Raw genomic sequence first — 54,350 nt, forward strand, 5'->3', positions numbered from 1 at the left:
GCTGGGCGATGGCTGACCACATGAAGGCGTCGCTCATATCGGACGCACTCGACATGACGGCACGGAACATCGGCCTCGTCGACGGCTGCATATTTCATTCGGACCGCGGCAGTCAATACACTTCCCGAGAACTCCGGGCGAAACTCGGTTCGTTGGGGCTCAGGGCATCAGTCGGCCGCACCGGAGTCTGCTGGGACAATGCCATGGCCGAATCATTTTTCGGGGCCCTGAAGAATGAGCTTGTACATCGAACGTCGTTCCCGACGCGCGCGCACGCTCACCGGGCAATCGTCCGATACATCGAGATGTTCTACAATCACAGACGCCTCCACTCCGGACTCGGCTACCGAACCCCCGCAGAAGTGCACGCCGAGTACGAAGAGTTGCAGGCCGCGGCATAGAAACCCCTCAACGCCACTGTCCGAGGAACGCAGGGCGGCTCAATCTGCTACCGCAGACTTACCAAATGAGATGACGTCTAATACTGCAACGGTGCTTGTGGTGACGGGTGGGCAGTTTCTGGTGGTGTGTGGCCGCGTCGTTTGTAGTGGCTGAGGCGGGCCTGGTACTGCCTTTTCCGGCGCCAGTGGGACCAGTGCAGGACGTACTCGACGGTGGCGGGCCGGCGGTGGGTGAGGCGGTTGGTCAGGCGTCTGATCTCGGCGAGGCTGAGGTGGATGAGCGGGGAGGATCCGTTTCTGCTTTGTCCGTGTCGAGTTCACGGGCCCGCAGGACGGCGTGGGCGGCCATCGCCAGGGTCATGTGGCGGTGCCAGCCGGGATAGCGGCGGACCTGGTAGTCGTCCAGGCCGCACTCCTGCTTCGCGCTCTGGAAGCACTCCCCAACGGCCCACCGGCTGCCCGCGACATGGATCAGTTCGTCCAGGGTGGTGTCGGCGGGGCAGTAGACGATGTAGTAGGAGATCTCCTCGGGCCGGCGGACGCTGCGGCGGGCGATGACCCAGTGCCGGCGGTCTTCGCGGTGCCAGGGCCGGACTTCGACGCGGGCCCAGTCGTAGATCCTCTGTCCGTGGGCCCCCTGGCCGCACGAGCGGCGTTTCCACTTCTGCCGCGGCAGGCCCGGGAACAGGTCGTGGACGGGGTGGTCGATGGACCAGAGGGTGACGACGGTGTCGTGCCGGGTGGTGGCCATGACGTGGAAGACATCGGCCTGTTCCAGCTCGAAGCGCCAGCCCTTGCTGTAGCCGTAGGCGGCATCGGCCGTCACCCACCCGAACGGGACCTTGTCCGCGATCGCCCGGCGGACCATCGCCCGGGCCATGGCCACCTTCGTGGCGAAGGCGACGCTGTCGTCGATGCCGGCTGGCCGGCACCTTTCCCGGTCGTCGGTCCATGACGTGGGCAGATACAAACGGCGGTCGATCAGCGTGCGTCCGCGGGCGGTGGCGTAGGCGAGGAACACACCGATCTGGCTGTTCTCGGTGCGTCCGGCGGTGCCGGAGTACTGCCGTTGCACGCCGGCCGACCGGATGCCCTTCCTGAGGAAACCGGTGTCATCGATGATCAGGACGGCATCCCGGTCTCCGAGGTGTTCCACGACGTAGTCGCGCACGTCGTCCAGACTTCGTCGGCATCCCACTCGATCCGGTTCAGCAGCCGGTGGATGCGGTCAGGCCCCGCGTGCCCGGCTTCTTCCGAGAGCGTCCAGCCGTTCTTCCGCTCCAGCAGAGCAATCAGCCCCCGCATATAAGCGAGCGCCGAATCCCGCGGCTCCTGCCGGTTGAACCGGTGCACGAACCGCCCGTGCACCGCACTCAGTTCCCCGGCTCACAACCCGACACCAGCGAGACCCCCACCCATAACCACACCAACGACAAAGCTGCCCACCAGTCACCACAAACACCGTTGCAGTACTAAGAACTCCTAACGAAATGATCTTCGAGGGGGTTGGATCACTCCGGGACTGATGATCCGGGGGTGCGGGGTGGTGCGGCCGAAGCCGTGGGAAGTCGACGACGAGCTGTGGGCGGTGATCGAGCCGCTGCTGCCCAAGGTCGAGCGTCGGACCCGGCACCCGGGACGCAAGCGGCATCCGGACCGGCTGGTCTTCCAGGGCATTCTGTTTATCCTGCACACCGGGATCTCGTGGGAGTATCTGCCGCAGGAACTCGGCTTCGGCTCGGGCATGACCTGCTGGCGCCGCCTGGCCGAGTGGACCGAGGCCGGGGTGTGGCCCCGGTTGCACGAGGTCCTCCTTGCCAAGCTCCGCAGCGCGAACGTTCTGGACTTCTCCCGGGCAGCCGTCGACGGCTCCCACATCCGGGCGTTGAAGGGGGGTTCGAAGACGGGACGAAGTCCTGTTGAGCGGGGCAGAACCGGTAGCAAACACCGTCTGATCACCGATGCCACTGGCATCCCGCTTGCGGCCACGCTGACTGGCGGCAACCGCAACGACGTCACCCAGCTCATCCCGCTGCTCGAAGCGGTGCCGCCGGTGCGGGGCAAGCGCGGCCGGCCCCGGCGCCGCCCGGACATGGTGCTGGGCGACCGCGGCTACGACCATGACAAGTACCGCCGCATGGTCTGGGATCTCGGTGTGAAGCCGCTGATCGCCCGCCGGGGCACCGAGCACGGCTCCGGCCTGGGCACCCAACGCTGGGTCGTGGAGCGCGCATTCGCCCACCTGCACTGGTTCCGCCGCCTGCGGATCCGCTGGGAGATCCGCGACGACATTCACGAAGCCTTCCTCATCCTGGGATGTGCCCTCATCTGCTGGCGTCGTCTGCGCTCACGCTGTTAACCCGTCTAGCAAGCTGGACGAGGCAACTGCGGGTCGGGAGTACATGCTGCTTCCTGGGCTGCCATAACCTCATCGCCGTACTCGAAGGCCCATGCACCGACGGCGTCGATGGGCGCCAGCAAGGTCCGGCCCAGAGCGGTGAGTTGGTACTCGACCCGCGATGGCGCGTCGGGGTATTCCTGCCGGTCGACCAGTCCGTTGAACTGCAGCCGCCGCAAAGTCTCGGTGAGGACCTTGGAGCTGATGCCCCCGATCCGCTCCCGTAGTTCGACCGGGCGCCTGGGACCGTCGCGCAGCGCCCAGAGCACCACGGCGTTCCAGGTGTTGGAGAGCAGGTCGAAGGCGAGGCGGGCGCGGCAGTCGGCGAGGAAGGCGTCGGTCGTCACGTACCAAATGGTGCCCGAACCGCCTTCTAGCGTCGGTGTGAACGGTCGAAGCAGGCACGGAGAGGGACCGCGTGATGAGAATCGGTGTACTGGGCACGGGCAACATGGCCGACGCGCTCGCCACCCACTGGGTGCGGGCCGGGCACGAGGTGATTATCGGGGGGCGGGACGCACACAAGGCGGAGCGGCTCGCGACGCGTATCGGAGGCAGCGCGAAGCCTGCCAGTCTGCGCGCGGCGGCCGAGTCCGGGCAGGTGGTGTTGGCCGCGCTGCCCTTCGGGGCGGGAGTAGACGTGGCACGGGACCTTGACGCGGCCGTGGAGGGCAAGGTGCTGCTCGACTGCTCCAACCCGGTCGGGCCGGGCTTCCGGCTGCTGACAGAAGGAGGCCCCTCAGCCGCGCAGCAACTGGCTGCGGCAGCACCGGGAGCCCACGTGGTCAAGGCTTTCAACCTCTGCCACGAGGACGTGTGGCGCATGCGGCCGCCCGTCTTCGATGGGCGACCACTGGCCGTTCCGGTCTGCGGAGACGACGAGACTGCCCTCGAGCGTGTGCGTGAGTTGGTACGGGACATGGGCTGTGAACCCGTGGCTGGCGGCGGCCTCGAACGTGCCGGACTCCTGGAAGCGACCGCCGCGCTCTTCATCGCGCTATGGGTCGGCGAGGGAGCGGACGCCCAGGCAATCGCCCCTCCGCTGGCATACGCGGCCGGACCGAGCCACCAGGAAGCGGAGGGCGGCACGGCGGCTTTCCGTTAGGGGTTCTTACAGCGAGTTCATGGCATCGCTCTTTGGCGCCCTAACACGGGGCGGGTGCACACAGGCGCATTTCCACCGTACGACGTGCGTGCCGTGCCGTCATCTCGGCCTTTCCGAGATGCTCGTGCTGGTCGTGGGCGGACGACTTCGGTGAAGATCGTCGGTCAGCGCGAGACGACTCCGAGCCCTCCGCCGCGCGGAGGTCGGGATAGCTGACGGTCGTCCCCCCGCCGCCCAGGGGAAAGCCACCACGCGCACCGGCGCGGCCATCGGAGGCCGCGTTGGCGCGGCTTCGCGCTCCCCGGCCGGGGTCGTGGCGAGCGGCTCACGCACAGGCAGCGGTTCTTGAGTCACGGTCGTCTCCAAACTCCGGTGATCTGGATTTCGTAGGCCCTGGCCATCGTCTGGACCTTCCGGTCCAGGGCGCGGGCGTGGAAGTGGAGCCCGATCCGTGAGAGCGGACAGCGCAAGATCCTTGTAGGCGGACGCCTCCGAAATGACCGCTCACCCGGACGGCCCGATGTCCGTGGACAATCGACCTTCCGAGCGCCGGACAGAGGGTCTCAGAGGCAGTTCCGGTACGGCCGTCATCCGACATCACCCTTTCAAGATCAGTAGCGCTGACCGGTGTGGGGATCAGGTCTTATCGGAGCCGATTTCCGCGTTCAGTCCGCGCGGGGCGGCATCGTATTGGTGACGGTCGAACTGGAAATGCAGCGATCTACGTCACTGGCATGGCGGTTGGTAGGGGCGGTCCGGCAGGTACTTCTTCCAGTCCTGCTCGGAGATGGGGTCACCGACCGCGTTGCAGAGGTCCGCGATGACGTGCTGCGGGTCGGTATCCCACAGGTCGATGCCCGCGTAGGCGCGGACGACGGCGAGGGTCTTGCCGTCGGGGGTGAATGCTAGGGAGTAGAAGGCCGATGCGGTCGGCATGTAGAACTGCCGGGTGGGCGAGGCCCAGTCACTCACGTCCCAGACTTCGGGGCGGGCCTCGAAGTCCTTGTTGTACGCGATCAGGGCGATGCGGGTCCCGTCGGGGCTGAACGCCAGTGCGCCGCCGAGGCTGCCGATGGACACCTTGGCGGGGGAACCGACGAGGCGGTCACCTCGGACGTCCCACAGCCGGAGCGTTCCGGTGCCGTCGTAGAGCGCGAAGAGCTTCCCGTCCGGCCGGAAGGCGAAACGAGCTAAGTTGGTGCCGGTGGGCAGGCGCATCGACCACGACGCGGACGGGTGCGCGGGATCGGCGACATTCCAACTGCGCACCAGCGTCCCCGCGGTCGGGCGGGCCGCCTTCGTGTCGCCCTGGACGGACTCGTTCATGACCAGCGATCTGCCGTCCGGCGAAAAGCCGAGTCCGTACCCGGTCGTCTCGATCGTGGAGAGGTGCCGCGGATGCCGGGGGTCGGCGATGTCGTAGAGCTGGACGACCTGGGGCTTGGGGTTACTGGCCACGACGCCGTTGCAGTCGGAGACGGCCAGGAGGGGCTTGGTCGGGCTGAAGGCCAGAGCCCCCACACCGTTGTTCACCTCGATCATGCCCAGCTTCTCTTTCGGACTGGCGGTGCTGCGCAGGAACAGATTGGCGTATGTGTCCTTGCCCTGCTTGTAGACCTCGGTGTCGGCGAGGAGCTTGCCGTCCGGGCTGAGGGCGATGTCCTGTCCCGTGAACATGTCGGGAGCGTCCGTCGTGGCCAACAAGTTGGACTGCAGGTGCTGGAGATTGAGATCCCGCAGCCAGTTCGCGCCCACACCCTGGTAGGCGAGAAGCAGCTTCTGCCCGGACGTCGCGAGGGAGAGCCCACTCCCGGTGCCGGGCGCCGGCGGTATGAACCCCACCGCCCCCGGCTGGGCCCCGTTGGAGAGGTCCCAGACCTGGACGCCGCGTTCGGTGGCCTTGAGCAGCTGTTCGTCGTTGCCGGGGGCGAACAGGGCCACACCGCCGTTCGAGCCGTTGACGGTGTTCGACGCGCCCGGCAGGACCGCGTCGGTTCCGTAGGTGTAGACCCAGACCTTCCAGCTGCCGACGCAGCTCGCGACGATCCGTTTGCTGTTCGAGGCGAACGCCATTGAGGTCACAGTCTCGGGGCATCTGCTAGAGCCGGACGGCACGCCTTTGTCCGCCGCCACGACCTGCCGGGGAGCCCGGGGGTCGTCGAGTGTCCACAGCGCCAGGTCGTCACTGGGCGCGAGGTCGTCCTTCTTCTTCGGTTCCTCGGCAGGTGCCGCCAGCAGCCCGCCCGAACTGTCGAAGGCGATCCGGTGCAGTGGCCGCTTGTGCCCGTCGGAGTAGGGCGTGTACGGCGCCGCGCGCAGCGTGGCAACGGGGGTGGTGCCGGCTTCCTTCCACAGCTGTACCTGCCCGTCGGTGCTCGCGCTCGCGAGTAGACCGCGCTTGGGGGAGACGGCCAGGGAGTCGACCTGCTTGCCGTTGCCCCGGAGCGGGGACAGGGCGTGCGGTGCCGCCGGATCGCCGGTGTCCCAGCGGCGGATCTCGCCCGCCGAGGTACCGGCGAAGAGGGTGTGCCCGTCCGTGCCGAAGGCCAACGCGGTGACGGCGTCCGGCGTCGTGGGGGCGGCCAGCTTCCGCGGTCGGCCGGGGTCGGAGATGTCCCACAGCCGTACAGTCGCGGAGGTGGAGCCGTCGCTGTCGTAGGTGGCTGCGGCGAGCACGGTGCCGTCGGCGGCCACCGCGATCGGGCCAGACAGAATCCCGTCGATCCGCCCGTCGCCGTTCCGGGTGCGCAGCACGATCGAGTCGCCGGTGGAGATGGCGAGCACCCGACCGTTCGCGCTGTAGGAGAGGTCGTAGGCCGGTTCGTCGCCGTTGATCACGCCGGGGGTGCGCTGGCTGTTGAGGAGGGCGCTGCGGCCGGCTTTGTGGTCGATCCGGTACGAGAGCAGGCTGAGCTGCTTGGCCAGCCCGGGGTGGAGCTCGCGCTGGCCTTCGGCTTCGGCGGCCAGATAGCGGGCGAGGTCGCGCTGTTGTGCCTGGTCGGCCCGCCGCCAGTAGATCCCCGCGCCGACCAGACCGGTCGTCGCCAGCAGGGCCAGGACGACGAAGAAGGTGAACGCGGCACGGCGTCGGCGGCCTTCGCGCGTGTGCTGACGCCAGGAGCTCTCCATGAACTCGGCGGACACCGATCCCAGTGGTGGGGCGCCCGGGGCAGCCGTGCGCTCCCGCATCGCGACGAGCCGGTTCCCTCGGTACAACAGGGAGGGGTCCTTTTCGGACTGCTTCCAGCCCGCCGCGTCGGAGGCGAGCTGCTGGCGGGCGCGCAGCAGGTCGCGATCCTCGTCGACCCACTGCTCCAGCTGGGGCCAGGCGCGCAGCAGCGCCTCATGGCTGATCCGGACCGTGTCTCGGTCGAGGGTGAGCAGGCGAGCGTCGGCGAACCGTTTGATCGCGTCCCGTGCGACCGCGTCGTCGGACACTCCGTGCAGGAGTACGGGCCATTCGACGGGCTGCGCGGTGTCGGCGGCGTCCTCGCTCACCCGGACCAGCCGGGGCAGCATGAGACGCACGGCCTCCTGGCCGGCCGCGCTAAGCCGGCCGTAGACGTTCTCCGCGGTGGTCGCGACGGCCTTCGTGATGCCGCCGGTGGCGAGGTAACCGGAGACGGTGAGCCGTAGCCCCTCGCGCTCCTTCCACGTCTCCTGCAGCACGTGGGACAGGAGGGGCAGCGCCTCTGCAGGGGGCCGTCCGCCGGTCGCCCTGCCCAGCTCCTTCAGGATGAGGGGGGCGAGCTCGTCCTCGAGTTCCAACTGCGCGGTGGCTGCCGGTTCCTCGATCGAGGCGCGGAGTTCGCCGACGTCCATCGGATCGACCAGCAACTGACTCTCGCTCAGGACGGTGCGCAGTTCGGGGTGTTCGGCTGCCTGGGCGTAGAAGTCCGCCCGCAACGCGAACACCACCAGGGCCTGTGGCTCGTGGCCTTCTCCAGGCCGGGCCAGTGCGGTCACCGCCCTCAGGAACGCCGTCTGTTCCTCCGGGTCCGTACAGAGGGTGAACAGCTCCTCCAGCTGATCGACGACCATGACCAGCCGTTGCCCCGGGTGGTCCAGCAGCGGGTCCACAAGTGCGGCCGCGTGGCCGTTCGCCAGCAGCAATTCGGCGGCGTCGGACGACTCGGGCGCAAGGGCGTCGGCCAGATTCCGCAGCGGGTTCTTGCCGGGGGTCAGACGCCGGCTGGGCCAGCCGGTCGACCCCGGCAGGCCGGGTAGTCCATGGGTGCGCAGTCCGGCCAGCAGACCGGCATTGAGCAGGGAGGTCTTTCCGGAACCGGACGCCCCGACGAGAATCAGTGGGCCGGGTCCGCCTAAGGCCGCCGCCGTCGCCTTCACAAGGCGCTCGGTCATCGCTGTCCGCCCGGCGAAGACATCGGCCCGGTCCACCGTGAAGGGGCCGAGCCCTGGGTAGGGGCAGACGCTGTCAGCGGGCGGCTGCCGTTCCGGTGTCGAGGCGCGGGTCCGAAAAGCCTGGTTCGGCGCGATGACGAGGTTGCCGGAGAGATCTCCGTTCACCCGCCGGGGTACGGGTTGCTGTCTGTCCCGCAGCTTCCGATCCAAGGCGTAGTAGGCAGCGTCCAGGGTCAGCGACTGCTGCCCCTCGGCGTCGCCGTGCTCCAACAGCTCCAGGAACGCTCCGGTGAACGTGGTGTGTTCGGCGTCCTCCGGAGCGCGGGCGAGTAGCTCCGCCGACCCGAGGACATACATCCCGTTCCCGGGTGCCGCGTTGAAAGCAGTGACCAATGAGGTGCCGCCGAGCGACGCGCGCCCGGAGAAACAGCAGTCCAGTATGACAACTTTGGACGCCGCCCGGCTCGCCAGCACCGCCTCCCGCAAGGCGGCGAAGGAGTACGCCTGATGCTCGGCCATGCCGGGACTGAGCTCCGCGGTGTTGCCGGCGGCCAGGTATAAATCCCCGCCCGGGGTGAGCAGACCGTGCCCGATGAAGTAGACCAGCAGAACGGTGTCGGCCCGCTTCGTCGCCCTGGCCACGGCGAGGGCCATGCTCTGGGCGTCAGCTGGGTCGAGCACCGCCGTCACATGCTCCGGGCGTACCCCGCAACGCTCGATCAGAGCCGTCCGCATATCCCTGAAGCTGTCGGCGACCGAGGGCACCGAGGGCAGTCCGCCGTCCTGGTGCGTCGCGGTGGCGATCAGCAGAACCTGTACGCCCGCGCCGTCCAGATCGGTCATCGGTCCTCTTGGCGCTCGGGCGGGGCGATCTCCAAGGTCGCGTCGCCTTGCTGGTCCTGCGCGCCGAGCAGGGCCGCGACGTCGGCCACTTGCTGCCGTAGGGCGGCCGCGTCGAGATCGGCCACGTTCCTGGCGGAGAGTTCCAGCGAACGGCGGTCCGGGAGCGTCACCTTGATGCGTATCTCACTGCGCCGGGTACGCAGCCAGGCGATGACGGTCGTGGCCAGCGCGGTCGCCGCGGCGCCGGGACCGAGGGCCACCGTCAGCGCCTCGAGCAAAGGTCCGAGCGTGCCCTTCTCGGGTGGGCTCTCCTTGCAGCCGACTCGGCCTCTCAACTCGTCGACATCTGTCAACCAGGCGTGCAGTGAACGAAGTTGGTCAGCCCCGTCCGGGCCGTCGGTGTTCAGCGTCACTTCTCACAAGCCCCCGTCGCCGCCGCGTCTAACCCGCTGCCCTTTACGGCGGCAATGAGATTAGCGGCTGCTGCTGGGCCTGACTAGGGCCCTTGTTCTCCACGGGACAAACGTGACTCCACCCCTGCGGTGGTGCGGCCGTTCGAGGATCCGGTGAGGCAGAGCCAGAACAGGGGAGCCGCGTCCGGCGGCCTCGTCGGTGTCCGCAGCCGACCGAAGCGTCACCGAGGTCGCCCGCAAGCGCGGCTTCACCACCGTGCCCCCTTGCAACCGCACCCCGTGCGAGGTGCGTAGCGTGGTCGGCCGCTCCGGTGAACGGGGCGGCTGCACTTGGAGGGAGCGAGGAGCCGTCGGTGGCGTCGCCGTAGCCACCCGAACAGCGTCAGCACGACCAGACTCGTCGACATCCAACCCAGTCAGCCCAGGTTCAGCGGGCTGCACACGACTAACGAGAGCGGGGAAAATACTGGGCAGCAGCCCTCGGAGCCGGTTGGAGGTGCGGTCGCAGACCAGGTCGTTTGCGACGGGCTGTAAGGAGCTTGAGCTCGGCTATGGACTCGCTGTCGGCCTTGACAGCGTGTTGGATACGCCGACCCTCGCGCGGGACCCGTTCAGCCTGGACGGGGTCCGCGGTGTGTCTGCCGTCCATGCGATGTGATTTCTCGTCCCCCGGCTGGCCCTACTCGTGCTCGTGTCGAACTGGCGTTTGAGGTTCATGTGACGGTGTGATGTGAGATGGCTGTCCGTTGGGAAGGTTCTGCCTGCTCCATGACGCGTATGCCGCCGTGCTCTCAAGGGGGATCTCGTGATTCGTGTCCGACGTACAGCCAGCCTGACTGGCGCTGCCGTGGCTGGACTGACCCTCGGGCTGGCCAGCCCCGCCGCAGCCATCGAACCTCCCCGCAGCGCCACCCTGCTGTTCTGCAGTATTAGGGCCCTCGATTGGGACTGCCAGGCATCACCCAAGTCGCCCTCGGAATACCCCACGGCACAGGCAGCACGCGATGACGCAGCCCAGAGAGAGGAAGGAGATGTGGTGCTCAATTCCCGTTCCTCAGCAGGGACTCCTCTGCCGGCCCGTCTGACGACCTTGGGGGAAGTGCGAGCGGGCCTGGTCGGGCCGTGACATGAGAAGGGCCGCACGGGTTGGGTGAGTTATGAAGCTGACCTGGGCCCGTGCAGCCTGCTCCCATCCTGCCCTGACCGGTGTCTCCCGGACACATTTCGGTGAGTTGCTCGAAGAGCTCGCTCACCCGTGGGAGGCCCCGGGAGTCCGTGCTGCACGCCGGGCGCGGCGGACCTCGGCAGCGGGCGGTCGGGGCCGGGCGCAAGCCCAGGCTGGTCTTCGCCGACCGGCTGCTGGTCACCCTGGTACATCTGCGGCACGACCTGCCGCACGCGGCCCTGGCCGAGCTCTTCGACGTGGACCGCTCCACCGTCTCCGCTGCGATCCGCCAGGTCCGTCCGCTGCTCGCCGCCCGGGGCTTCGCCGTTCCCGACCGTCCCGGCCTGCGACTGAAGACGCTGGAGGATGTCTTCGCCTACGCCGACGCCGAGAGGGTCGAACTGCGGTTGGACGGGGCAGAGACCCAGGTCCGCCGCCCGCAGGCGGACCGGCCCGGCCGCCGGGCATTCGTCTCGGGCAAGCGCAGGCAGAACACCATCAAGACCACGACGTTCAGCGACAGCCAGGGCCGCATGCTGCTGTCCGGGGTCGTACGGCCAGGCCGAATGCACGATCAAACCGCCGTCCGCAGCGAGGGCATCGCCGAGCAGTTCCGCCATCGCCCTCGTGTGACGGCCAGGGCCGACTCCGGGTATCAAGGGCTGGCCAAGGAGTTCCCCGACCAGGTGACCACCCCGCCGAAGAAGCCCACGGACGACGCCTGCGACGGCGACAAGTACGCCTGGCGCGAGGCACGGCGCCGCCAGTCCTCGGCCCGGATCTGCGTCGAGCACACCAATGCCGAACTCCGGCAGTGGGCACCACTCCGGCGCTTCACCGGCCGCCGTGAAACATATGCCGAGACCCACATCGCAATCGCCTGCCTGATCTCCGACCGAGCCGCCAAGCGCCCCAGCCGTTACCGGACAAGCACCGAACTCGTCCTAGCCCGAGACACCACCACCTGCTGAACAACCACTAGCCGAATCATCCGGCCGCTGATGCCCCGAACTCAATAATGCGTTCAATGCAGCCATCCGATCAGGGGGTTTAGCCGCGATCCGGTCTGAGTCCGCGGTGTAGGCACGGCACGATATCCCTTGGCACACGGGGGGGGTTGTGCATGTTTGTGGGGCGTGAGTGAGGCCGGATGCAGAACGGTGATGTGGGTGTGGCACGGCAACTGCTTGAAGGAGTGCGTTCTTTCACGGAGCGGGAGGTCCCACAGTATTTGGCCGACCATCGTGAGGAGGAATACCCGGAACCGCTGGTGAAGCGGCTGCGGGAACTGGGCGTGTTCGGGGCCAACGTGCCCGCCCGGTACGACGGGCTCGGCTGTGGTGAGGACACAACGGCGCAGCTGCTCTACCTGCTGGCGCGCGGATGGCAGTCCCTTGCTTCGTTGGCGGGGACGCACCTCAAATTGTGCAGTCAGATGCTGCGTCACGGTACGTGTGAACAGCGATCCACCTGGCTGCCAGCCATGGCCTCCGGTGCGGCTATCTTTGCCCGGGCCTACCACGAGCAAGGCCGCTGCGATCCCGAACTGCTGGAGACCCATGTACGGGATTCGGCGGGCCACCGTACCCTGCACGGCCGTAAGGACTGGGTGACCAACGCCCGGCACGCCGATCGCATTCTGGCGCTCGTCCGTGACGGGCAGGTGACGCTCGGCGTCCTCGTCGACCCCTCCGCCGACGGAGTGGAGATCGGCCCGGAGTTGTCCCGTCCTGGGGTGCTCGGTGTCTCTCTCTGCGCGGTCACCTTCGACGGCTACGTCTTCGACCCGGAGCGGGAGGTGCTAGGCGGCTCGGGGCACGACCTCACCGACAGCTTGCGCGCAGGTGACCTCCGGGGCTACACGGCTCGCGCCGTTGCCTGTGCAGACGCCGTCTGCGACTGCGCCGTACGGTTCGCCGCCCGTACGATCGGGCATCGGCCTCCGGACGCACAGGGCGCAATCCGGTTACGGGTCGGTGAAGTACGTGCGCGTACTGCTGCGATACGTGCGATCTGGAGCGACCTCAGTGGTCCTTCGCCCGCCGTCGGCCCGGATGAGGCGAAAGTCATCTGCACGGCTCTCCTCCAGGAGATCGTCCAGGCATGCGTGCTGCTGTGCGGGGGCGCCGGCTATGCCGACCCGCACGACTCTCTGGGCCGCCACTATCGCGATGCACTGGCCCTGCCGATCGTCGGCGCCTCCAACGACGTCCTGCTGTCCCGTATCGGCTCCGTTGCCCTGACATCCGAGGAGGGACGCCGAATGGAGATCTTCCGGGAAGACGCGAGCGTCGTGCTGCGCTACGCCGAGCACGTCAACGGAGTCGAGGAGACTGTGCTGCGGCGGGTCTCACAACGCGAAGGCGCCCGCGTGGTGCGCCTTCCGCCCTTTCAGGGCGTGGATCTGGATGTGCTGGATCTCTCCACCCTCTCCCACACTGGCACGTTCAAGGACTGGGTCGCCTGTGTGGCCACTGCCCGCGCCCTGCAAGCGGGCACTCCCACCGTGGCTGCGCAGAGTTCGGGGAACACCGCGAACGCGCTGGCCTCCTACGCCTCCCACGTCGGCATCCGCAGCGTCGTCCTTTACCCGCCGGACTCCCGCCGCCGCCTCCTCCCGAGCCTCGCCGCGCACCCGCTGGTCGACTTCATCGAAGTGGATGCGAGCGAGCAGCGCATCAAGCAGATTCTGCGCGAGGCGGCGCAGGCTGCGAACGTCCCTGTCCTGCCTTCGCTGAGCGACCAGTACGAAGGCAACAAGCTGCGCGCCCACCTCTTGCGTGACGCGGCAGGGGAACTCGGACACGGCTGGGACTGGCATGTGCAGGCACTGTCGAGCGCCTATGGACCGTTGGGCTTCTACCGCGGGGTCGACGAGCTGGGGTGCGCTCCCGGCCCCCGTCTGCTGGGCGTGCAGCAGGAAGCGGTCGCCCCGTACGCCGAGGCACTGGAGGGCGTCGACTCGAACCCGAGCGCACTGATGCTCGAACCCACCCTCTTCCGCCGTGTGCTCACGCCCGACCTCTTACGGGAGGTGCGCAAGTTGTGCGCCGACACCGCGGGCACGGTGCGCGTGCTGTCCAACCGCCGCTACCTCAGTGGTCAGCAGCGCGCGGTCCGGCTGCTGGAGGACGCCGGAATTCGCGTCACGCTCTCGCCCAGCGGTGAGCCCAGAGAGCGGGCTGGGCTCTACGCGCTGTGCGGGGCACTCGCGGCCGTCGAGGACGGCCTGGTGCCAGAGGGCCAGCGGGTCCTGGTCGTCTACACCGGTGGCTCCGGCCCCGAAACGGATCTATTCACTCCCAAACACACTGCGGCGGAGAAGGACGCGGTCTCCCTGATGACCACGCTGCTGACGCAGGCCGAGGAAGTCTGTGCCCTCCCCACGCCACAGCGCGGCAGCACAGAACTGACTCAGTAGAAGTCCTTGTACGACACGCATCCCTACAGACGGAGAAACCGATGGCGCCCCACGGCGTGCGACCGGCCGGAGTCCGGTCGGGTGGGCAGGTCTGCTCTCATCCCTCGGCACTCCTGAACGCATTCGACCGATACCGGGACCGGGTGATGTTCCTTCGCGACGGCCAGCCCGTCCTGAGGTACGGCGAAGCGCACGAGGAAGTGTTCCGGCTGGCCCGGGCCATGGCTGACCGGGGTCTCCGGCGGGGTGAGGGAGTCGTGGTGCTGGCTACGGACACGCCCCGGACCATCCTGGCCCAGCTGGCCGCCCAACTGATCGGCTGCTACTACGTCAGGCTCAGCGCGCTGGCGGCACCCACGGGACAAGCGGCCAGTTTCGTGGAAGCCGAGGCGCAGGCCCTCGTGTTCGATCCGCTTGGTGGCGTGACTCCCTCTGCCGCACTGGTGGAAAGGGCCCCTGTGACCCTGTCCCTGGGCCCGAGCCCCATCGGGGAGGATCTGCTGGAGCTGGCCGCACACCAGTCTGCCCAGCCGATGCCCGCGCGGGGAAGGGACGACGACATCGGCGAACTAGTCTTCACCTCGGGAAGCACCACCGGCCGGCCCAAGCTCGCCTGTTACACCTTCGAACGGCTCACGGCGCTCACCCGCCACTGGGAGGCGGCGGGTGATCGCGCCGACCCGGAGTTCGACGTTTTCCATGACTCCCAGCCCTGCCGGCTGCTGGCATTCCCATCCTTGAGTTCCGTCCCCGGCACCGGCCTGGTGCCAACGCTGCTGCACGGCGGAACGATCGTCCTGGCCTACGACTTCGAGACGGGCGATGTGCTCAAAGCGATCGAGCGGGACAGGGTCACCGTGGCCACGATGGTGCCCACCCGCCTCTACCGCCTGTTGGACCACCCCGACCTGGCGACGACGGATCTCTCAAGCCTTCGACTGCTCATCTACATGGGCGCGCCCATCGCCCAGCCCCGGCTGCGGGAGGCGCTCTCCCGCCTCGGACCGATCCTCGCGCAGAGCTACGGCCAGAACGAGGCCCGGATGATCTCCGTGCTCCACCCTGCCGACCATGTCGGCGGCCAGCCGGGGTTGTTGCGGTCGGCGGGCAAGCCACGACACGGTGTCGAGGTGAGTGTCCGGGACGGCGAAGGGGACCCGGTAGCGGCCGACACGGTCGGTGAGGTGTGGGTGCGCTCGCCGTATGCCATGAACGGCTACTGGCGACAGCCCGAACTCACCGCCCGGACGATGACGGACGGCTGGATCCGTACCGGCGACCTGGGCCATGCGGACGCGGAAGGCTACCTGTACCTCGTGGACCGGCTGCGGGACATGGCCATCGTCGGGGTCGCGGTGGTCGGACTGCCTGACGACGAGACCGGCGAAGCACTCCACGCAGCCGTGGTGACGCAACCCGGTGCCGCTGTGTCCGAGGAAGACCTCCGCGCCGTAGTACGCGCGGAAAAGACGCGCTGGCACGCTCCACGGACCGTGGCCTTCCTCGACGAGATTCCGCTCACTCCGCTCGGCAAGCCCGACAAGAACGCGGTGCGGGAGTATCTGGCCCGACGTCTCAGCAGCGGGCCGTGTGCGAGCTGACAGCGCACACACGCGTGACGGTGTCTGCCTGGGAGTGCACCTTGGTGTGGTTGCGGGACTCCGCGAGCACCGCCAGCAGTCCTCGTGGACCGTAGAAGGTGGAGAGCTTGGCGTGGAAGACCCCGTGCCGCTCCTGACCAGTGGATGGGTCCGTCCAGCTGACCGGCTCACGCTGGGTCTGTTCGGGCTGAACGAGCCACGGGCTGCCGGCAGCTGTCTGCTCCGCCGCCCGTTCCAGGGCCGCCAGCACGGACCGACTGCTGCCATGGAGCCGGGTGACCGACTGGCTGCCCCAGTTCCAGGCCGGGTCGCAGCCGGCGTACTTCAGGTAGTAGTAGCGGCGGCTTTTGGGAAGCGCCGCGAACTGGACGAGTGTGATGTGCTCGCCGTCCGGCATTTCGAACCCGTCCGGTGTCACCAGCTGCGTAGGCGGGAACAGGGCACGGACGCTGTCGGGAAAGCTGCTCCGTGTCACGGACCAGAACGGCAGCACGACCGGTGCCTTCTGGTCGAAGGTGACATGCGGTGGCAGGTCGAACAAGGGTCGGCCTGTCTCCTTGGCGGCCTGGAGCCGTCGGCTCGCGAAGTCCTCGGCCATGGCACCGCGGAAGGAGTGGGTCCTGATCAAGCCGCAGTCGATGGACTTGATGCCCGGGTCCCAGCCGAAGTAGCGCAGGTGCGGCCGGGTCCGGTTGATGAAATAGCGGACGCCCGCGGGCGCGGACGCATTGTCGGTGAGGTGGAGGATCGGCTCGTCCGCCACCCCCAGCGCGGATACCTCTTCCACGAAACCGCGGGCGAGGCTCGGCACGGACGTCTCACTGCCCAGCAGCTCGTACTGTGCGTACAGATCCCGCACGAGCTCGTAATCGCCCCAGCCCGAGCCCGGACACTGGATTTCGTACAGGGTCCCGTCCGGTGCCTCGTCGGTCCGGAAGAACAACGGTGTCGTCAACAGCGATGCGGCCAGTCTTCGATGATGGTCGAAGCCGAAGGTCACAGGACAGTCGTTGATCAGCAACTCGGCGATGCGGGGATCCGCCTCACGCCGTAGCGAGGCGGCAAACAGGTCTCGCGTCACGCGGAAGAACGTCTCGATCGCTGAGAACCGGTGCCGGCGCATCTCCCAGGCTGCCGGGGACAGGACAAGCGGCCCCGGAGCCAGCAACTGCCCCAGGGCGGGCGCACCGCCGGCGCCCGCTCGGAACAGTCGGTCCGCATCGCGGTAGAAAGGCACGGGATGCGGGGTCCGGGCCTCATCTCCGTCGATGTCATTGACGGTCAGCGGATGCACGGTCGACTCGTGCATGGGGCCTCCCAAATTGTGTCCGAACAAGGATCGCTTACTGACCTCGGTGACGGATCGTCGCTGGTAACGGCTGGCTACGGGCAGGACAGTTACAGCCCGGCGGCTGCTCGGAGAGGTCACTGGAGGCCGGGCCTAGGTACCGGCTCCGGCAGGCGGTATAGGGGACAGGGCCGGACCGGTGAGACCGTCAGTTCATCCACGAAGTCCTCCCTCGGCCAAAGCTCCCCGGGGGCGCAAGCGGCTAATCGCCATAGCCCGGGAAACGCCTCGCAGGCGTGCACCCGAGGCATCTGCACCGGCTACTCGCACGCTGGGGGCGAGCCCGCGTGCCCCGGCGCAGGCTCCCGTTGTAGGCACGCCGACCTGCCCCCGAAAGTCGGTGGTGCGCCTTCGCAGCATCGGCTTCACCAACCTCCACGAAGCCCTCGACGCTGCCCGCGCCCGCCCGTCAGCCATGACCGAGGAACAAGTCCGCCACGCCCACCGCCTGAACGTCCTGCTCGATTTCGTGCACGTCGCCGAGTACTGCTGGACCATCGGCGCCATCGAAGGCACCTGCCGACATCTGATCGCCGACCGCCTCAACATCACCAGCGCCCGCTGGGGACTGTCCGGCGCCGAAGCCGTCCTCCAACTCCGCGCGCTGATCACGAACAGCGACTTCGAGGACTACTGGCGTTTCCACGCGGCCCGCGAACACCAACGCGTATACGCCAGCCCTGACCAGCAGAACTACAGCCTCACTGCCTGACCCCGACCGTCACTTCAAAGGATCCGCACCGAACTCAATTCCTCCCCACCCCGTAAGTCGCCACGTATCCGGTGGCGGCCACGAACACGGTGACCACCAAAGGGACTACGACACTCAGCTCCATGGAGCGCAACGCTACCCACGGCTGAACAACTGTGTCGTAGAACCTTCCCGCCCCAGGAGTCGCTCTGTGCCTTGAGCACACCAGCTACGCCGCAGACCAGAGGAGTTCGATGAGACGAATGCAATCCATCGAGCTCCGGATGCAGCCCCGGGCAACGTCCCTGTTCGACGTTTCATCTGGCCAGATACTCCACGAACGGGGCCGGACCCCCTGGTGTCAGCGCCCTTTGACAACATGATCGCCATGAGCAAGGTAGTGAACTTCAGCATGGCGAACCCCGGCAGGATCGTACGTTTCCTGCCCGCACAGGACTTGAGCGCAGAGGAAACGCGGCTCCTGGGCCTCATGAGAGAAGCGGCGCGGTCGCACCAGGAGGATCTCGACTACCAGGACGTCGACTGGGGGCTGTCGATCCAGGACGCGCTTGAGCACCTGATCACCGGTCAGGCCGATTCAACCGCCGACTACGCGGGCAGCGCGTACTACACGGCGCTCCAGATCATCATCGACCACAATTCCAGCGACTCGGAGACCCTGGGCAGCTACCGAAGCCCTGCCACGTTCTTCTCGGCTCTGGACGATGCGCTGAGCACCGCGGGGGTGCCGAAGGACCTGCTGCCCGCCCAGTACCTCTACAGCGGACCGTCCCTGCACATCGATTTCTACATCCCCCGCCCTCTGGAGGGGTCGCCGGAGATCGGCTGCTGGCCCCTGTCGAACGCAGCACAGGCGGTGGACGCGTACCGAGCAGCGGTGGACCGGATCGACGCCGACCTGCGGTACGACCTGGAGGAGCTGATCACAGCCCTTGACGGCTGGGCTTCGGAGTGGGTCGAGGGACGGGGCGCGTGGTGGTGGGCCGAAGACAGCTCGATCTTCTTTTCCATCACCGGCTGAGCCGCCCCCGGTACCGACCGAAATGCTCGGTCACCGGAGGCCAGTTCACGAACAATGAACACATCAACACCGGAGGGATCGCGATGTCCGGGCGGCCCCCGCCGAGTCGTTCAACGGCCTGACGGACGCCTGGAACCGCGAGGAGGACCTGACCGCGAAGCCGTTTGAGTTCACCGCCCCGGAGATCGTCGCCGAGACGCGGGCCTGGGTTGCCGACGTCCAGCGGGACAGCGACCGCCCCTCGACCGTGATGGTCTGCTCGGTCGAGAACGGCCGGTGGGTCGACTGGACCTTCCCCGCGGTCCCCCGCCCGCCCCTTCCGGCAAGCCGGAGCTCGCAGGCCAGCATCAGACTGACCGGGCCGCCTCCGGCCACCACTACGTCATAGTCCATGGCGCCCACCCACTATGACCGAGGGCCAAAAAGGCTCTTTCGTCGCCCTGACCAGCCACAACAGGACCCGCGATGCCAAGGGACCGGCCCCGTAGGAAGGACGGGAAGCGGGCCGTCAGCGGGACTGGGCGTGGTGATCGCCCCGCCCTTGATCGTCGGGTCCACTTCGGTGAGGCGGGGCCGCGGGCCAAGGGCTCGGGTTCGTCGGGTACTTCGCCGGGATCATGCTGCGCGCCGACCTGGCGCCCTACCGAAATGGCTTCGGCCGGAGGGGGCCCTATGCGGAGCGCGGCTTGCGGCCGCTCGTCTTCTTTGCCGCAGCCTTCCTGTTCTTTGCCGAAGCCTTCCTGGCGGTCGCCTTCTTTGCCGGAGTTTTATTGGACGCGGTCTTCGCCGCCCGCTTCCTCGGCAGGTCGTGGACGACGGCGTTCTCGGTGTTCTCGCCGCGCCCGGCCTTAGTACTCCAGTGGTACTTCACCATTCCTGCTGGTCAGAGGCGTTCTTTCGAGCCTAGCGGGGTGACGGTGCCTCACGGGCCGGTTCCGGGAAGCCGGTTCAGGCGCGGGTGCGTCTGCGGTAGTGGCAGGCGCGGGCGATGGCCTGGTGGCGTCTGCGCCAGTGTGACCAGGTCAATGCGCCGACACTGCGGTGCGCCGGCCGGGGGCCGACAGCTGCCAGCAGGCGCCGGACCTCAGCCACGGTGAGCGGGGCCAGGTCGGCTGTGTCGTTTCTGCCGCCCCCCTTTCGATCGCCGCGGTGGCCATGGCGGCGAGGAAGGCGTGCGCGAGCATGGCCAGGGTGATGTGTCGGTACCAGCCCGGATAGCGGCGCACTTCGTACTCGTCGAGGCCGCACTGGCCCTTGGCGGCCTGGAAGCATTCCTCGATCGCCCAGCGGGAGCCGGCGACGCCGACCAGGTTCTCGACGGTGGTGCCGACGGGCGCGTAGGCCAGGTAGTAGGCGATCTCGTCGGGGCGCTTGAGGCTGCGGCGGGCCAGCACCCACCGCTCGTGCGTGGGCGGATCGGGGTCGAAGACGATATTGACGGGCAGCTTCGCCGCGGCCCAGTTGTAAACGCGCGGGCCCTTGGCACCGTTGCCGCAGGACAGCTGCTGCCAGGCATCGGTGGAGGCGTCGTCGATGAGCTGGTCGATGCGCCAGCTGGCAGTTCTCGGTCCGCCCGGCGGTGCCGGAGTACTGCCGCTGCACCCCGGCGGAGACGACGCCCTTCTTGAGGAATCCGGTGTCGTCCACGATCAGGACACCGTCCGGGGCGCCGAGCCGCTGGGCCACGTACTCCTGCAGGTCGTCCCGGAGTTCGTCGGGGTCCCATCTGCTCCGCGAGAGCAGGTGCTGCAGCCCGTACGGGCCGTCGGCGTCCCGGTCCTGGCGGATTTGGGCTACCTCGGCGCCGGCGGAACCTTCGCCGCTCCGCACCGTCGATGTCCCCGCCAAGAACTCACCGTCCGGCAGAGGTCGTTGAACAAGGCCCATGCCCGGCTGCGTTATCCCGTCGAACGCGGCATGGCCCGACTGAAGACCTGGCGGATCTTCCGCAAGGCACGGTGCAGTCCCACCTGGCTCACCACAGCAGCACGAGCTGTCCTCACCCTGGAGAGCTACCGCTGAAAATGCTCACCGACCCCAACCAGATCGCCCACCTCGACATACGCCGGCACGACCGACTCGGCGGCGTCATCCACGAGTACCGACATGTCGCTTGAGCTGCCCAGATGAGGATTTCGGCAGGCGCAGTGTCGCGCTCGTCCGCATCGGCGCCGATCCGCTCGAAGGTGACAGGTAGGCCGTGCAGGGTGCCGAGCAGGTGTAATCGCAGGCCCCCGAAGTAGCAGCCGCGGCTGGAGCAGTAGCCGTATTCAGCCCATCCGGCCAGGGGAGGGACAGCGGAGCTGGGCCTGCATGGGCAGTGGGTGACCCGGCATCGCTGAGCCGTGGCCGGTGCCGACCTTGGGGCGGTACGGGGCCGTGCGCCTTCAGTAGGGCGCCGCTCTCACGTCTTGTGTGGCGGCGAGGGAGTGAAGATCTGGCGCCATAACCCGTCTCGAGGCTCCCTCGCCCACGTTGTGCGCCCCGACTACCCAAAGGCTTGCGACAGCCTGTCGGAGCAGTGTGCCTCCTCCAGGACGAGCGCCCCTCCGATGAAGGTGTCGGGGCTCGCCATGGCGTTGTCCGCCATCTCGCAGGTTGTCCGAGGCTTCGGGTTGCAGCCCTCGAAAAAGCCGCAGTCGTCGGCGGGCGCGGTGGTGGCAGTCTGGGACGGTGGCGGCGTCGTGGTGGGAGCCTGGGACGGTGCTGGCGCCGTGCACCTCCCCAGGTAACCCCCGAATCCCGGATGGCACGTCGCGGCAGACGCGGCTGGCGCGGCGGTGAGGGCGTAGCTGGCCAGGCCGACGACGAGAGCTGCGACGGTGGTGCCCCGGGCGGCCACCCGCCTGCTGTGACCAGGGGCTCGATGCTTGCTTTGTCCGTGGAGGCGCATTGCGAATTCCTGCCTCTCATGCAGGGGGACCGGTCGCCAGAAGGCGCTCAGCCGTGGGATGAGAGAAGTAAAGGGATTACCCGGCACGTCCGGAAGGGGTTCACAGATTTACTGCGGTGATAGTTACGGCTAGTCCCCGGAAGGCCCTGTGGAGTCGGTCGCGAGAACCTACGGAACGGGCGCCCAGGCGCGCTGACGTCCCCACATGTGTCGGGGCCGGTCCCTGCGAACCCCGCGGACTACTGCGCCCGCTCGCCCTTCCAGTGCGCCTGCGTCGGGTGTAGTTGCACGGCCGGGGACTTCCGCCCGGTCCTGTTGGCCCTCGGCTTCGGCGGCCGCCCCACCGCCGCCATGGCCGATCCCGGAGGGCCAGCGCTCGCGGGGCGTATTGGTGCACAGTCTCGGGCAGCGGCGGCATGGCGACAGCGCGGATCCTCGGCATCCCCATCCCGGTCACTCAGCGACAGCGTCGCGCTCGGCAAGCCGCGGTGTCCCCGACCTGGGCGGCGAATCACCCGATGGCCCTCCGCCACGCGTCTACGGCGCACCCCAAGGAATAGTGCTCGTATGAGCCCTATTCGCTCCTATTTGAGAATATCCACGCCATCCCATTGACGTCGGCCTGACGCGGCCTTTAATGGAAGTACCTAAACGCATGAGGTCTATGTGCTCAGTTGAGCAGAAACCTGAGGCGACCTGTCCAGGGTCAATGGCTCTCGGTCTCCGCGCTGCAGCACCAACCAGACCCGCGGTGAAGTCAGGGCAGCCCCCAAGGGGCTATCCAGACTCTTCTGAAAGATCGGAAGACGCCATGAATGCTGTCGTCGAGCGCGATGTTTCGCGCGCTGATGCCGAAGTCGCCTCCGCCTCCATCGAATTGCAGGCCGTCCTGACGGCGCCCCGGCAGGCGCGAGCCTTCGCCAGGAAGTCTCTGCACCGCTGGGGGGCGGCAGAGGAACTCATCGAAGCGGCCGTCCTGGTCGTGTGTGAACTGGTCACGAATGCTGTCTGCCACGGCGCTCAACCGGCACGAGCCAGACGACGAGACGTCGCACATCCAGATGGGCGCGGACCGGAATCGTCGATCACACTCACATTGGGACTGAGATCCGACGCACTCCACGCCGAAGTGTATGACCCGTCGCCGGACTTGCCAGTCCCACGCTCGGCAGGGCACGACGACGACTGCGGGCGCGGGCTTGCGATCGTCGCTGCGCTCGCCGAGTCCTGGACGACCGGATGGGCGCCCGGAGGCGGCAAGTGGGTCCGGGCATGTCTGCCGCGGGCGGCCGCCCTCGCCCCCGGCTGACATGTCCAAGAACGGTCTTGGTGAACAGATGGTGGGTGCCATGAGTACGCAGCGCAGACCACGAGTCGGCAGGCCCCCGCACCACACGGGCCCGGAGGAGTTGGTCCAAACCGCTGCCATGGCTCGCCGGTTCTACCTTGAGGGCAGGTCGAAGACCGAGATTGCGGAGGAGTTCGGCATCAGCCGCTTCAAGGTCGCCCGTATGCTGGAGACCGCTCTGAACAACGGCCTGATCCGACTCGAAGTGCGGTTGCCCGCCGAACTGGACGCCGAACGCTCCGACGCCCTGCGTACTCGGTACAACCTCCGCCACTGCGTCGTTTTCACCTCGGCAGAGCAGGATCCGGGCGGCGCGGTGCTGGCCACCCAGCGCCTCGGCGCGGTCGCCGCAGGGCTGCTCACCGAGATCGTCACGGAAACCGATGTCCTCGGACTCGTCTGGGGCCCCGAGATCGAGGCGCTCGGTCGCGAACTGACCGTGCTGGCCCGGTGCAGGGTGGTGCAACTGTGCGGGGTGACCCCACTGCGGCCCGTGGACAACAACGCCGTGGAAGCCGTGCGTCGAGCCGCCTCCGTCGCGCGAGGCCCCGTGTATCCGATCCACGCGCCACTGCTCCTTCCCGACGGAGCGACAGCCCAGTTGCTGCGCCAACAGCCAGGCATCGCCGAAGCGGTCAGCCAGTTCCACCATGTCACCAAAGCCATCGTCTCCGTCGGAGCATGGGGGCCGGGGCTGTCCACCATCTACGACGCACTGAGCGATACCGAACGCGAGCAGTACCGGCGCCAAGGAACATGCGCCGAAGTCGTGGGTCAACTGCTGGACACGGACGGGCATCCCGTCGCCCCGGAGCTCACCGCGCGGATCATCGCCATCAGCTTCGACGAACTGCGCCGCCTGCCCGACGTGATACTCCTCGCCGACGGTGCCGAGCGGGCTGCCGCCACCTCGGCAGCGCTGAAGACCGGCTTGTTCAATGGCATTGTCACCAACACGGCCGTGGCCGAGCATCTGCTTCGATGACGCGCGAGCCGACGCAGCTGATCACAACCCGTGGCGCCGCCGTCGCATGCCTTCGGGGAAGCCAAAGCCATGTCTCACGATGGCGGTCAAGATCGCGGGCTCGTCATTCACGGTGTGATCGACAAACCAGGCCCGTAACCAGCGCTTCAGCAACAGAACACGTAGCTGCGAACCGTCTCATTTGAGTGGACCGTTCCGGCTCGACAACGCACGGAGAGACCACGACGCCTCTCGTTGAGCGCACCACTGAGCTGCAGATACTGGATGCCCTCCTCAGCCGCGTCCTTGAGGGAAACGGCACGGCAGTGTTGGTCGACGCACCGGCGGGAGCTGGAAAGAGTGCTCTTCTGGCGGAAGTCGCGACGCGTGCCCGTCAGCAGAAGACCTTGCCGACGAAGAGCTTGTACGGGCGCGCTGCTGGGGTGCCCCCACACGATTGCCACCAGTCTGCGCATCCTCGGCCGCCTGCAAAGCGGCCCCGAGGCTGTCACCACCCTCTCCGAGGCCGTCTCCCTCCTCCAAGGCACACCCGCACGGCGCGCTCTCGCCCACACCCTCACTGACCTCGGCGAAGCGCTCCACCAAAACGGCCGTCCCGCAGAGGCACGGACAGCCCTGCGCTGGGCACTCGACCTCGCCGACGCTTCAAGGTGCCGCCCCCTTGTCCGAACGGGCCTACCGCGCCCTGCTGGCCACCGGTGCACGCCCCCGCCGCAAGCGCCAGTCAGGAGTGAGGGCGCTCACCGAACGCGAACAGCGCATCGCCACCCTCGCCACCACCGGCAGGGACAACCAGGCCATCGCCACCGCCTTGTTCGTGAGCCGCCGGACCGTGGAGTTCCACCTCACGCACGTCTACCGCAAGCTCGCCATCGACGGCAGAGCAGAACTGAGCGCGGCACTGACCTCCGACCGCCGCACGCAACCCGCCCTCCCCGCACCGACATACGTGGCCCGCTCACAGGCAGTTCCCCCGGCGCCGCAGCAGACCCAGGCCGGACCCGGACAGCCTTCACATCACCGTCGGCCGTCCTTGCCTGGCAACTAAACACACCGAACAGACAACCGGTTGGAATTCCATGACGGGCTGCTGCCCCGGACGCGGGGTGAACGCCTCGGTGTGGGCGGCGGCAGGGGCACGGGGTGACGCGGCTCGAGGTCTCGGAAGGTGGACGAAGGCCGCATCCTCATACAGTGCATGTTCCAGGTAGACCCGGCCGGGGAGACGAGCAACTCCTTGCACGTGAAGCGCTTCGCGGCGGGACTGGAGGCGTTCGGCGCACTGGTGGACGACCCGGCCGTGGTGCAGGACGCGGTGCGCGGGCAGGACCTGTCACGGCGGATCTGACCGCCTCACACCGCTACCCGACGATGGCTGGGGGGGCTGCACCACGTCTGAAGGCAGCGTTCGGTGGTCGGACCGCCTGTTCACTCCAGCCGGTCACCCGTCCCGGGGTGGAAGAGGTGGATCTCGCGTGCGTCGCGGAGTCCGGCGTTGACGATCTGGCCGATCGCCGGTGGGGTGCGGCCGTCGACGCGGACGACGAAGCTCTGGTCCGTGTCGCCGAGGTGCGCCCTGGCGTGCAGGTAGGCGTCGGCGCCGAGTTCTTCGACGAGTTCGACGGCGAGCTTGAAACCGTCCTCCTGTGGCCCGACCAGTCTCAGGGCCTCCGGGCGTACCCCCAGTGTGACCTCGGTGAGGCGTTCGGCAGCGCTGCGCGGCAGCGGGATGGTCAGTCCGCCGAGGTGTGCTCCCTTGCCGTCCACGGGCACCGTGTGCAGATTCATGGCGGGCGAGCCGATGAAGCCGGCGACGAATGCGGTCGCGGGGCGTTCGTACAGGGTTCGCGGGGTGTCGCACTGCTGCAGGAGACCGTCCTTGAGCACGGCGACGCGGTGGCCCATGGTCATCGCCTCGACCTGGTCGTGGGTGACGTAGACGGTTGTGGTGCCCAGCCTTGCCTGCAGGGCGGCGATGTTGGCGCGGGTCTCCACGCGCAGCTTCGCGTCCAGGTTGGACAGCGGCTCGTCCATGAGGAACACCGAGGGTTCGCGTACGATTGCCCGCCCCATGGCAACCCGCTGGCGCTGCCCGCCGGAGAGCGCCTTGGGTTTGCGGTCGAGATACTTCTCCAAGTCCAGCAACCGCGCGGCCTCGGCGACCTTCTCGGCGATGGTGTCCTTGGGCAGGCCGCGAAGTTTCAGCGCGAATCCCATGTTCTGCGCCACCGTCATGTGCGGGTACAGCGCGTACGACTGGAAGACCATCGCGATGTCCCGTTCCTTCGGCGGCGCGTGGGTCACGTCGCGGTCGCCGATCGAGATGCGGCCGGAATCGACTTCTTCCAGACCGGCGAGCATGCGCAGCGCGGTGGTCTTGCCCGACCCCGACGGGCCGACGAGGACCAGGAACTCGCCGTCGGCGATTGCCAGATCCAGCCGGTCCACCGCTACCACGGGTGGTGTCCCCGGGTAGATGCGGGATGTCTGCTCGTACCGAACCTCAGCCATGTTTCCTCACTTTTCCTCACTCCTTGCTTTCCAACGGGTCCGCCGGGGCACGAGAGAGCGGGGCGTTACTTCACCGCGCCCATCGACAAGCCGCGGACGAGTTGCTTCTGGGCGATCCAGCCGGCCAGGAGTACGGGCAGGCAGGCCAGGGTGGCGGCAGCGGCGAGCTTCGCCCAGTACAGGCCCTCGCTGGTCATGAAGCCGACCAGGAAGACCGGCATGGTCGCTGCCCGGACCGTCGTCAGGTTGAGGGCGAAGAAGAACTCGTTCCAGGAGAAGATCACGCAGATCAGTGCGGTGGCCGCGATGCCCGGCGCGACGATGGGCAGCATGATCCGGGTGATCTCCTGCCGCAGCGTGACGCCGTCCACCCGGGCGGCCTCCAGTACTTCGCGGGGGACTTCCATGAAGAAGGACCGCAGCATCCAGACCGCGATCGGCAGGTTCATCGCGGTGTAGAGCACGATCAGGGTGCCGATGTTGTCCAGTGCGCCCAGATCGCGCACGGCGAGGTAGATCGGGATGATCGCCGCGACGACCGGCAGCATCTTGGTGGAGATGAAGAAGAACAGGGCGTCGCGCCACTTGCGGACGGATCTGATCGACAAGGCATAGGCAGCCGGGATGCCCAGCACCAGCACCAGGATGGTGGAAAGCACGGTCGCCAGGGCCGAGTTGGCGAGATACGGGCCGATCCCGCTGTGGAACACCGCCCGGAACTGGGACAGCGTCGGGGAGAACACGACATGCGGGGTGGTCGTGTAGGCGTCGGACTCCTGCTTGAACGCGGTGAGCGCCATCCACAGCACCGGGAAGAAGAACACCAGCGCGGCCAGCCAGGCGACGGCGGTCCAGGATGCCTGGCCGAGCAGGCGGCGTACCGGGCGGCGGGTCGCAGTAACGGGCGCAGCGGTGGTCATCACGCCCTCCCTTCGGTCGTGGAGAACACCGTGAACAGCATGCGCAGGGCGACCGAGGCGACCAGGATGGTGCCGGCGACCGTGACCACGCCGAGTGCGGAGGCCTGCCCGACGTCGAAGCCGAGGAAGGCCCGTTGGTAGAGGTAGTAGGGCAGGTTGGTGGTGGCTGTGCCGGGGCCGCCCTGCGTCGTCATGAAGATGACGTCGAAGGTGTTGACCAGGTAGATCGCGCCGAGGAGCACACCGAGTTCGATGTAGGCGCGCAGGTGGGGGAGGGTGATCGCGCGGAACGTGGTCCAGGGGCCTGCTCCGTCGACGCGTGCGGCCTCCAGTACCTCGCCGGACTGGCTCTGCAGGCCCGCCAGTACGAGCAGCATCATGAACGGCGTCCACTGCCACACCAGCACGGTGACGACCGACGTCATCGGGAACCGGCTGACGAAGTCGACGGGCGCCATGCCGGCCAGTCGCAGGAGGTAGTTGACGATGCCGTAGACCGGGTCGAGCATCGTGGTCTTCCACAGCAGGCCGGCGACGGTGGGCATGATCAGGAACGGGGCGATCAGCAGGGTGCGCACGATGCCGCGGCCGGGGAACTTGCGGTCCAGCAGCACCGCTAGGCCGATGCCGAGCACCACCGAGATCGCGACGGCGAGTACGGTCATCTCGATCTCGGTGAACAGCGCGTCGCGGAACGCGCTGTCGGTGAAGACGCTCGCGTAGTTCGCCAGGCCCACCCAGTGCTGGGAGCCGGGGCGGACCAGGTTCCAGGACTGGAACGAGAAGATCACCGTGAAGACGAACGGGATCTGCGTGACGATGATCATGAAGAGCAGTGCCGGTGCCAGCGGCAGGCGTCGCTGCCATGCCTGGCGGCGTGCCGATGCGGGGGGTCGTGCTGCGGGCATCATCGGCCCGGGACGGGGTGGAGCGAGGGTCGCCATGACGCCTCCCATCTGGTGGTGGTCCGGTGGGCCGGTCAGGGGTGCTGGTAGGTATTGCCGACGGTCTGGGCGTACTGCTGGGATTGCGCCAGGGCGTCGTGCACCGACTGCTGTCCGGCGATGGCGGCGGTGATCTGCTGGCTGACGCGGGTGCCGAGGTCCTCGAACTCGGGGATGTCCAGGAACTGCACCCCGGTGTAGGGCACGGGGTCCACCGTGGAATGCGCCGGGTCGGTGCCGCTGATGGCCGCCAGGGTCGGTCCGGCGAAGGCGGCGGCTGCCTTCTGGTACTGCGGGATGCGGTACGTGGAGTTGCGGCTGCCCGGCGGCACCCGCGACCAGCCGAGTTTTTCGCCGACCAGCTTGATGTAGTCCTTGGATGTCGCCCAGGACATGAACTGCCAGGCTGCCTGCTGGTGTGCGCTGGTCTTCGGGACGGCCAGCGACCAGGAGTACAGCCAGCCCGAGGACGTCGTCTTCTCGACGGGTGCCGCGACGTATCCGATCTTGCCGACGACTTTGCTGCTGGTGGGATCCTCCAGCGATCCGGCCGCCGAGGTGGCGTCGTACCACATGGCCGCGGTGCCCTGGGCCATGTCCGTGCCGCACTCGGTGAATCCGGCGGTGGGTGCGCCCGGTTCGCCGTCGCGGCGCAGCAGGTCGGTGTAGAAGCCGACGGCCTTCTCGACTGCGGGTGAGGTGAGCTGGGCGTTCCAGTGCGGGTCGTACCAGCGGCCACCGAAGGTGTTGATCACGGTGTTGAGCGGGGCCAGGTTCTCGCCCCAGCCGGGGACGCCGCGCAGGCAGATGCCGGCCATGTGGTGGGACGGGTCGTTCAACTTGTCCGCCAGGGCGGCCACTTGGTGCCAGGTCGGACGGTCAGGCATGGTCAGGTGATGGGCCGCGAAGAGGTCCTTGCGGTACATCAGGAACGACGACTCGCCGTAGAAGGGGACCGAGTACAGGTCGCCGTGGAAGGAGAGGGATGCGCGGACGGGGCCGATGAGGTCGTTCGCGTCGTAGCCGGGGGTGCGGTCGGCGTACGGCTGGAGGTCGACCAGCCAGCCGTTGCGGGCCCACATCGGCGTCTCGTAGTTGCTGATCATCACGATGTCGAACTCGTGGCTTCCGGTGGCCACCGACTCGGTGATCTTCTGCCGTGCCTCGTTCTCCGGCAGGGTGACGTAGCGGACGTGGACGCCCGGGTGGGAGTGCTCGAAGGACGAGGTCAGCGTCTGGACGTCCTGCATCTGCGGGTTGGCGACGATCGCCACGGTGATCGTGGTGCCGGAGGAGCCGCCGCTCATCGCGCCGGCCCCCGCACACGCCGTGGCCGACAGCAGCATTGCGGCGATCGACGCGACCGCGGCCACACCGCGTCGCCGGGAGCCTCTCCCAGTGCGTCGCCTGATACGTCGCCCAGCTTGCCGGATTCGCATCCTTGGCTCCTTGCTGCTGCCCCTGCGGAGACCGCACGGGGATCTGGAGTTCGTGCGCACGACCGGTCGCACGCCAGAGGAGGGACCCTCCTGACAGGCGCGGCGCCGAGGGGCGTCCCGCCCTCGGACAGCCGGCGGCCGGATAGTCAGCATCTTGAAGTGCATCTCAGATAATTGCAATAACTTCTCATAGAGTGTGTGATGATTGTTGTGTGGCGCGCAGGCCGCACAGCTGAAAGCGAGGGGGTACGGACATGCGACCCAGCCGGGGATCCGAAGCCGAGGTCGAAGAGCGCCGTCAGCTGGTGCTGCGCCAGGTGACGGCCGAGGGCGAGATACGCATCAGCGATCTCGCCGAACGCCTCGGGGTGAGCCTGATGACCATGCACCGCGACCTGGACAACCTCCAGGAACGACAGCTGCTGCGCAAACGACGCGGAGTGGCTTCGGCTTTCCCCACCGTCACCGTGGAAAGCGCACTGCGCTTCCGCGAGCACGCCAACATGGAGCTCAAGGAGGCCATGGCCGACGAACTCGCCGACCAGGTCACCCCCGGCAGTACCGTCCTGGTCGACTGCGGTTCCACCCTCTTCCCGCTCGTCCGCCGCCTCGTCGACGTCGAGGGGCTGCGGCTGATCACCAACTCCCTCCGTGTGGCATACCTGTTGAACGGGTCCGATGTGCAGGTGACGCTGCTGGGCGACCGCTACTACCCGGATTTCGAGTCCTGCGCGGGACCGGAGACACTGCGGCAGCTGGAACGCGTACGCGCAGACATCGCCTTCATCACCGCCACCTCGATCAGCGAGGGCCACCTTTTCCACCCCATCCGCGAGTACGCCGACAACAAGGCGGCGTACGTGCGGGCGGCCGAGCGCGCCGTCCTCGCCGTCGACCACAACAAGTTCGGCCGTACCGCCACTTATGCGTACGGCGATGTGAGCGGCTACGACCTGCTGGTCACCGACTCCGCCGCCCCCGCCGACGAGGTACGGACCATCGCGGACCTCGGCGTCGAGATACGTACGGTCAGCCCCCGCCCATGAGCCACGCCCCGCCCACAGCCGTAGCCCACCACTGAGAAGGGAACCTGTCCCATGCGCGCTCTGGTCATCGAAACCCCTGGACACTTCGGCGTCACCACGGTCGCCGACCCCGCACCGGGCCCCGGCCAAGTCGTCGTCGCCCCGGCCGCCGTGGGCATCTGCGGCACCGATGTGCACATCGTCCAAGGCGAGTTCGCCCCCACGCCCTACCCGATCATCCCCGGCCATGAGTTCACCGGAGAGGTGGTCTCGCTCGGCGCGGGGGTGTCGGGCCTGCGCACCGGGGACCAGGTCGCCGTCGACCCGTCATTGTTCTGTGGAGCCTGCCACTACTGCGCCATCGGGCACGGCAACCTGTGCGAGCACTGGGGTGCCATCGGCGACACCGTGGACGGTGCCATGGCCGAGTACGTCGCCGTCCCGGCCGCGAACTGCTACCAGCTCCCAGATGGCCTGGACGTCGCCCAGGGGGCCCTGATCGAGCCACTGTCCTGCGCGGTGCGCGGCTTCGACATCCTGCCGCGCCGCCTCGGAGACCACTACCTCATCTACGGCGCGGGCACGATGGGCCTGATGATGCTCCAACTCGCCAAGGCCGCGGGCGCCGCCTCACTGTCCGTCGTCGACCTCAACGAGGACAGGCTCAAGATTGCCGCACAACTCGGCGCCGACGCCACCGCCACCGGCGCCGACGCGTTCAGCCATACGCAAGGCTGGGAGACCGTCATCGACTGCACCGGGGTGATCCCCGCCATCGAGGACGCGCTCACCCGCGTCCGGCGCGGCGGCACCTTCCAGCAGTTCGGCGTCGCACCCAGCGCCGCCAAGGCGAGCTTCTCCCCCTTCAAGGTGTACAACGACGAGATCACCATCGTGGGATCCATGGCCGTACTGCACAGCTTCGGCCGGGCCGTAGACCTGATGGCCAAGGGGGTCATCGACGCCGACACCATGATCACCCACAGCTTCGGCCTCGACGAATTCGCCCAGGCACTCCAGACGTTCCGCGAGGGCACCGGACGGAAGATCCAGATCCGGCCGACCGCCTGACCCCGCCCCCTCAGGAAGCTCCTCCGTAGGAAGCGAATACCTGCCATGCCCACAGTCGCCGGAGTCGACTCCTCCACCCAGTCCTGCAAGGTCGTCGTCTGCGACGCCGACACCGGAGAGGTCCTGCACCGCGCCAGGGCCGCCCACCCCGAGGGCACCGAGGTGGACCCCGAGGCCTGGTGGCAGGCGCTGTGCGAAGCCGCGAACGGCGTGCTCGAACACGTCGACGCGGTCTCCGTCGCCGGGCAGCAGCACGGCCTGGTCGCCGTCGACGACACCGGGCAGCCGGTCCGCGACGCCCTGCTGTGGAACGACACCCGCTCCGCGCGCGCCGCCGCCGAGCTGATCACCGAACTCGGCGGACCACATAGGTGGGCCGAGGCGGTCGGCACCGTGCCCGTCGCGGCCATCACCGTCACCAAGCTCCGGTGGATGGCCGAGCACGAGCCCCGACTCGCCGACCGCACCGCACAGGTGATGCTCCCTCACGACTGGCTCACCTGGCGGCTGCGCGGCGGCCCCGGCTCCGGCGCCGAGCCGGTGACCGACCGCGGCGACGCCTCCGGCACCGGCTACTGGTCACCGGCGGCCGGTGCCTACCGCCCCGATCTGCTGGCCCTGGGATTCGGGGGCCGTACACCCGGGGTGCCGCGGGTCCTGGGCCCCGCCGAGCCCGCCGGACACACCGCCGGCGGCGCACTGATCGCGGCCGGAACCGGTGACAACATGGGCGCGGCCCTGGGCCTGGGCATCGCGCCGGGCGATGCGGTGATCTCCCTCGGCACCAGCGGAACCGCCTTCGCACTCTCTGAACGCCCCACCGCCGACCCGACCGGCGCCGTCGCCGGATTCGCCGACGCCACCGGACGCTTCCTGCCCCTGGTGTGCACCCTCAACGCCGCACGTGTCCTCAGCTCCACCGCCCGCATGCTCGGCACCGACCTCGCCGAGATCGACCGGCTGGCCCGGCACGCCGGGCATGGCGCCGACGGGCTGGTCTTCCTCCCCTATCTGGGCGGCGAGCGCACCCCCAACCTCCCCGACGCTGCAGGCAGCCTGACCGGCATGCGGGTAGCCAACATGACCCCCTCCAACCTCGCTCGCGCCGCCGTCGAAGGCATGCTGTGCGGCATGGCCGACGCGCTGGACGAACTACGGCAGGACGTCGACATCCACCGGATCCTGATCATCGGAGGCGCAACCAAAGCCCCCGTGGTCGGCGAGATCGCAGCCGAGATCTTCGGCACCCCCGTCACCGTCCCCGAACCCGACGAATACGTCGCCCTGGGCGCCGCCCGCCAAGCGGCCTGGGCTCTTGCCGGCACCCCGCAGCCACCGCGCTGGCCACTCGCCGCATCCCGGAGGATCCCCGCCCCCGGCGACGGCTCGACCGGCAGGCGCATCCGGCAGGGCTACGCGGATGCGTGGTCCACGCTGTATGGCTGAACGCCGGGGTGTGGTTCGGTTTGACGGACCATTGCGTACCGATACGTACCGAGTCAAGCGGCGAGACCGCGGAGGGGCTTGAGACCGTAATTGCGAGCCCATGGACGATCTCCCGGGCGGTCCTTGCCCGGGTCAGTCGGGTCGACCGCCCTTGCCGGGCCCGGGCGCTCTACGGTCCCGTGCCACGTCGGTACACGTGGACGACTCAAGACGGCAAACTCCCCCGCCCCCTCCAATGAGGGGCAGGCCAACGCCCAACCCACCGCAAGACCGGCACGAAACCACGCCGTGCCGGCCAAACGGCCCGTAGGTTTTCGCAACCGCCTCCGCAGAGTTTTTCGAGGTGCATCGTGAATTCACCGCAGGAACCCGTGAAATGGCTTTCACCGCGCCGGGGTATCCGTTCAATCGTCTCATTCCGTGGCTGACCGCCTTCTGGCACCGGCCTGCCTACCTGAGAGGAACGCACATCGTGAACCTCCACGGACAAGACAAGCATCGAGGGCCCAGCCGGAGCAGGCGCGTGGCGGCCGTCCGGGGCATCGCCGTCGCCACCCTCGCCGTCGGCCTGACTGGCTACGGCCTTACCGCCGCGCCGGACGCGTCTGCCGCCACCTGCAAACCGGGGTTCGGGGCTTACCTGCCCAGAGGTACGGAGTAGGAGACTTCCGCCGCCGAACAGCAGAGGAAACAGCAGAGGAAACAGCAGGAGGCTGAAGAGTATGCACAGAGGCACGCCGAAACCTGCGAGGGGCTCGACAGGGTAAGGCAGGGCGCCACTGACCCCGCTCCGTTCTTCGGCACTGCCATCGCCGAGGAAGCCGGCGACTGCCCGCAGAGCTTTCGGGCTCAGCCGGGGGGCTGAGATGCCCAGGGAAACGAGGTGCCCAGGAATTACGGGAAAGGCCGCGTCCGGCCGGTTCATCCGGCTCGGTGACTCTGTCACGTCCGGCCTCGCATTCGTATCCCGTCCGGCCCTCATCCCGTATCAACCCTCGTCGCACATACGATGCAAAATGTCCGACTTGCTGTGACGTGAGAGTGATCCCAACGCAGTGTCCGGGACCGGGCTGCGGAGCATGCGCCTCCCCACCCTCCCGCGCCCGGCCACGGCGGGCCGGAACTTGGAAACTCCGGACCCGCACCCTGAACCCGGCACGCCGAACCGTGCCGTGTCGTGCCACCGAGGCGATGGCCCCAGACCCGGCTCCCACACGACTCCCACATCTGCGTACGCGGTGCACGAGACGTTCGTGAGGGGAGACGTACAAAACGAGGAATCTATGCGCCACCCCGCCGCCGTCACCCGCCCACGCTGCCGCGCGGGCCGCCGCTGCGCCAGATGCAACTGAACTCCCCCGTGACCATCCCCATGTCCCCCCCACCGCGATGAACAGTCTGTGGCAGAAGAGGGCAACGCCCCTCAGACAGGGCGCCGCGACGGGTGCGTACACGGCAGGTTCTCCGTAGTGCACGCACGAAGTGCCCGGTCCGGCCTTGGCCGGACCGGGCACCTCCCTGTCGTCGTCCTTGCCTAGTCAGTCACCCGTTCGACTATGCAAGTCGGCGGTCACGGACCGGCGGTGCGGGCTTTCGTTCCGGAAGGCCGTTCAGTGGGCGACGGCCTCAGCGGGCGCCGCGTCCTGGTGTCCTGCGCCATCGACCTTCTTCGCGACCTCTGTGGCAACCGCACCTGCGCCGCGGAACTTTTCCACTGCCTGCAGCCCTTCCGGGGCGAACTTGGCCGCCGAAGTGGGAAGGCCGCCGAACCCCAGCGGATTCACGTACATCCCCTTCCGCAGGAGCTTCTCGTAAGGCTCCAGCTCCCTGGGCTTGCACAGCGGCCTGGTGCTGACGTGAGCCGCGACAGCGCTGGTGCATCCCTCCTGGCCGCGGCCGTCGATAACAGTGTCGCCGGCAGCTCGCTCCAGCTCGGACACACCGAGGCTGGTAACAGCGCTGACCCCTCGCTGGACGCCCTGCTCCAGCTTGCTGGGAGGCTCGGCCGGGCAGATCGGCTTGAAGCTGAAGCGTGCTGCCGCACCGGCCTTGACGCAGTCCTTCTTGGCGACGGATGCGGTGGTGCTCTCGGCGGCAGATGCCGCCGACGCGGTGGTGAGGCCGTAGCCCGCCAGCCCGGCGGCCAGAAACGCCGTGGCGACACCACGCGCGGCGAGGCCTCGGCTCCGGCTCTGACTGGGTGCGCGGTGCTTGCCTCGTGGGCGGTTGGACATGAAGGAGAACCCCATTTCCTCTACGAAATTGCCAGTGGATTGCGGCACGTCACGGACCGCCGTTCCATCGATCGGTCCGTCAAGGCGCGCCCGCAGTCCATCCGGCCTGGTCAGGCACCAGTCAACCCGCGGAACCGCACCCGCCGGAAGAATCCTCGCCCTATTCTTCGGAGAAGGCCCGGGCCACCCCAAGGAACGACTACGGATACAACCGCAGATTCCTGCGGAGGGCCGAGCAGGGGATTCCCCACTGGGTATTGCGTCATGTCGATGGTCCGGGAAGCAGACTCTCCAGGGCCTGAGCGGCTTGTCGAGGGACGACGCCGTTGCCGAGCAGGCGAAGTGGGGCAGCGCGGGACAAGCCTTCGATCTCAGTAACCCAGCCCGGTGACGACATCGGGCGCTGGCTCGCGCGAAGGCCGGAACCGAGAGGGCACCGAGGCGTTCAGGCGCGGCCTGGCCGCGTTCACGCAGTACGTCCAGCGGGAACAGCGCACCGTCGTTCCCCGGCAGCACACCGAACAGATCACCATCGACGGCCACGACCACGACGTACGGCTCGGAGTACGGGTCTCCAACCAGAAACCCCGACGCGACCGGCTGAGCAGTGCCCAGCTCACCCAACTCACCGAGTCCGTACACGACTTGGGTGGAGGAAGGCACCGATTCCATGGCAGTGGGGGCACCCGGGGGTGTACCAGCCCATGACAGCAGCACCCCGCCCAGCGCCATCCCCATGTCAGTGACATCCAGCTCATCCACTCACAACACCGGCACAAACCCACCCACCTGACAGGCCGTCACCGACACCACCCCACTGACACCACACCGGCGCATCGCACCGACACCATTCTCCGTCGCTGTCGTTGATGCGATGAGCGCGGCCAACGCCGCTGACGGGTACCGGCCGCACCCATTCGTCCGGCTACGAGCACGAGGTACGGCTTGGGGTGCGGCTCTCCAACCAGAAGATGCGCCGCGACCAGTTGAGCAGTGCCTGCTCACCGAGCCCGGACTCGGCTGACGAAGGAAGCCGGGTGACCTGGACTGCGGGCCGCCGTTGAACCGGTCGGAGATGCACAAGGGTCCCGGGGCCTCACCCGCCTCGGGACCCGGCACACCCAAGACCCGCCGGCCGGGTTGGGATACCCGATACGTGTGTCCATACCGGTGACACCGGCGGCCAAGACATCCGCTTCTGCGGGTGCGCGCGGCCCCGGACAGCGCCATGACGACCGGCCGCGGGCACGCACCAGCCCCCTACACAGCCCGGCCTCCTGCCCGGCCTGGCAGGGCGGGCACAGACGTTGCGCGGCACGTCGGCCTTTCGACTGCTGCTCGGCATTCGACGGATCTGCCCGACATGGAGTGGGCAGTGGTGACGCGGCTCGTGCCGCCGCGAAGCTGGGCGGGCGGGTGCGGAAGGTGGGTGACGCGATCGCTGTCTGGCCTGCGGTCATTCATGTGTTGGAGCGGTTTGCTGAGCGTGCGGCTGCACGAACCGAGGCACCGCACGTTGATGAGGCACCCCGCTCAAACCGCCCGAGCCGTAGGGGCACCGTCGCCGGTGGTGAGGGGCACATCGTCAACGGCACCAACTCCGGCGCGGACGCCAGTGCCACGGTCTACCTGACCACGGGCAGGCTTCCCGACAAGGACCTGACCTGCCGAGCGCCGGAGTAGGGCTCAAATCTCCGGGATGTCGTCAATGTTGATGAACAACCCCGGATCCGGTGCGGGTTCCTCGGTGGGATGGGCGGAGCATTCGGCCCAGATGACCTTGCCGCGGGGGGTGTAGCGGGTGCCCCAGCGTTCGGAGAGGCGGGCGACGAGGAAGAGGCCGCGGCCGCCTTCGTCGTCGTCCGCCGCGTAGCGCAGGTGGGGTGCGGTGCTGCTGGAGTCGGAGACCTCGCAGATGATGGTGCGGTCGTACAGCAGGCGCAGGGTGATGGGGGCGCTCCCGTAGCGGATGGCGTTGGTGACCAGTTCGCTGAGGATGAGTTCGAGGCCCGCGGAGACGGTGTCGTCGACTTGCCACTGGTTGAGTTGGCGGGTGGCGTCGTTGCGGGCGCGGGAGACCGCTTCGGGTTCGGCGGGGATGTCCCAGGTGGCGATCCGGTCGGCGGCGAGGTGGTGGGTGCGGGCGACGAGGAGGGTGATGTCGTCGCTCTGGTGGGTGGGCGGCAGGGCGTCGAGGACGGCCTGACATGTCTGCTGGGGGGTGCGTCCGCTCTGGGCGAGTGCGGTGTGCAGGGTGTCCAGGCCGGTGGAAATGTCGCGGTGGCGGTCGTGGATCAGGCCGTCGGTGTAGAGGACGAGGCTGCTGCCTTCGGGCAGTTGGAGCCGGGCCGCCTCGAAGGGCATGCCGCCGAGGCCGAGCGGCGGGCCGGCCGGGAGCTCGGGGAAGTCGGTGGTGCCGTCGGGGTGGATGACGGCGGGCAGGGGGTGGCCGGCGCGTGCGAGGTCACAGTTGCCGGTGGTGGGGTCGTAGATGGCGTAGAGGCAGGTGGCGCCTGTCATGCCGGGTTCGTTTCCGGCCTCGGGGCTCTCCTGGTCGAGGCGGAGTACGAGGTCGTCGAGGCGGGCGAGGAGTTCGTCGGGCGGCACGTCGAGCGTGGAGAAGTTCTGTACTGCCGTACGCAGGCGGCCCATGGTGGCCGCGGCGTGCAGGCCGTGGCCGACGACGTCGCCGACGACGAGGGCTACGCGTGCGCCGGGCAGGGGGATGACGTCGAACCAGTCACCGCCGACGCCCGCGTGGGCGGGCAGGTAGCAGTGGGCGATGTCGAGGGCGTTCTGCTCGGGCACGCTGCTGGGCAGGAGGCTGTGCTGGAGGGCGACGGCGGTGGTGTGTTCGCGGGTGTAGCGGCGGGCGTTGTCGATGCAGATCGCCGCGTGGGCGGCGAGTTCCTGGGCCAGGGTCAGATCGTCGTCCTCGAAGGGGCTGTCGTCCCGGGTGCGCCAGAAGTTGGCGACTCCCATCAGGACTCCACGGGCCTGGAGGGGAACGGTGATCAACGAGTGGAAGCCCCGGTCGAGGATCTCCTGTGCGCGCTCGGTGTCCTGCACCTGCCAGCGGGGGTCGGCGCCGAGGTCGGGCACGAGCGTGGCCGGGCCGCCGTTGAACCCTCGGGCGGGCGGTGTGGCTGCGGCGAAGACGACGAGTTCGCCCTTGCGGTAGAGCGGGTGGTCGTCACGGACGCCCCGCAGGGCCACCCGGCGCAGCTTCACCGCCGTGCCGGGCAGGGTCGCTTCCGGTTCGGCGCCTTCCAGGACGGGTTCGGCGAGGTCGACGGTCGCGTAGTCGGCGAAGCGCGGCGTGACGGCCTGGGCGAGTTCGTCGGCGGTGCGCTCGATGTCGAGGGTGGTGCCGATGGCCACACTGGCGTCGTAGAGCAGTTTCAGGCGGCCGCGGGCGACTTCGGCGCGTCCGGCGAGGGCGCGCAGTTCAGTGGTGTCGCGCAGGGTGGTCACACTGCCCGGCGGGCCCCCCGCGCTGTCGGTGGGCCGGATGCTGACGGCCAGCAGCCGGTCGTCGGCCGGGATCACCTGGTCGGCGACGGGATGCCCGGCGCGAAGCAACTGCTTCATCCGGTCGGGCAGCGGAAGCCCGTCCACGGGGCGGCCCTCGGCGTCCGGGGGCAGTTCCAGGAGCCGCTGGGCCTCGTCGTTGACGAGCAGTACCGTGCCGTCGCCGTCGACGATCACGACACCTTCGCGTACGACGTGCAGGACGGCGTCGTGGTGCTCGTACATCCGGGTCATCTCGGTCGGCCCGAGCCCGTGGGTCTGGCGGCGCAGGCGGCGGGTGAGCAGGGCTGTCCCGGCGGTTCCCAGGGCGAGTGCCAGGGCGCCGGCGGCGAGGACGACCGGCAGCTGTTCGTCGACGTCGCCGCCGACGTTGCTGAGGGTGATTCCGGCCGCCACGAAGCCGACGACCCGCCCCTGGGGATCCGTGACAGAAACGACCGCCTGAACCTCTCCGCCGACCGGGTCATGGACGCTTTCGATGACCCGGTGCCCACTGCGCGCCGGCTCGATGGAGCCGTGGAACCTCTTCCCGATCTCACTGGGACGAGGGCTGGTGTAGGCGATACCGTTCGCGTTCATCACCACGAGGAAGTCGATGTCGCCGTGGCCGCGGATCTCCTCGGCCACGGGCTGCAGCACCGCGGTCGGGTCGGGGCCGTGGAGAATGGCGGCCAGGCCGGGGGCGTGGCTGACGGATTCGGCCGTCCCGAGCACCCGGGCGCGGGCCTCCTGGAGGCGGCTGTTCCGGGCCTGCAGAACGAGAGCGACCACGGCCGCCGCGACCAGCACCACCACGATGAGCACCTGGAACGCGAACATCTGACCGGCCACGCTGCGAAGTCCCCGCCCCGGTCCGGGCTGTCCGTCCGTCCGGCGCCTGCCTCCGGTCCAGCGGTTGCCGACACTGCGTACGCGGCGTGGTCTCCAGCCCATGGCGCCTCTTTCTACCCGGCGTCGCCGGTACGGGATCCGCACCACGCCGCCGATCGCCCGCTCGGACGCCGGACGGACCGCGCCGACCGGCCCCCTGTTGTGACCCCCGTGGCCCCGGTCGGCCTTGCGGTGGCCGGGGCCACCCCCGGTGCGGCCGGGCATGAGATCCCGCCGCACCGGGGGCTGCCGGGGAGCCGCGTCCGGTCCTGGTCTACCGGGCGCCTTCCCAGGGCTGGTACGTACCGCCGTCGTAGGGGCTGCCCGAGCTGCCGTCGAAAGCGGGCAGCCCATTGATCTCGTAACCTCCGGCCGAGCTCGGCAGGTTGGTGCCGACGGCGACACCTCCGCTGAGGAGTTCTCCCTGGGCGGTGCTGACCCTGCCGGCGTTCTCCATGGAGGTCAGGTCGCTGTCGAACCGCCGGTTGGCGTCGCTCATGCTGTCTTCGTTCCACAGCCCGTTCTGCTGGAGGGTGCGGTAGCCGACGTCGTGCCGCTGGCAGGCGATTTCCGCGTCGCCGCCTTTGAGGATCCCCGGCGCGGAGCAACCGTCGGTGTCCCACCGGATGCCGTTGCCGTCCACCACGGGCCGGTCCTGGATTCCCTCGGGGTTGTTCGCCCGCTCCTCCGCGGCGAAGTCGTCCGGCGACTCGTTCATGATGCGGTTGAAGTCGGAGGCGTTGAAGTTGTCGCCCGGGAAGGAGACGCTTCGACCACCGTCGTCCGCGTACGCGGACGATGTGAGCCCGACGATCCCGGTGACACTCAGAGCGGCGATGGCAGCACCGGCGCACACCCGCCGGGCCGCGCGTACAACCCCTGAACGCTGTTGTCTCATGGCGTCTCTCCCTTGCTCAATCGCCGACCGCCGGTCGCCGACCGACAGGTTTGCCGGTCGCTCGCCGTGGGGCGTGGAAGCATGAGAAACTGCAGGTCAGATGGGTAGCAAGGGATGTGAGCCAGTCCTTCGGACAAACCTGTGCGCCGGTATCTGAGGGGCTGCGGGCTCCGACCCGTAAACCTGTGGCGGCGAGGTGGTCGCGCGGTGGGGCCCCTCGGCCTTCCCGGCTGCCCTTTTAATACTTCTTGGAAGAGTTCGGGACTTTAGTCCCTTCGGGTTGTGGGCTCGGCGGGTGACGATGAGGGGCAACCGCCGAGCCCGGTGCGAGGCGGCCCTGGTCAGACGACCACCGATGCCGCAAAGCCCCCGGGAAATCCCGCAGTGTGTAGCCCGGTACGGCGTGTTTCTCCCCTTGATGCGGCGCCGGCTTCCGCGAGGAGAACCCATGACGTCTCTCATCGAACGCACCGCTGAGCTGCAGGTACTGGACGCGGCCCTGGGCCGGGCCCTTGGGGGCGACGGTACGGCCGTGCTCATCGACGGCCCGGCCGGCATCGGTAAGAGCGCACTCCTGGCGGAGGCCGCCACCCGGGTCCGGGAGCACGAGACATGGGTGCTGCGGGCGCACTGCTGCCCCCAGGAGGCCCGCACTCCTTGGGCAGCCGTACGCCAGCTGCTCGACCCGTGCCTGGGCGACGAGGACCACAGCCTGCTGGACGGTACCCAGGGCCTGTCGCCCACGGACGGAAACGATGGCGCCGACCTGCCCTTCGACCGGTTCCACCACCTCTATCTGACGCTGCTGCGGCTGTCCCGCCAGGCTCCCCTTGTGTTGCTGGTGGACGATGCCCAGCACGCTGACGAACTCTCCCAGCAGTGGCTGGCCTATCTGGCGCGCCGCCTGCACGGCGCCCGTATCGCCCTTGCCGTGGCCGCCCGTACCGCGCCCGGGGCCGCAGGCGGCGTGCTCGTGGCGGAGCTGGAGGCCTGCCCGGACTTCTCGCGGCTGCGCCCGAGACCGCTGTCCGGGCAGGGAACGGCCCACTGGCTGGCCGACAAGCTGGGGCCGACGCTCGATGTGCAGACAGCGGACGTGTGCCACCGGGCCGTCGGAGGCCACCCCGGGCTGCTCGCCGGTGTGGTAGAGGCCCTGGCCCGCACCGGCAGTCCGGCCGCGCAGATCACCCCGGAGCACGCGGCCGTCATCTGCGACCGCGCTCTGCTGCGCGCCCTACCGACCCTGCTGAACCGCCACGCCTCTGCGGTGACCGCCGTGGCCACCGCGGTGACCGCCCTCGACCGCGTCGCCGACCTGCCGCTCCTTGCGCGGACGACGGGGATCGACGCGCCGGACGCCGAGCAAGCGGTCACCGCGCTGGAGGACGCCGGACTGCTGCACACGGGCCCGCCCTGGCAGCTGACTTCGGCGGCCATCGCGCAAGCCCTCACCGCCCAGGCAGGCGAGCAGACACTCAACCTGCTGCGCTCCCGTGCGGCCGAGGCGCTGGGCGACCTCGGCGCCGATGCCTCCGAGGTCGCGGACGTGCTGCTGCGCACCGCACCGGACGGACAGACCTGGCGCGTACCGGTACTGCACGAGGCGGCACGCACCGCCCGTGAGCTGCCCGATCCGCCCGCCGCCCGCAGGTATCTGCTCCGAGCCCTTGCGGAGCCGCCCACGGACACCGACCGCCCGCCGCTCCTGGCACTGCTGGGGACGATCGAGGTCCACCTCGACCCCGAAGCGGCCGTCGGCCACCTGCGCGCAGCCCTGGCGGACGAAGAGGACACCGGCGTACGAGTCGGCCTCGTACCCAGCCTGGCCGAGGCGCTCGCCCGTACCGGTCGTGCCGAGGAAGCCGTGGCGCTGCTGGACGAACTCGCCGGTCGCATCGACGAGGGCGACCGCGAGACCCTGTACCGCCTGTGGGCCAAGGGCATCCTGGTCCTCCTGGAGGAGACCCCGCAGGTGGCCGACGCCTGGATCGCCCGGAGCAACATCGCCGACGACCTGGCCGGCACCAGCTCCGGCCAACGTTTGCTGCTGGCCGCCCTCGCCCTCAAAACCACCCTCACCGGCCAGTGCGCACACACCGCCGCCCACTTCGCCGACCGGGCGCTGGCCCGCCCCGCGCCGAGGGAGGAGCCGGCGCTCACGGCCGCGTTCGCCACAGCCGCACTGCTGCACGCCGACCGCCTCGTCGACGCGGCCCACTGCTGCGACCAGCTCCTCGGCGACACCACGCACAGTCAGCCCGCTCCGCTGCGGTCCTTGTTCATGGCGATGCGCGCCAAGATCGCCCACCGCATGGGCGACCTCGCCTCCGCCCTGACGCTCAGCCGCCAGGCCCTCGCCCTGGCACCCGTCGGACAGCGGTACCAGCCGTACGTCACCGCCCAGCTGATCCACGCCCTGCTCGACCTGGGTGACGCCGAGGAAGCCGAGCACATCTGCCACGTCTCGTACCAGGGTCCTGCCGACAACCACTGGAGCTGGGCCGTTCTGTACGCGGCACGCGCCCGGACCCTCCACGTCCACCACCGCCATCAGGACGCCCTGGGCGAACTCGACGCCTGTGCACGGCAGATGCAGGAGGGCGGCTACGACAACCCCGCCCTGGTCCCCTGGCGCTCCCACGCCGCGCTCGTCCACCAACGGCTCGGCAACGACGACACCGCGCGGGACCTGGCCGACGAAGAACTCGTCCTCGCACGGCGCTGGGGCAGCCCCCACACGATCGCCACCAGTCTGCGCGCTCTCGGCCGACTGCGCACCGGAGCTAAGGCCGTCACCGCCCTCTCGGAGGCCACCGCGCTCCTTGAGGCCACCCCCGCCCGGTACGCACTCGCCCTCGCCCTCGCCGACCTCGGTGAAGCACTCCATGGGGTCGACCGCCTCGCCGAGGCACGCTCCGCCCTACGCCAGGCCCTCGACCTCGCCGACGCCTCGGGCGCCATCCCGCTGTCGGAACGCGCCCACCGCGCCCTGGTGGCCACAGGCGCGCGGCCCCGGCGCAGGCGCCAATCCGGTGTGAGCGCCCTGACCGAGGGCGAACAGCGCATCGCGACTCTGGCCGCCACGGGGATGGACAACCAGGCGATCGCGGCCGCGCTGTATGTGAGTCGGCGGACCGTGGAGTTCCACCTCACTCACGTCTACCGCAAGCTCGCCATCGACGGCAGAGTGGACCTGGGCGCGGCGCTGGCCGACGGCCAGATCCCGCCGCCGCGTCTGCCCGAGCCGGTGAAGGCGGAACGCCAGCCCGAGCAGACGGGGGTGGGCTCCGCCCGGATGGCACCCCGCGCACCTCACCGGGGCCCGGACGGCCCCGGGCGGCCCGTCCTTCAGGGGCACGGGGCTTCTCCGGGCGACGGCACATAGGCGCGCCCGGCCAGGTCGGGGTCTATGTCGAGGAACTGATGCCGCTGCTCGGCAAGCCCCGGCAGGTGCTGCTGGCGCGCACGCAACTCGTTGATCAGCGACTCAAGCCGCTGCCGGTCCAGCTTCTCGGCCTGCGCTGCCTCACGGTCGGCCGGGGAAATACCGCGCCCGGAGGTCTCCGGTGTCACAGAAGCGCACATGACGATCTCCGTTCTCCTGGGAGGCCAGTACGTCCCTCCCTGCGAACGTCTCTCTGAGGAAACGTCCCCAGTCAAAGCCTCATGCCTGCGGGACGCAATACGCGGCGTCGAATGCTGCGGCCGATGCCGGGGAGATCGCGCCGCGACCTGCGGGATACCGCCGTAAACCCCGCGCCCGAGGGCCGTCACGAGTGGTCCGCAGCCATTCCCGCTACCCACCCCAGGTATCGGTGAGCCGCCCTTGCGGGGCACCGCAGTATTGGCCATACCCCCTTGAAGTGCGGGGTGAAGGGGTCTTTTCATTCAGGGGAGCCCGCCGGACATACCCCCGGCCCCCTTGTTCGACCCTCCCGGAGAGGGGTGAGTGCCATGCACCCCATGCCAGTCGCACCCGGCCCCCAGCAGCTCAGTCGCGAAGCCCATCCCGATGGCGGTGGACGTGAACCCCGCCCCGACGGTGGCACCCCCGCCCGCCCGCGCATACCCCGCCCCCGCGCCCCGGAAGCGTCCCACGCCGTCGCCCGGACGTTGCGCCAGAACCCGGGTGAGGTCCGCCGGGCACGACACCTGACGGCATGGGGCCTGGCCGGGATCGTCCACGTCATCGAGCTGATCACCAGCGAACCGGCGGCGAACGCCGTCCGTCATGCCGCTCCGCCCATCCGCCTCACCCTCGCCCGTGGCCGCCACCTGCGCTGCGCAGTCGTCGACACCGGGCGCCGGCGGCCCAGCCCGCATCACGCCGACGAGGAAGACGAGCGCGGCCGTGGCCGCTACCTCGTCGCGAACCTGGCCCTCGCTTTGGAAGCGACCGGGAACCGGACCGGAAAAACCGTCTGGACCCTCGTGCCCATGCCCGGAGCGACCACAGGCGTGTGGAGGTCACCGTGATGCTCGTCGAACGGGACGCCGAGTTCAACGCACTCGTATCGGCCATCGAACAGGCGCGGTCCGGCGGCGCGTCGGCCGTCGTGGTCGAGGGCCCGGCCGGAATCGGCAAGAGCGCCCTGCTCACGGCACTGGCCAGGCACGGGCATGCGTGTGGTTGGACGGTACTTGAGGCCCGCTGCTGCCCGTCGGAAGCGGATGTCGGCTTCGGCGCGGTCCGCCAGCTCTTCGAGCTCACGCTCGCATCGGACGATGCTGATGCTGCTACAAACATCGATGTCGATGGGATCTTCCGCCCGTGCGCCGACGCCTCCAGCGTCCCTGTCGCAGCCTTCCACGACCTGTACCGCTCGGTCGCCCGGCTTGCGCGGCGGACCCCACCCATGCTCCTCCTCGTCGACGACGCCCACCACGCCGATCCGCCCTCCCGCCAGTGGCTCACCTACTTGGCGCGCCGACTGCACGGCAGCGCAATGTGCCTGGTCATAGCGGTCCGTACGGGCGAGAGCGCCCCCGACGACCCGCTGACGGCCGAGCTGGCGGCCCGCCCTGAGTGCCTGAGTCTGAGCCCGCTGCCGCTGTCGCGGGACGGTGTCGCACTGTGGCTCAAGGAAGCCACGGGCGACGAGCCACCGGCCGAGGCGGCCGACCTGTGCCACCGGGGCACCGGCGGCAACCCCGCCCTCGTCCGCGCCCTGGGTGACGAAGTGGCCCGCAGCGGCCTGCCGCCCATGGGTGAGGGCCGACCCGACACCGCCGCGCTGATCGCCCGTGCGCTCCTGGACCGACTCCCCCGGCTGCTCCAGCGGCACGGTCCGGCGGTCCGGGCGGCGGCCACCGCCGTGGCCGTACTCGACGGTGGATCCACCACAGCACTGCTGGGGCGCGCCGCAGGGCTCGACAGCTTCGCCGTGGCGCAGTCGGTGACCGTACTGCAGCGGGCCGGTCTGCTCACCGCGGGCCCGCCCTGGCGCTTCCGCCACCCGCTGCTGGCCGAGACACTGCTGGCGCAGGCCGGGGAGACGGCCTGCGACGCGATACGGGTCCGGGCGGCTCAGGCCGCGCTCGACTGCGGCGAGGACGTGGCGCTGGGGGCCGATCTGCTCCTCGCCACCACCCCGCGCGGCGAGGCGTGGCGGGTCGGTGTCTTCCGCGAGGCGGCACGGCAAGCCCTGGACCGGCTGGCCCCGACCACGGCCGCTACCTATCTGCGCCGGGCGCTCGACGAGCCTCCAGACGATGCCCAACACCTCTTGGTACTAGGCCAGTTGGGCATCGCCGAGGTCCACGGCGACCCGGCCGGTGCGATCCGGCACCTACGAGCGGCGATGGACTGCCAGCCGCAGGCCGCCGAACGCGCACATCTCGCGCCTCATCTCGCCGAGGCGCTGGCCCGTACCGGCCGGGCCGACGAGGCCGTCACCCTGCTCGACGCGATCGCCGCCGGCATCCCCGCCGCCGACCGGGAGTCGCTGTACCGGCTGTGGGCACAGGGCCTCAACCTCCTGCTGGAGGAGACGCCCCGGCTCGCGGACGCCTGGATCGGCCACGGCTCGATCGGCCATGATCTGCCGGGCCACACCCCGGCCCAGCGCCTGCTGCTTGCCGCACTCGCCCTCAAGACCACACTGACCGGCCAGTCGGCCACGGCCGCCACCACGCTGGCCGAGCGTGCGCTCGGTCGTGGGCACGTGCCCGGTGAACCGGCACTGACCAGTGCGTTCGCCATCGCCGCCCTGCTGCACGCCGACCGCCTGGCCGAGGCGACGCGTTGGTGCGAGGCCTGGATGGGCACGGCCTTGGACCGTCAAGCACCGCCATTGCGCACGCTGTTCCTGTCCCTGCGCGCGCTGCTGGCCCGCCGGACGGGACAGCCGCGCACGGCCGTCGACCACGCCCGCACCGCCGTGAGCCACACCCGAAGCGCCGTCGAGTCGCACGCCTACGACCGCCGCTACGAGCCGTTCGCCAACGCCCAGCTCGTCCGTGGCCTACTCGACCTCGGCGAGGAGGACGAGGCCGCCGAGGTGTGTCTGCGGTCCTTCGACCGGCCCGTCGAAGAGCATTGGAGCTGGACGACGCTGCTGGCCGCGCGCGCCCGGCTACGGCTCGCCCAAGGTCAGGACAGGGCGGCCCTCGACGACCTGGAGGAGTGCGGCAGCCGTCAGCAGGCCGCCGGGTACGACAACCCGGCGCTGGTGCCCTGGCGCTCCCAGGCGGCCCTGGTCCACCACCGCCTCGGCAACCAGGACAAGGCGGACCGCCTCACCCAGGAGGAGCTGGAACTGGCTCGGCGCTGGGGCAGCCCGTGTGTGGTTGCCACCAGCCTGCGGGCCGCAGGGCTGCTGCGGTCGGGAAGCGCCGGCGTCGACGCCCTGCGCGAGGCCGTGGAGCTGCTTGAGGCCACGCCCGCGGCCCTCGACCTCGCCACCGTCCTCACCGATCTCGGGGTACGGCTCCACGAGGGCGGCCACGTCGACGAGGCCAGGGACCAACTGCGCCGGGCCCTCGACCTGGCCGCGACCGCCGAGGCTCGTCCGCTCGCCGCCCGGGCACACCGGGCGTTGCTCGCCACCGGTGCCCGCCCGCGACGGACCCGCCAGTCCGGCGTGACGGCGCTGACGGCCCGCGAGCGCCACATCGCCACACTCGCCGCCGTCGGCATGACCAACGAGATGATCGCCACGGAACTGTTCATCACCCGCCGGACCGTGGAGTTCCACCTCACCCACGCCTACCGCAAACTCGGCGTCACCTCGCGCACCGAACTGACCGCCGTGGACCTGCCGATCCCCCGGCAGCGCACCCCCGGGGAGCCGTGACCGGCCGGCCCGCACGCACGAGGGCGTCGCGCCCCCAGGCCCGCCGACCGGCAGCCGCTATGTATGGTGAGTCCGAAGTTCCGTTTCAGGCATGCACGCGTGTACGGGGAAGTAGAAGGTCTCACGGTGTCCGATCTGGGGCGGCTCATAGCCAACCGATACCGGCTGGTCGAGCGGGTGGGCCGGGGCGGCATGGGCACCGTGTGGCGGGCCGAGGACGAGGTGCTCGGCCGACACGTCGCCGTCAAGAAGCTGCACGTACCGCCGCATCTGCACGTCGACGAGGTCCAGCGCCTCCACGAGCGCACCCGCCGCGAGGCGCGGAGCGCCGCCCGGATCAGCCACCCCAACATCATCGTGGTGCACGACGTCGTCGACGACGAGGGCCTGCCGTGCATCGTCATGGAGTACATACCCTCCGTGACGCTCGGTGACGTGATGAAGGAGCAGGGCACGCTGCCGGTCGGCGAGGCGGCCCGGATCGGCCGCATCATGGTCACCGCGCTGCGCGCCGCGCACGACGCCGGGGTGCTGCACCGGGACGTCAAGCCGGCCAACGTCCTGCTCGGCCACGACGGACGTATCGTCCTCACGGACTTCGGGATCGCCGTCGAATCCGGGGCATCGTCGCTGACCAGGACCGGCGAACTGGTCGGGTCGATCCACTACCTCGCGCCGGAACGCCTGCGCGACGGGGGCGCCGAACCCGGTCCGGCCTGCGACCTGTGGTCCCTCGGCACGACGCTCTACCAGGCGGTCGAAGGACACCACCCGTTCGGCCGGGACACCCCGATCGAGACGGCGTACGCCATCGCCGCCGACGCCCACGAACCCCCGCGCAACGCCGGGGACTTGACCCCCGTGATCGAGGGCCTGCTGGTCAAGGACCCCGACCAGCGTATGAACGCCCATGAGGCCGAACGCCTCCTCGGCCAGGCGGCCGCCGCCGGAACCGCTCCCCGCACCCGCACCACGCGGCTGGCAGGTGCGGCCGTCCCAGCACCAAGGCGCGGCCGCCGCGCGGCACTGTGGATCGTCTCGGCGGCAGTGGTCGCCGCCACCGCGACGGGCGGGGCACTGCTCTGGTCCAGGAGCGGTACGGCGTCCCCGGCCACGTCCGCCCCCGTCACCCCCGCGCCTCCGAGCACGCCCCCACTCCCCACCGGCTACCACCTGGAAACAGCTGGCCAGGGCTTCTCCGTGCCCGTACCGGACGGCTGGACCGCCAAGAACGTACCCGGCAACGAAATCGCCTACATCGGCCCGTCCGGGCTCGCCGGCCTACGCGTCGACGTCGTCCAGTTCGCGGGCTCCGACCCGCTGACGCACTGGCGCGAGACCGAAGAGGACCAGACCCGCCGCGACAACCCGGGCTACGAGCGGGTGCGGATGGCCCCCACGACCTTCCGCGGACGACCCGCGGGCTACTGGGAGTTCACCTTCCAGGGCAAGGCACGCAAGTACCGCGCGGTGGAACTGGCCTTCACCGGCACCGACGGCACCCAGTACGTGGTCTACCTCTCCGCGCCGAACGCCCAATGGGACCAGTACCGACCGGTCTTCGACACGGCGGTCAAGGGAATCCGCCTGCGGCCGTAGGCCAATGCCGATCCCGGCCACCCAGCTCGCCGCGGTCGATCCGGAATGGAACCCGGCCGCGCTCGGCTGGACGGTCGACTGGCAGCGCCACTACGTCGGCCTGGCGGCCCTGTTGACGGACACGGTCCTGGGCGCAGAGAACAAACTCACGGCTTCGCGATGGGCGCGTACTGGCTTGGAATCGGAAGGTCAAGCTTCCAGTTGACGAAGCCGATGGGGTCAGCCCTGACCGCCTTCACAAAGCCCGCATAGTCCGGGGCCTTCACCTGGACGCTGACGGCCGTGTCGTCAGCGGCATGGGCAGCGGGCGCGACAGTGCCCAGCATCGTGACCGCGATGGAAGCAAGGGTAAGGACGCGACGAAGGTTCATGATCTGACTAACGCCGACACGGGCCAGCGGAAACGGAACTCGATAGCCCTGGAGGTACCAGTCGAGGCGCGAGTTAAAAAACAAGCTGATCCTCGATGCGGCAGCTGCCAGCGTGCCGGACCGGCCCGTGCGGCTCACCCTGGATCCATGAACACCGCGCCCATCGTCGCCCACCGGATCCAGGGGGACGCTGGGCGCCGGGTCACCATCTGGGGCCGGATACAAGGCGTGGTCTACAGCGACGCCGACCTCATCGAGCTGCTCCGGACCGCGGGCGTGCCCGACCCCGAGGACGTCGTGACCGGGCCCTCAGCGTTCCTGGAATGGCGGGACTCACCGCCGCACGACTACGGGCGCGGACCAGGCGAGCCGGCTCCCCGCCCGGCGCCCCGGCGCTCATGAACGCGTTCCGATGAACCGCCCGGCCGCACAGGACAGGGTTCTGGTCCCCGGACCAGCCCGCCCGCACGCTATTTGTGGTCCGCGCTCTTCACGGCCGACTTCTTCTCCCTGCACTGCGGCGACGCCTCGTGCAAGGCGACCTGCAGGAGAAGGTCCCCGAGGTCGGCGTGAGGCTGAGTGGCCCTGTCGCGCAGCGCCTTGCACCCGGGGCAGTTCTTCTTCATGGTGTCCGTCCTCGGTCAGCAGCCCCCGTGTGGGGCCGATTCCAACGAGTGCGAGGTGAAGCAGGGGGCCCCGGCCGACCGACCTCAACAGTGTCCGGGACCCCACTGCCCCTTCCGCACAGCTACTGGCGTGACGAGCGCTGCGCGGGCTCGTGAGGGCACTGGGGCACCCCAGGATGGGCGTTGCTACTCGAAGCGGCCCGTACGGTCCGTGAGGTGGGGGGGGGCGGGCAATGGCCCGGTTGGCCTCATGGACCGCACCCGCATCGCCAGCCCTGCGGGCCGCCGCCCGCTTCTACGGCATTCTCCCCACAGTGTCCCTGGTCACCGACACGTCGAGACCACTCAATGGGCCGCAGATCAACTGGGGAGGTTTGGGGACGCCACTGAGCACGGGAAATTCAGGGAGCCTCACCACCCTCGATGACGTCGCCACGGTGGACCACACGAGGCCCGGCCCGGCCGGAAACCCCCGCACGGCGGACAAGGCCCGCTCCCGGAACGCGCTGAGGGGGCCGAGAGGACAACGGAGCACCATGACGTCTTCCCCCTCCCGGCGATGGGTCTCGCTCGCGATGACCGCTCTGCTCTCGGCCGCCTCCGTGCAGACGGCCGTTCCCGCCTCGGCCGGCCCCGCCGTCGGCGGATGTTTCGCCGTGACACAAGCGCCCCGTGCCCCAACCGTCCCACCGCCGAACGAGGGCGGGCCGTCGAAGCGGGTCCTGACGTCCTTCACCGTGGAGACCTGGAACATGCAGGGTTCCTCGGCCTCGGGCGAGTGCATCTGGACCGGCCGGGTCTACCCGATCGCCCGGGACAGCCATGTTCTGGCTCTTCAGGAGGCGGGCACGCCGCCCCGAACGGCACGGGCGACAGGAATCACATGGACCCAGCACGGCCTGACCGTGAACGAATACAGCTGGCGGCCGGGCGGTTCGCGCGGCGGGGAGTTCTTTCTCTACTGGATGCGTACGGACACCTCCCCGACGGGGGCGGGCCGGGTCAATCTCGCCATGGTCGTCCCCGCCGCGCAACGGGCCCGGGAGGTCGTCGTGGCCTGGGACGCCAACCCCGCCCGCCAGTCCGTGCGTCCGGCGCTCGGCATCCTCCCTACGGACATCGACACGTACGTCTTCACAGTGCACGCCTCCGCCCAGGCCCGGACCGGCGCCGGCCGCGCCGGCTGGGATGCCCCGCGCATCGTCAACGCCATCGAGTGCGCCCTGGCGGCGGCGGGGACGCGAAGGACATGGATCGCCGCCGGCGACTGGAACCGTGAACCGGACAACTGGGCATCCCAGGCCGGAGGGACGACCACCCAGCTCGCCCCCGAGGACAACACCCGCCCAGCGAGCGGCGCCGTCATCGACTACGCAGTCGTCGACCGCCTGCTGACGCTGCCGCGCAGAGCCCGTACGGAATTGAACCGCGGCGGCGGTCAGTCCGACCACCTTCCGGTCTTCCTCCACTTCGGCAGCTGAACCCCCGGCCCGCATCCGCCCACAGCAAGGAACCTCCGCCCATGCGTACCCTCACCCGGGCCCTCGCCCTCGCCCTTCCCTCCGCCCTGCTGCTCGGCGGGGGCGGTGCGGCCACCGCCGCCGGACATCGCGTGCAGGCCTGCTCCTCTCAGGTCTGGCGCATGACCATCAAGAGGATCGAAATCGTCAACAACGGGGACTACCTACCCGGGGAGGACGACAAGGGCGCGGAACTGTACGGAAAGATCTCCTTCGAGGGCAACGTCATCTGGTCCAGGTCCTACGAGAACGCCGCCAACCCCAAGACCTACAACGGTGACCTCAAGCTGACCGACGACGACTGGAAGCTGTGGAGCGAACGGCTGATCACCGTCACCAACGGCGTGCCCAACATGGAGTTCCGTTTCCAGGGAGAGCTCACCGACTGGGATGCGTCCAGTGGTGATGACAGGGTGATGCGCCGCGATGACCGCATCGACGTGGTAAAGCAAGGGGAGGGAGACCACACCATCAAGGACTGTCCGGACGGCTGCTACTGGGGCGAGAGCAGGATCACGTACCACCTGGAGAAGATCTCCGAGTGCACCGAATGCCAGGCGGCCTAGACGTTTGCTGAAATGTTGCCTGGCCAGCGGGGTTCTGCGGGGGTGGGTATGGCCCCTGCCGTCATGGGGTGGCAGGGGTGATGGTCCAGGTCCCGGCGGTGTGGGTGAGTCCGAGGTTGATCAGTCGGCGGAGGTTGAGGGCGGCGGCCCGGTCGTGCCGGCCTTCCTCGAACCTGGCGAAGACCCCGACGACATGATCGTCAGCGCGTCGTTCGCCCCCCCTCATCCTCCAAGGCCTGCGCGGTCATGACGAACACCTCGTCGAGCAGCTCGCCTCCCACGCCCTGTCCCGTGGCGCGCAGCAACGACGGGTGCATGTGAGGCGCGACGCGGACGGCCGAATCATCACAGCGGCGACGGGGACGGGGACGGCGGTGACGGTGTGGACCAGGAGGACGACACGCAGGCGGCCGCCGAGTCCGCGCTGCTCCGCATCCCCGCGACCCCGCGACCATCGCCGCTTTCCTGCGCATCCGGGTCTACCGGCCGGAATCACTGGTGTGGCTCGAAGGGTTCCAGGCCCTGCGGCGGTGGCGTACGCAGAACCACATCACCAGCCTGTACGCGATCCCGTACACCGCCGAAACCCGAGCCGGCGCCACCACCACATACCCGCTCGGACGCTGGATCCACCAGCAACACCGCGCCCACCGGACCGGCGAACTCGAACCACACCGCAAGAAACAGCTCGACGACGAGGGCATGGTCTGGGAACCCGGCGAGGAAGCATGGGAGACCAAACTCCGGGCACTGGCCACCTACCGCCACGCCCACGGACACCTCGCACCCCGCCAGGACACCACCTGGCCCCCCGACGGCGAAAACACCGAACCCCTACCCATCGGCCAGATCATCACCAACCTCCGCCGCCCCCACGGCCTCGGCAAAGACGAGAAACGGGCCGAGCAGCGGGCGCAGCAGCTCACCGCTATCGATGCCGACTGGAACTGCCCGTGGCCGCTGGACTGGCAACGGCAGCACCGCGTCCTCGCCGACCTGGTCGACGCCGACGGCGTACTCCCCGCGATCCAGCCCGGCGTGCTCTTCGAAGGCGACGACATCGGACGGTGGCTTCAGCAGCAGGCGAACTCCTGGGCGCAGCTGTCCAAGGAGCAGCAGCAGCGGCTGTCCGAGCTGGGCGTGACACCCGCCGAGCACCCCACCAAGGCCCCGGCCCCGGCAGCCAACGGCGGCAAGAAGACCGCAGGGAAGGCACTAGCGGCGTTCCAGCGGGGCGTAGCAGCCCTCGCCCAGTACATCGCCCGCGAAGGCCACCACCGCGTCCCCCGCGGCCACGCGGAGGAGATCGCGATTGAGGGCGAGACCGCGCCAGTGGTCGTGAAGCTCGGCGTATGGATCACCAACACCAAAACCCGCCGCGACTGTGAGGATGTTCGGGTACTGCTCCGAGCGGTGGCCTGACTCGCGCCGCGACTGGCCCTGTGCCTTGAGTTTGATCTGTCGGCCA

The 54,350-nt window shown here is 69.0% G+C and carries 40 protein-coding genes and 7 pseudogenes; 27 read left to right on the forward strand and 20 right to left on the reverse strand.

Annotated elements, in window-relative coordinates:
- Positions 1 to 401 (forward strand): integrase core domain-containing protein (locus tag ACIBK6_RS37765; protein WP_399057258.1); only part of this gene is annotated, 401 nt, incomplete at its 5' end.
- A 244-nt stretch (positions 402 to 645) separates the two neighbouring features.
- Here ACIBK6_RS37765 and ACIBK6_RS37770 read toward each other — a convergent pair.
- Positions 646 to 1,778: pseudogene (locus ACIBK6_RS37770) on the reverse strand (IS701 family transposase).
- 148 nt (positions 1,779 to 1,926) lie between these two features.
- Here ACIBK6_RS37770 and ACIBK6_RS37775 point away from each other — a divergent pair.
- A complete protein-coding gene (locus tag ACIBK6_RS37775; protein WP_399057260.1) occupies positions 1,927 to 2,760 on the forward strand; it encodes an IS5 family transposase in 834 nt (277 codons plus the stop codon).
- A 5-nt stretch (positions 2,761 to 2,765) separates the two neighbouring features.
- Here the strand turns inward: ACIBK6_RS37775 and ACIBK6_RS37780 are convergent, their stop codons facing one another.
- Positions 2,766 to 3,146, reverse strand: a complete 381-nt coding sequence (locus ACIBK6_RS37780; protein WP_399057262.1) for a winged helix-turn-helix transcriptional regulator — start codon at positions 3,144 to 3,146, stop codon at positions 2,766 to 2,768.
- 74 nt (positions 3,147 to 3,220) lie between these two features.
- Here ACIBK6_RS37780 and ACIBK6_RS37785 point away from each other — a divergent pair, with 74 nt between their 5' ends.
- Entirely contained in the window at positions 3,221 to 3,904 is a 684-nt protein-coding gene (locus tag ACIBK6_RS37785) for an NADPH-dependent F420 reductase (protein ID WP_399057264.1), read from the forward strand.
- 726 nt (positions 3,905 to 4,630) lie between these two features.
- Here the strand turns inward: ACIBK6_RS37785 and ACIBK6_RS37790 are convergent.
- Positions 4,631 to 9,109, reverse strand: coding sequence for a hypothetical protein (locus ACIBK6_RS37790; protein WP_399057266.1), 4,479 nt, complete (start codon positions 9,107 to 9,109; stop codon positions 4,631 to 4,633).
- Positions 9,106 to 9,522 carry a hypothetical protein gene (locus ACIBK6_RS37795; RefSeq protein ID WP_399057268.1) on the reverse strand — a complete coding sequence of 139 codons (417 nt, stop codon included), beginning with the start codon at positions 9,520 to 9,522 and terminating at the stop codon, positions 9,106 to 9,108. Before ACIBK6_RS37795 ends, ACIBK6_RS37790 begins: the two co-directional genes overlap by 4 nt.
- A 1,157-nt stretch (positions 9,523 to 10,679) precedes the next feature.
- Between ACIBK6_RS37795 and ACIBK6_RS37800 the strand changes: the two are divergent.
- The 3 genes and pseudogenes from ACIBK6_RS37800 (at position 10,680) to ACIBK6_RS37810 (ending at position 15,709) form a co-directional block, all read left to right on the forward strand.
- A pseudogene (locus tag ACIBK6_RS37800) lies at positions 10,680 to 11,658 on the forward strand (transposase family protein).
- A 179-nt stretch (positions 11,659 to 11,837) separates the two neighbouring features.
- Complete coding sequence (locus tag ACIBK6_RS37805; protein ID WP_399057270.1) at positions 11,838 to 14,108, forward strand: pyridoxal-phosphate dependent enzyme; 2,271 nt, start codon at positions 11,838 to 11,840, stop codon at positions 14,106 to 14,108.
- Between the two features lie 41 nt (positions 14,109 to 14,149).
- Positions 14,150 to 15,709 carry an AMP-binding protein gene (locus ACIBK6_RS37810; protein WP_399057272.1) on the forward strand — a complete coding sequence of 520 codons (1,560 nt, stop codon included), beginning with the start codon at positions 14,150 to 14,152 and terminating at the stop codon, positions 15,707 to 15,709.
- Here the strand turns inward: ACIBK6_RS37810 and ACIBK6_RS37815 are convergent.
- Positions 15,684 to 17,018: a hypothetical protein gene (locus ACIBK6_RS37815; RefSeq protein ID WP_399057274.1), complete on the reverse strand. Its 1,335-nt coding sequence runs from the start codon at positions 17,016 to 17,018 to the stop codon at positions 15,684 to 15,686. The genes ACIBK6_RS37810 and ACIBK6_RS37815 overlap by 26 nt on opposite strands.
- 424 nt (positions 17,019 to 17,442) lie before the next feature.
- On the opposite strand from ACIBK6_RS37815, the pseudogene ACIBK6_RS37820 reads away from it, so the two are divergent.
- Positions 17,443 to 17,769 (forward strand): annotated as a pseudogene (locus tag ACIBK6_RS37820) (ISKra4 family transposase); the annotation flags it as partial.
- Positions 17,770 to 18,136: 367 nt separating this feature from the next.
- On the forward strand, positions 18,137 to 18,790 hold the full coding sequence (locus ACIBK6_RS37825) for a hypothetical protein (protein WP_399057276.1): 654 nt from the start codon (positions 18,137 to 18,139) through the stop codon (positions 18,788 to 18,790).
- A 63-nt stretch (positions 18,791 to 18,853) separates the two neighbouring features.
- On the opposite strand, the gene ACIBK6_RS37830 is transcribed toward ACIBK6_RS37825, so the two are convergent.
- The 4 genes and pseudogenes from ACIBK6_RS37830 to ACIBK6_RS37845 all read right to left on the reverse strand — a co-directional run.
- Entirely contained in the window at positions 18,854 to 19,183 is a 330-nt protein-coding gene (locus ACIBK6_RS37830) for a hypothetical protein (protein ID WP_399057278.1), read from the reverse strand.
- Positions 19,184 to 19,460: 277 nt separating this feature from the next.
- A complete protein-coding gene (locus ACIBK6_RS37835) occupies positions 19,461 to 19,664 on the reverse strand; it encodes a hypothetical protein (protein WP_399057280.1) in 204 nt (67 codons plus the stop codon).
- A 148-nt stretch (positions 19,665 to 19,812) separates the two neighbouring features.
- Positions 19,813 to 20,184, reverse strand: a complete 372-nt coding sequence (locus tag ACIBK6_RS37840) for a hypothetical protein (RefSeq protein ID WP_399057282.1) — start codon at positions 20,182 to 20,184, stop codon at positions 19,813 to 19,815.
- A gap of 166 nt (positions 20,185 to 20,350) precedes the next feature.
- Positions 20,351 to 20,677 (reverse strand): annotated as a pseudogene (locus tag ACIBK6_RS37845) (transposase); the annotation flags it as partial.
- On the opposite strand from ACIBK6_RS37845, the gene ACIBK6_RS37850 reads away from it, so the two are divergent.
- Entirely contained in the window at positions 20,579 to 20,812 is a 234-nt protein-coding gene (locus ACIBK6_RS37850; protein WP_399057325.1) for a transposase family protein, read from the forward strand. The pseudogene ACIBK6_RS37845 and the gene ACIBK6_RS37850 sit on opposite strands and share 99 nt — an antisense overlap.
- 1,628 nt (positions 20,813 to 22,440) lie before the next feature.
- Here the strand turns inward: ACIBK6_RS37850 and ACIBK6_RS37855 are convergent.
- Entirely contained in the window at positions 22,441 to 22,698 is a 258-nt protein-coding gene (locus tag ACIBK6_RS37855) for a hypothetical protein (RefSeq protein WP_399057335.1), read from the reverse strand.
- Between ACIBK6_RS37855 and ACIBK6_RS37860 the strand changes: the two genes are divergently transcribed.
- The 6 genes and pseudogenes from ACIBK6_RS37860 to ACIBK6_RS37885 all read left to right on the forward strand — a co-directional run bounded on the left by ACIBK6_RS37860 (position 22,615) and on the right by ACIBK6_RS37885 (position 25,364).
- Entirely contained in the window at positions 22,615 to 22,992 is a 378-nt protein-coding gene (locus ACIBK6_RS37860; protein ID WP_399057327.1) for an ATP-binding protein, read from the forward strand. The two genes, ACIBK6_RS37855 and ACIBK6_RS37860, sit on opposite strands and share 84 nt — an antisense overlap.
- Before the next feature lie 28 nt (positions 22,993 to 23,020).
- Positions 23,021 to 24,016, forward strand: coding sequence for a sugar-binding transcriptional regulator (locus ACIBK6_RS37865; protein WP_399057329.1), 996 nt, complete (start codon positions 23,021 to 23,023; stop codon positions 24,014 to 24,016).
- Positions 24,017 to 24,201: 185 nt separating this feature from the next.
- Positions 24,202 to 24,450 (forward strand): annotated as a pseudogene (locus tag ACIBK6_RS37870) (ATP-binding protein); the annotation flags it as partial.
- Positions 24,383 to 24,646 (forward strand): annotated as a pseudogene (locus tag ACIBK6_RS37875) (tetratricopeptide repeat protein); the annotation flags it as partial. The pseudogenes ACIBK6_RS37870 and ACIBK6_RS37875, both read left to right, overlap by 68 nt.
- Before the next feature lie 31 nt (positions 24,647 to 24,677).
- Positions 24,678 to 25,064, forward strand: coding sequence for a response regulator transcription factor (locus tag ACIBK6_RS37880; RefSeq protein ID WP_399057284.1), 387 nt, complete (start codon positions 24,678 to 24,680; stop codon positions 25,062 to 25,064).
- Positions 25,065 to 25,214: 150 nt separating this feature from the next.
- The gene (locus tag ACIBK6_RS37885; protein WP_399057286.1) at positions 25,215 to 25,364 is read left to right on the forward strand and encodes a hypothetical protein; all 150 of its coding nucleotides are present in this window, start codon (positions 25,215 to 25,217) and stop codon (positions 25,362 to 25,364) included.
- Positions 25,365 to 25,444: 80 nt separating this feature from the next.
- Here ACIBK6_RS37885 and ACIBK6_RS37890 read toward each other — a convergent pair whose 3' ends face one another.
- From ACIBK6_RS37890 to ACIBK6_RS37905, 4 genes are all read right to left on the reverse strand, one after another.
- A complete protein-coding gene (locus ACIBK6_RS37890) occupies positions 25,445 to 26,527 on the reverse strand; it encodes an ABC transporter ATP-binding protein (RefSeq protein ID WP_399057288.1) in 1,083 nt (360 codons plus the stop codon).
- Positions 26,528 to 26,592: 65 nt separating this feature from the next.
- The gene (locus tag ACIBK6_RS37895) at positions 26,593 to 27,447 is read right to left on the reverse strand and encodes a carbohydrate ABC transporter permease (protein ID WP_399057290.1); all 855 of its coding nucleotides are present in this window, start codon (positions 27,445 to 27,447) and stop codon (positions 26,593 to 26,595) included.
- Positions 27,447 to 28,391 (reverse strand): carbohydrate ABC transporter permease, encoded by a 945-nt coding sequence (locus ACIBK6_RS37900; RefSeq protein WP_399057292.1) that lies wholly within the window; start codon positions 28,389 to 28,391, stop codon positions 27,447 to 27,449. The genes ACIBK6_RS37895 and ACIBK6_RS37900 overlap by 1 nt, the downstream gene beginning before the upstream one ends.
- A gap of 35 nt (positions 28,392 to 28,426) precedes the next feature.
- Positions 28,427 to 29,764 carry an ABC transporter substrate-binding protein gene (locus ACIBK6_RS37905; protein ID WP_399057294.1) on the reverse strand — a complete coding sequence of 446 codons (1,338 nt, stop codon included), beginning with the start codon at positions 29,762 to 29,764 and terminating at the stop codon, positions 28,427 to 28,429.
- Positions 29,765 to 30,084: 320 nt separating this feature from the next.
- On the opposite strand from ACIBK6_RS37905, the gene ACIBK6_RS37910 reads away from it, so the two are divergent.
- Genes ACIBK6_RS37910 through xylB form a run of 3 tightly spaced genes read left to right on the forward strand, consistent with a single transcriptional unit; the run spans position 30,085 to position 33,372 of the window.
- The gene (locus ACIBK6_RS37910; RefSeq protein ID WP_399057296.1) at positions 30,085 to 30,876 is read left to right on the forward strand and encodes a DeoR/GlpR family DNA-binding transcription regulator; all 792 of its coding nucleotides are present in this window, start codon (positions 30,085 to 30,087) and stop codon (positions 30,874 to 30,876) included.
- 51 nt (positions 30,877 to 30,927) lie between these two features.
- Positions 30,928 to 31,926 (forward strand): zinc-dependent alcohol dehydrogenase family protein, encoded by a 999-nt coding sequence (locus ACIBK6_RS37915; RefSeq protein ID WP_399057298.1) that lies wholly within the window; start codon positions 30,928 to 30,930, stop codon positions 31,924 to 31,926.
- Positions 31,927 to 31,971: 45 nt separating this feature from the next.
- Positions 31,972 to 33,372 (forward strand): xylulokinase, encoded by a 1,401-nt coding sequence (gene xylB / locus ACIBK6_RS37920; RefSeq protein WP_399057300.1) that lies wholly within the window; start codon positions 31,972 to 31,974, stop codon positions 33,370 to 33,372.
- Positions 33,373 to 34,982: 1,610 nt separating this feature from the next.
- Here the strand turns inward: xylB and ACIBK6_RS37925 are convergent.
- Positions 34,983 to 35,654 (reverse strand): hypothetical protein, encoded by a 672-nt coding sequence (locus ACIBK6_RS37925; RefSeq protein ID WP_399057302.1) that lies wholly within the window; start codon positions 35,652 to 35,654, stop codon positions 34,983 to 34,985.
- Between the two features lie 339 nt (positions 35,655 to 35,993).
- Here ACIBK6_RS37925 and ACIBK6_RS37930 point away from each other — a divergent pair, with 339 nt between their 5' ends.
- A complete protein-coding gene (locus tag ACIBK6_RS37930; protein ID WP_399057304.1) occupies positions 35,994 to 36,314 on the forward strand; it encodes a helicase associated domain-containing protein in 321 nt (106 codons plus the stop codon).
- A 978-nt stretch (positions 36,315 to 37,292) separates the two neighbouring features.
- Here ACIBK6_RS37930 and ACIBK6_RS37935 read toward each other — a convergent pair.
- A complete protein-coding gene (locus tag ACIBK6_RS37935; protein WP_399057331.1) occupies positions 37,293 to 39,956 on the reverse strand; it encodes a SpoIIE family protein phosphatase in 2,664 nt (887 codons plus the stop codon).
- Between the two features lie 325 nt (positions 39,957 to 40,281).
- Complete coding sequence (locus ACIBK6_RS37940; protein ID WP_399057306.1) at positions 40,282 to 40,905, reverse strand: hypothetical protein; 624 nt, start codon at positions 40,903 to 40,905, stop codon at positions 40,282 to 40,284.
- A 448-nt stretch (positions 40,906 to 41,353) separates the two neighbouring features.
- On the opposite strand from ACIBK6_RS37940, the gene ACIBK6_RS37945 reads away from it, so the two are divergent.
- On the forward strand, positions 41,354 to 44,290 hold the full coding sequence (locus ACIBK6_RS37945; protein ID WP_399057308.1) for an AAA family ATPase: 2,937 nt from the start codon (positions 41,354 to 41,356) through the stop codon (positions 44,288 to 44,290).
- On the opposite strand, the gene ACIBK6_RS37950 is transcribed toward ACIBK6_RS37945, so the two are convergent.
- Positions 44,254 to 44,490, reverse strand: a complete 237-nt coding sequence (locus tag ACIBK6_RS37950) for a hypothetical protein (protein WP_399057310.1) — start codon at positions 44,488 to 44,490, stop codon at positions 44,254 to 44,256. The two genes, ACIBK6_RS37945 and ACIBK6_RS37950, sit on opposite strands and share 37 nt — an antisense overlap.
- A gap of 378 nt (positions 44,491 to 44,868) precedes the next feature.
- On the opposite strand from ACIBK6_RS37950, the gene ACIBK6_RS37955 reads away from it, so the two are divergent.
- From ACIBK6_RS37955 to ACIBK6_RS37965, 3 genes are all read left to right on the forward strand, one after another.
- Positions 44,869 to 45,381 carry an ATP-binding protein gene (locus ACIBK6_RS37955; protein ID WP_399057312.1) on the forward strand — a complete coding sequence of 171 codons (513 nt, stop codon included), beginning with the start codon at positions 44,869 to 44,871 and terminating at the stop codon, positions 45,379 to 45,381.
- Positions 45,381 to 48,200, forward strand: coding sequence for an ATP-binding protein (locus ACIBK6_RS37960; protein WP_399057333.1), 2,820 nt, complete (start codon positions 45,381 to 45,383; stop codon positions 48,198 to 48,200). The genes ACIBK6_RS37955 and ACIBK6_RS37960 overlap by 1 nt, the downstream gene beginning before the upstream one ends.
- Positions 48,201 to 48,326: 126 nt before the next feature.
- The gene (locus ACIBK6_RS37965; RefSeq protein WP_399057314.1) at positions 48,327 to 49,799 is read left to right on the forward strand and encodes a protein kinase; all 1,473 of its coding nucleotides are present in this window, start codon (positions 48,327 to 48,329) and stop codon (positions 49,797 to 49,799) included.
- A 146-nt stretch (positions 49,800 to 49,945) separates the two neighbouring features.
- On the opposite strand, the gene ACIBK6_RS37970 is transcribed toward ACIBK6_RS37965, so the two are convergent.
- Positions 49,946 to 50,308 (reverse strand): hypothetical protein, encoded by a 363-nt coding sequence (locus ACIBK6_RS37970; protein WP_399057316.1) that lies wholly within the window; start codon positions 50,306 to 50,308, stop codon positions 49,946 to 49,948.
- 9 nt (positions 50,309 to 50,317) lie between these two features.
- Between ACIBK6_RS37970 and ACIBK6_RS37975 the strand changes: the two genes are divergently transcribed.
- A complete protein-coding gene (locus ACIBK6_RS37975; protein ID WP_399057317.1) occupies positions 50,318 to 50,572 on the forward strand; it encodes a hypothetical protein in 255 nt (84 codons plus the stop codon).
- Between the two features lie 68 nt (positions 50,573 to 50,640).
- Here the strand turns inward: ACIBK6_RS37975 and ACIBK6_RS37980 are convergent, their stop codons facing one another.
- Positions 50,641 to 50,796 carry a hypothetical protein gene (locus ACIBK6_RS37980; protein WP_399057319.1) on the reverse strand — a complete coding sequence of 52 codons (156 nt, stop codon included), beginning with the start codon at positions 50,794 to 50,796 and terminating at the stop codon, positions 50,641 to 50,643.
- A 536-nt stretch (positions 50,797 to 51,332) separates the two neighbouring features.
- Between ACIBK6_RS37980 and ACIBK6_RS37985 the strand changes: the two genes are divergently transcribed.
- From ACIBK6_RS37985 to ACIBK6_RS37995, 3 genes and pseudogenes are all read left to right on the forward strand, one after another.
- Entirely contained in the window at positions 51,333 to 52,277 is a 945-nt protein-coding gene (locus ACIBK6_RS37985; protein ID WP_399057321.1) for an endonuclease/exonuclease/phosphatase family protein, read from the forward strand.
- A gap of 41 nt (positions 52,278 to 52,318) precedes the next feature.
- Positions 52,319 to 52,882 carry a hypothetical protein gene (locus ACIBK6_RS37990; protein WP_399057323.1) on the forward strand — a complete coding sequence of 188 codons (564 nt, stop codon included), beginning with the start codon at positions 52,319 to 52,321 and terminating at the stop codon, positions 52,880 to 52,882.
- Between the two features lie 151 nt (positions 52,883 to 53,033).
- Positions 53,034 to 54,304: pseudogene (locus tag ACIBK6_RS37995) on the forward strand (helicase associated domain-containing protein); the annotation flags it as partial.
- Positions 54,305 to 54,350 lie beyond the last annotated feature (46 nt).

The organism is Streptomyces sp. NPDC050485 (assembly GCF_044458185.1).
Classification (GTDB): Bacteria; Actinomycetota; Actinomycetes; order Streptomycetales; family Streptomycetaceae; genus Streptomyces.

Coding starts and splice junctions, on each gene's coding strand:
- ACIBK6_RS37775 (WP_399057260.1), top strand. CDS start 1,927: ATGATCCGGGGGTGCGGGGTGGTGCGGCCGAAGCCGTGGGAAGTCGAC.
- ACIBK6_RS37785 (WP_399057264.1), top strand. CDS start 3,221: ATGAGAATCGGTGTACTGGGCACGGGCAACATGGCCGACGCGCTCGCC.
- ACIBK6_RS37790 (WP_399057266.1), bottom strand. CDS start 9,109: ATGACCGATCTGGACGGCGCGGGCGTACAGGTTCTGCTGATCGCCACC.
- ACIBK6_RS37805 (WP_399057270.1), top strand. CDS start 11,838: ATGCAGAACGGTGATGTGGGTGTGGCACGGCAACTGCTTGAAGGAGTG.
- ACIBK6_RS37810 (WP_399057272.1), top strand. CDS start 14,150: ATGGCGCCCCACGGCGTGCGACCGGCCGGAGTCCGGTCGGGTGGGCAG.
- ACIBK6_RS37815 (WP_399057274.1), bottom strand. CDS start 17,018: ATGCACGAGTCGACCGTGCATCCGCTGACCGTCAATGACATCGACGGA.
- ACIBK6_RS37825 (WP_399057276.1), top strand. CDS start 18,137: ATGAGCAAGGTAGTGAACTTCAGCATGGCGAACCCCGGCAGGATCGTA.
- ACIBK6_RS37830 (WP_399057278.1), bottom strand. CDS start 19,183: ATGGACTATGACGTAGTGGTGGCCGGAGGCGGCCCGGTCAGTCTGATG.
- ACIBK6_RS37835 (WP_399057280.1), bottom strand. CDS start 19,664: ATGGTGAAGTACCACTGGAGTACTAAGGCCGGGCGCGGCGAGAACACC.
- ACIBK6_RS37865 (WP_399057329.1), top strand. CDS start 23,021: ATGGTGGGTGCCATGAGTACGCAGCGCAGACCACGAGTCGGCAGGCCC.
- ACIBK6_RS37885 (WP_399057286.1), top strand. CDS start 25,215: ATGTTCCAGGTAGACCCGGCCGGGGAGACGAGCAACTCCTTGCACGTG.
- ACIBK6_RS37890 (WP_399057288.1), bottom strand. CDS start 26,527: ATGGCTGAGGTTCGGTACGAGCAGACATCCCGCATCTACCCGGGGACA.
- ACIBK6_RS37895 (WP_399057290.1), bottom strand. CDS start 27,447: ATGACCACCGCTGCGCCCGTTACTGCGACCCGCCGCCCGGTACGCCGC.
- ACIBK6_RS37900 (WP_399057292.1), bottom strand. CDS start 28,391: ATGGCGACCCTCGCTCCACCCCGTCCCGGGCCGATGATGCCCGCAGCA.
- ACIBK6_RS37910 (WP_399057296.1), top strand. CDS start 30,085: ATGCGACCCAGCCGGGGATCCGAAGCCGAGGTCGAAGAGCGCCGTCAG.
- ACIBK6_RS37915 (WP_399057298.1), top strand. CDS start 30,928: ATGCGCGCTCTGGTCATCGAAACCCCTGGACACTTCGGCGTCACCACG.
- xylB (WP_399057300.1), top strand. CDS start 31,972: ATGCCCACAGTCGCCGGAGTCGACTCCTCCACCCAGTCCTGCAAGGTC.
- ACIBK6_RS37935 (WP_399057331.1), bottom strand. CDS start 39,956: ATGTTCGCGTTCCAGGTGCTCATCGTGGTGGTGCTGGTCGCGGCGGCC.
- ACIBK6_RS37940 (WP_399057306.1), bottom strand. CDS start 40,905: ATGAGACAACAGCGTTCAGGGGTTGTACGCGCGGCCCGGCGGGTGTGC.
- ACIBK6_RS37945 (WP_399057308.1), top strand. CDS start 41,354: ATGACGTCTCTCATCGAACGCACCGCTGAGCTGCAGGTACTGGACGCG.
- ACIBK6_RS37950 (WP_399057310.1), bottom strand. CDS start 44,490: ATGTGCGCTTCTGTGACACCGGAGACCTCCGGGCGCGGTATTTCCCCG.
- ACIBK6_RS37955 (WP_399057312.1), top strand. CDS start 44,869: ATGCCAGTCGCACCCGGCCCCCAGCAGCTCAGTCGCGAAGCCCATCCC.
- ACIBK6_RS37960 (WP_399057333.1), top strand. CDS start 45,381: ATGCTCGTCGAACGGGACGCCGAGTTCAACGCACTCGTATCGGCCATC.
- ACIBK6_RS37975 (WP_399057317.1), top strand. CDS start 50,318: ATGAACACCGCGCCCATCGTCGCCCACCGGATCCAGGGGGACGCTGGG.
- ACIBK6_RS37980 (WP_399057319.1), bottom strand. CDS start 50,796: ATGAAGAAGAACTGCCCCGGGTGCAAGGCGCTGCGCGACAGGGCCACT.
- ACIBK6_RS37985 (WP_399057321.1), top strand. CDS start 51,333: ATGACGTCTTCCCCCTCCCGGCGATGGGTCTCGCTCGCGATGACCGCT.
- ACIBK6_RS37990 (WP_399057323.1), top strand. CDS start 52,319: ATGCGTACCCTCACCCGGGCCCTCGCCCTCGCCCTTCCCTCCGCCCTG.